Here is a 57,671-nt window from a genome sequence, read left to right on the forward strand (position 1 = left end):
GGTGCAAAAGTAAAACTCTTTTTTAATCTGACAAATACTTTTGCAACTTTTTTTTCGAAATCTTTTACCATTCCAAAAACCCGTAACTTCCGTTTTGGGAGTGCAAATATAGAAACCTATACACCCTATATCCAAAAAAAACGAAGATGAGTTATTAACAATTGTATAAAAATACAATAAGAAAGCTGTAGCCTATTAAAATGGTGTGCTTTACAAACCGAGATGTTACTTTTTTGCTTTTAAATTTTGTGCTAATTTTTCCCAGTGGGCATTTAACTCGTCAAAATCAATTGGATTGGCTGCTTTCTGTTCTACCAATCTTCCTTCAACAAAAGCGCGATATAAAATAGTTTCTATCCAATAATCTTCATTGTCCTCCAAAGGACGATAAGTGGCTTTAAGATTTAAATCAAATAAATGAGCCGTTGTATTTGACCAAAAGGCCTTCCAACCACTTTTATACTCTTTAATCAACTCAAAAGTCGAAATACCTGTTTGTCGGTGTATCAATTTAATTAATATCTGCCCCTGCTTTCGGGATAACTTTTTTAAACGCGGTTTAAATTCTTCCTCCAAATAGGCTTCAACAATCTTCATATAGCGCCTTTTTTCTCGAGCCGTTTTCAAACTTCCTGCCGTCTTTCGGATTGCCATTAACTTTTCGGCCGTTAACTTTGCATAGGGATACACCTTAAAAACCCTATTTTGAAGTAGTAAAAATGCTTTTTTGTCTTCTTCATTCATCGCATTTTTTGAAATCAACACTTCATCCAGTAAAATAGTATCAATGGTTACCGTATCAATCGCTACCGTTTGTGAGGATGTCGATGGAACAGAAGGCTTATCGTCTTGTGCATGAAGATGACAAGAAAAAAGGAACAAAAAAAATGCAGCTATAACTCTCATAAAATCGAATACAAAATTATACAAAACCATATACAACTGTAGTGCCAAATCTTTATTTTAGCCCAAAAAACATTTCTATGGGCAAAAAAACCTTACTCAACAAAGCATCACTTCATTTTTTGGAAAACTATTTAAACAATGCATCGCCGACAGGATATGAATCGGAAGGGCAACGTTTGTGGATGGACTATTTAAAACCCTATGTGGATACCTTTATCACCGACACCTACGGAACGGCTGTTGGGGTAATTAATCCAGAGGCAAGTTATCGGGTGGTTATTGAAGGCCATTCCGATGAGATTTCATGGTACGTAAATTATATTACAGATAATGGTTTAATTTATGTGATCCGTAATGGCGGTTCCGATCATCAAATTGCCCCTTCCAAACGCGTTAACATTCACACCAAAAAAGGAATTGTTAAAGGAGTCTTTGGATGGCCTGCGATTCACACCCGAAATCGTGGGAAAGAAGAGTCGGCTTCATTGCACAACATTTTCATTGACGTAGGTTGTGCCACCAAAGAAGAAGTAGAAAAATTGGGCATTCATGTAGGCTGTGTTATCACCTACCCCGATGAATTCATGGTTTTAAATGGCGATAAGTTTGTATGCCGGGCCTTGGATAATCGGATGGGGGGATTTATGATTGCAGAGGTCGCACGATTGTTGAAGGAAAACAAGAAAAAACTTCCCTTTGGACTTTATATTGTCAATTCGGTGCAAGAGGAAATTGGTTTGCGAGGCGCTGAAATGATTACTCAAACTTTAAAACCTAATGTAGCTATTGTTACTGATGTTTGCCATGACACTTCTACTCCGATGATTGAGAAGAAAATCGAAGGAGATTTACAAATTGGCAAAGGTCCTGTTGTAGCCTACGCCCCAGCGGTTCAGAATAAATTAAGAGATTTGATAACCGATACGGCAACTGTGTGCAACATTCCTTTTCAACGTCATGCGACTTCGAGAGTAACAGGAACCGACACCGATGCGTTTGCCTATAGTAATGGTGGTGTTGCTTCAGCCTTAATTTCACTTCCGTTACGTTATATGCACACAACTGTTGAAATGGTACATCGTGACGATGTTGAACATGTGATTCAGCTTATTTATGAAACTCTTTTACGCATCGAGGATCAACACAATTTTTCCTATTTTAAATAATAACGAAGGGCTGTCTATAGAAGACAGCCCTTTTCCTTAATAACCAGGGATTATAAAATCTCTTTACCCACTACCCCAGCCGGTTGAGAAACAGGAACCAAGGGTCGTACTATCGGTAAGGAATAGTCCTCTTGTTGTTGCCATTGATTGCTTTCGATAACTGATTCATTAAATCGAACCATATCCTCCAACGTAGGCTCTATTGTTAACCATTGATAGGATTGAGGCGAGGTGTCGGTAATTTTATAGCCTTCTTCGATTTCCTCTTCAGTCGATTTTTGATAATGCCCCACAACCGGAGCCAACACATATTGAAGGGTTTGCGCATCAATTTCAGACGCTGTTTCAGGTTTACTTATTTTTTCCTTTGCCACAAAAGCCGTAACATTTGAATCCTCAGCTTCCATTTGAAATTGTTCTAAATCGCCGTGCGCTAAGGCAAAATTACTTATGAATAAAACGGCTAATCCTAAATACATTTTTGTTGTTTTCATGATCCTATTAATTTAGTGTGATTGATGATGATTAAAATACCTTGCATAACCTAGTAGCCTTGTCAGCGTTGACATAATTAACTGCTCGATTATATACTACTAGACGATACTTCGAAACTGTTGTTACAAAAAAAGGCCGCTTTTTTGAAGCGACCTTGTAATTTTAATATTCCATTAACATTAGCGTTCTTGTAAATATGCATTTACATTATGTGCAATTCGCTCCTCAAGACTTTCTAGATCGGCTTTGACAAACTTTTCTCCCATAATCGTCTCATATAATTCGATATAACGTTCAGAGACAGAGTTAACATATTCTTCAGACATTTCCGGGATGGTTTGCCCCTCTTTCCCTTGAAAATTATGGGCAATTAACCATTGACGGACAAATTCTTTGGATAATTGTTTTTGAGCTTCGCCATTCTCTTGTCGTTCTTCATACCCTTCGGCATAAAAATAACGTGACGAATCAGGCGTATGGATTTCATCAATAAGTACGATTTCACCTGATTTCGTTTTACCAAACTCATATTTGGTATCCACCAGAATCAAACCACGGGCTGCTGCAATTTCGGTGCCCCGTTGAAACAGTGCACGTGTGTATTTTTCGAGTATTAAATAATCTTCCTCCGAGACAATACCATTGGCTAAAATGGCTTCTCTGGAAATATCCTCATCATGCACTCCAAAATCAGCTTTGGTAGTGGGTGTAATTATGGGTTCAGGAAAGCGGTCATTTTCTTTCATGCCTTCTGGTAAATCTACGCCACATAGCTTACGTTTTCCAGCCGCATATTCTCGAGCAGCATGTCCTGATAGATACCCACGTACTACCATTTCTACTTTAAAAGGTGTGCAAAGATGTCCCACGGCTACATTGGGATCGGGTGTTGCCAATAACCAATTGGGCACAATATCGGAGGTCAACTCCATAAAACGGGTTGCGATTTGATTTAAAATTTGACCTTTATACGGTATTCCTTTGGGTAAAACGACATCAAAAGCGGAGAGACGATCGGTGGCAATCATGACCAAAATCGCATCGTTAATAGTATACACCTCGCGAACTTTTCCGCGATATACAGATTTTTGTCCCGGGAACTGGAACTGGGTACTCGTAAGTGTTTGCATTTGTGTTGTGTTGTTGTGAGGTGCAAAAGTAATTTATTGGTTAAAAATAATCAATCAGAGCGCAAAATTTATTGAAATGAATTGTACAATGGATATGAAAAGAATGCCGATTCAACTATTTTTTTTAAATAAATATGTGTTTGCGAATAGACTACAAAATGAAAAAGGCTTCCTCATTCATTAACAGGGAGCCTAATTCATATCTAAAATAGTCTTTCATTAATCTTGGTTTTCGATTCGTTTGTAAGCATCGATAATTTTTTTGACCAAACGATGACGCACAATATCTTTATCATCCAAGTACAAAATACCCACACCTTCTACATCTTTCAAAATCAAAAGTGCTTCCTTCAATCCTGAAATGGTTCGTCGCGGTAAATCGACCTGTCCTGGATCTCCGGTGATAATGAACTTGGCATTTTTCCCCATACGCGTCAAAAACATTTTCATCTGAGAATGGGTCGTATTTTGGGCTTCATCCAAAATTACAAAGGCATTATCCAACGTACGCCCGCGCATAAAGGCCAAGGGTGCAATTTGAATAATCCCCTTTAGAAGATAATCCTCCAAGGTTTGAGGGGGAATCATATCGCGTAAGGCATCATATAGCGGTTGCATGTAGGGATCCAGTTTTTCTTTCATATCGCCCGGCAAAAAACCAAGATTTTCCCCTGCTTCTACGGCGGGACGTGTTAGAATGATTCGCTTGACTTGTTTTTCCTTCAACGCTTTAACCGCCAATGCCACTCCGGTGTAGGTTTTACCCGTACCAGCGGGCCCCACAGCAAAAACCATATCATTTTTCAGTACAGATTCCACCAATTTTTGTTGGTTAGGTGTAATGGCTTTGATTAGCTTTCCCCCCAAGCCATGGACCAAAATTTTGTCGTGGTCGGGCATCCGTTGTTCCTCAAAAGAATTACTTTGAATAACCCGATCGATAACATTGGTGTCAATATTATTGTAGCGGGTAAAATGCAACATCAATCGGTTAAAACGGGTTTCAAATTCGTCCAACTCTTCTTTTTCACCAAAAGCTTTTAAAGTGGTTCCCCTTGCAACTATTTTTAGCTTGGGATAATATTTTTTGATGGTCTCTAAATGAGCATCTTGAGCGCCCCAAAATTCTTTTGGAGCGATGTCGTGCAGTTCGATGATACGTTCGTTCAAATGCCGTGGTTTTAGGGTTAAAAATTCCTTAGAATTACTTAGCTTTGCATGCATCTCAAATTTAAGAAAGACTGCGGTTTGTTCCCAAATTAGTTATAAACAATTTTATGTCAATAATTACCCTTACTACCGATTTTGGACACAAAGATTATTTTGTGGGTGCATTAAAAGGGCAGTTGTATACACACTATCCTGAGGTGCGGATTGTGGATTTATCGCATGAAGTTGCCGCTTTTGACTTGGCGCAGGCCAGCTATCTTGTGGGAGCCGGTTACCGTCATTTTCCGAAAGGAACTGTTCATATCATAGGTGTTGATGCAGGAAGAACACCTTCCAAAAGGCATATTGCTGCGCTGTGGGAGGGACATTATTTTATTGCGGCTGACAATGGCGTATTGGGTATGATTTTCCGTAAAAAAGTTCCCGAAACACTTGTCGAAATTACGATACACGATCGATTGCATGAGCAAGCGACTGACATGGAGGTTTTTGCCACAGTTGCGGTACATTTAGGCAAAGGAGGGGCACTCAGTGTGATTGGAAAAACCATTACAACACTTAATGAAGTGACCGAACTGCAACCCGTTATTGATCAGGAACAGCGTCAACTGAAAGGCTATGTGATGTATATTGATCATTTTGGCAATGCGGTGACCAACATTGAGCAGTCTATGTTTGTGGAATCCGCAAGAGGACGTTCGTATGAAATCCTTGTAAAACGCGAAAAACTAAAAACAATATTCCCGCATTATCATGCCATTGAAGCCCTGGACGCTAAAATCGACCATGCTGGGAAAACAATGGCTATTTTTAATGAAGCTGGATATTTAGAAATTGGCATCTACAAAAGCACCTTACATACTGGAAATGCCGCTAGTTTGTTGGGATTACGCTATCGAGATGCCATTTGGATTGAATTTAAATCATAACTATTATGTTGGTTCGTATTGTAAAGCTCTCTTTTCATGAGGAGCATATTCCCACTTTTTTGACGCAATTTGAACTCATGAAATCCCACATTCGAAACAGTCCCGGCAATCGCTTATTGGAGTTGTACCAAGATGTTCAAAATCCAGGGGTTTTCTTTACTTACAGTTATTGGGATGATGAAACTGCTTTAAATCAGTATCGGCAATCGGCCTTATTTGATGAAATTTGGACGTTTACCAAAAAACTTTTCAACGACAAACCCGAAGCTTGGAGTGTGAATAAATTAGTAAGTTTGCAATAAATTTAAAAGACTGCGTTTACCTAGTAAGGAAAAATATACTATGAAATCAATACTATTCAGAGAAATAAAATCGTTTTTCGGCGCTCCAGTAGGCTACTTGGTTATCGCCATTTTTTTGCTTTTGAACGGTTTATTTCTTTGGATTTTTGAAGGAGAATTCAACATTCTCAACAGTGGTTTTGCCGATATGACTCCCTTTTTCACTTTGGCGCCATGGATTTTATTGTTTTTAATACCTGCGGTGACCATGCGAAGTTTCTCGGATGAAAAAAAACAAGGTACCCTCGAATTATTACTTACCAAACCCTTGAGTCTTTGGCAAATTGTGGGTGGCAAATTTTTGGGAGCGGTTGTCCTCATTGCCCTTGCTATAGTGCCTACGCTACTTTATGCATTTGTGTTAAATGATATGGGAATGAAAGACAATCCATTTGATTTTGGGAGTACTGTTGGTGCCTATTTTGGATTGTTATTTTTAATTTCAGGCTACGCTGCTATTGGGATTTTCACTTCTACGCTGTCTGAAAATCAAATTGTAGCTTTTATACTTTCTGTATTTCTATGTTTTCTTTTTTATTATGGATTTGAAGGGGTCGCCGTGTTTTTTGGATCGGCTGGTGACTACATCTCAAGAATAGGTATGGAGTACCATTTTAAAAGTATGGGTAAAGGGGTTTTGGATACCCGTGACATTCTCTATTTTTCCTCTGTTGCTTTCTTTTTCTTATCGTTAACCGTTTACCAATTAAAAGGTCTTAAATCATAATGAAGCAAAAACAGGCAAAACAAATCGCCATCACGCTCGTATTGTTAATCGTAATCAATGTTTTGGGGAATTTGGTCTTCAAACGGTTTGACCTTACCGCTGACCATCGGTATACCTTATCAGCTACTTCGATGACTATTGTAGATAAAGCAAAAGAACCGCTCTATATCGATGTATATTTGGAAGGAAGTTTTCCCGGTGAATTTAAAAAACTACAAAGTGAAACCCAACAATTGCTAGAGGAGTTTAAAGCTAAAAACAGCAATATCATCTTTCAATTTATCAACCCTTTGGAAGATGAAAACACGTCTGAAGCCACCCTTCAAAAGTTATTTGAACGTGGTTTAACTCCCATAAATATCACGGTAAATCACAAAGGAAAACAAACCGAAGAGATGGTATTCCCTTGGGCCGAGGTTCGTTACGGCGATCGTGTAACCAAAGTCCCTCTCCTTAAAAACATGATGGGTGCCTCGACAGCGCAAAAAGTAGAGAGTTCGGTGCAACATTTAGAATATGCATTTGCCAACGGATTTAATACAGTGTTGGAAAAAAGACAGAAAAAAATTGCTGTTATCAAAGGGAATGGCGAATTGCACGAGTTGTTAATAGGCGATTTTCTCCGAACGGTCAAAGAAAATTATTTTATTGGCCCTTTCACCCTGGACTCTGTGGCAACCAATCCTGTAAAAACCAATTTCGATTTACAAAAATATGATTTAGCCCTTATTGCCAAGCCCACGGAAGCCTTTACCGATGCGGAAAAACAAGTGCTTGATCAATATATGGTAAACGGTGGAAAATCCCTATGGTTATTAGATCAGGTGAATATTGAAATGGATAGTTTGATGACCACGGGTGAAGGATTGGCTTTTCCGAGGGACTTGAATCTGGATGATTTGTTCTTTAAATACGGTATACGTATCAAACGTGACTTGGTTAAAGATGTCATGGCATGTCCGATCACCTTGGCCACGGGGCAACAAGGCAATGCTACACAATACAATCAGTATCCTTGGCTGTATGCTCCCGCTGTGTATGCAGATGCCAAAAATCCGATTGTAACCAATTTGGACGTAATTAAATTTGATTTCTGTACCCCAATCGAACTTTTACAGAATTCCATACAAAAAACGGTATTACTTCACTCCTCACCCTATTCAAAAGCGGTGGGCACACCTATTCCCGTAGCTTTAAATATGGTAGCCGAACGTCCTGAGCCGGCTTCCTTTCCGAAGGGTGGCGGGTTGATTCCGTTGGCAGTATTGTTGGAGGGACAAATGCATTCGGTCTATGAAAACCGTATCCCCGCTTTTAAAGACGCCAATTTCAAATCCGTTGGAAAACCGGGAAAAATGATTGTCATTGCCGATGGAGATGTCATTCGAAACCAATACGATAAAAACTACCAACCTTTAGAATTAGGCTATGATAAATGGACTGGTAAAATGTATGCCAACAAAGAGTTTTTACTCAATTGCGTCAATTATTTATTAGACGACACGGGACTTATCAACATCCGAAATAAAGAGGTGAAGTTAGCCCTATTGGATACTGAAAAAGTCAAAGAGAAGTACACCTTTACGCAAATCGTTACTGTGGTATCGCCCTTAGTGATTTTAGGTGTTTTCGGACTGTTTTTTACACTACTTCGCAAACGTCGTTATGCCCGCTAGTGTTAATAAAAAAACTTTTTTTAATCATCCGCTTTAGGATATATTTGTAAAAAATAAAAAAAATGAAATTCATTGTATCGAGTTCGTATTTATTAAAGCAACTTCAAGTTTTAGGAAGTGTTATCAACAGCAGCAATACCTTGCCGATTTTAGATAATTTCCTGTTTGAATTGAACCAAAATGCGCTTACCGTTTCGGCCTCTGATCTAGAAACTACGATGTCAGCAACCCTTGAAATTGAGTCTACCAATACAGGAAGTGTTGCGGTGCCTGCCAAGTTGTTGTTGGATATCTTAAAAACGTTTCCCGAGCAACCGCTAACCTTTACAGTGGAGGAAAACAATACCATCGAAATCAGTTCAAATTCAGGTAAATACGCATTAGCCTATGCGCCAGGAGAGGAGTTTCCAAAATCGGTACAGTTAGAAGATCCTTCCTCAACCCTTGTCCCCGCTGAAGTTTTGGCTACTGCGATTAGCAAAACTATTTTTGCTGCTGGAAATGACGACTTACGCCCAGTGATGTCGGGTGTGTTTTTCCAGTTTGCTCCAGAAGGATTAATTTTTGTGGCCACTGATGCGCACAAATTAGTAAAGTATGCTCGAACTGACGTTAGCGCTTCGCAAGTGGCTGATTTTATCATGCCCAAAAAACCGTTGAATATTTTAAAAAATATTTTGGGAACTTCAGACGCGGAAGTGAAAATCGAATACAACGATTCTAACGCCACGTTCTCTTTTGAAAATTACATTTTAACTTGTCGTTTGATTGATGGCAAGTATCCCAACTACGAAGCGGTGATACCTAAGGAAAACCCTAATAAGTTGATTATTGATCGCACACAATTCTTTAACTCGGTACGTCGTGTGGCTATTTTTTCCAACAAAACCACCCACCAAATTCGATTGAAAATTGCCGGTGCCGAATTGAATATTTCAGCGGAAGATATCGATTACAGCAACAAAGCTGAGGAGCGTTTGACGTGTGATTATCAAGGTGATGACATGCAAATCGGGTTTAACTCCCGCTTTTTATTAGAAATGCTTTCCAACCTACAATCGGATGAAATTCAATTGGAAATGTCTATGCCTAACCGCGCTGGAATTCTGACGCCTGTCGATGGTTTGGATGAAGGCGAAACCGTTACTATGTTGGTGATGCCTGTGATGTTGAACAACTAAATAAAACACTAACCCAACCTTTTATACTGAAAGAAGCCGCTTGTTTAAAGCGGCTTTTTTTTATTCATGCATGGCCAAAACAGGAATACTCAAATGATTGGCCATTTTCTCGGTAAAGGATTGTGCAAACAATTGGGCGAAAAATCCTTTTTTATAAGTCATCATCGCCAATACATCAATGGAGTTTCCACTAATGAAATCAGCAATTGTTGCTTCTACATCGTCGTTGGGGATAATATGAAATTGAACGGGTTCCAACGCAAAATGGCTTTTCCAATCATCATAAGTAGCCGGCGTATTGTCGGTATCACGCGTTTCCACATACAAACATTTTACCTTGGCTTGTAATCCTTTGGCTAACTGAATAACTTCTTGCAGTGCTTTTTTATCTTTTTCTCGAAATCGAGTGGTGAATGCAATTGTTTCAATTCCGGTAAAAGAGGCTTCTTTGGGCACGCTCAATACGGGAACCTTCAAATTAGAAATCGCTTCCGTAGTATTGGTGCCCAAAAAATATTCACTCCAACCGGAAGCACCCGCCGTACCCATCACGACAAAATCAGCATGTTCCTCTCGAATCAATTCCTTAAGGTTAAAAACCAAATCACCATCGCGTAAAGCATGTGTCAAACGTACCCTCTCGGCCTTGTGTTTTGCCACAATCACCTTCAATTTTTCTGCTTCCACCTTGAATCGATCAAAATTAATCAACTCCAAGGAATCAAAAAGGGTCTTGTAATTTTGAGGGGCAAATTGATGGTCGACAATAGGTAATTCGTAGGTATGCAAAAGAATAATCTCTGCATGATACTGTTTTGCCAATGCAAGGGCATAACTAAATGCATTTGTGGCCACTTCAGAGAAGTCGGTAGGGAAGACAATTTTTTTCATGATTTCAGTTTTTGTCTTGTAAAATTACTTCCTACTTTCCTACAAAAACATGATAATCATCATACTAAAGATACGATAACCTAAAATTAAAACGCAGTTAATACTCCCGAATTAATCCGAGCTACATTTCAAAAAACTGATCTTGAAAACCTATCAAATACAATCGTTCCTTGGCACGGGTTACGGCGGTGTACAACCATCGTACATCCTCCATTTGAAGTCCGTCGGGAAGATAAGGTTGTTCTACAAAAACAGTATTCCATTGCCCGCCTTGTGATTTATGGCCTGTAATCGCATAGGCAAATTTTACTTGTAGCCCATTGAAATATTCATTTTGCCGTAAGTGTTCTAAGCGTTTGTATTTGGATGGTTCGTCGGCGTAATCTAGTAAAACTTCTTCATACAAGCGTTGCGATTGCTCTTGGGTCAATGAAGGAGCTTCGCTAGTTAACGTATCTAATATGAGTATCGTTTCAAAAGGGATTTGGTCAGGATAATCAACCATTCTAATTTTTACGCGCGCAAATTGAAAACCATACAGTGCTTTGAAACCATAAATTTCAAGCACTTCAATAGTATCACCGTTGGCAATAAAACCGGCTTCATCGGTCTCTTTCAACCAAAAATAATTATTTTTCACAACCATCAAATAATCCCCCACCGAGAGTTCACTCTCCTTAAACAAGATACGGGCGCGAATTTGCTGATTGTATTGATTGGCGCGTTTATTGGAACGAACGATAAAAGCAGTATCCTCAATGGAGTATTGACTGTAGGCATTATTGATGGCGTCTTGAATATCATACCCATCAACCAAGCGAATAATATCTTTGAATCCGCGCAATTGAAATTGAAATCCTTCAAAAAAAGCGTCGTGTAATACTTCGCGTAACTGGGTTGCATTCCATAATATCCCCGACTTTTCCTCTTGACGCATAACCTCGTCCAGTGTAATGGTATCGACTTTTTTTTGATAATGAAGCGACAAGGATTCAATATTCAATGCAGGCGAATCAGTGCGATTAACGGGGGGCAACTGAGCCGTGTCGCCCAAAAGAATGAGTTTGCAATTTTGATTGTTGTAGACATAAAAAATCAAATCATCCAATAATGAACCCTGTTGATACATACCTGAACCGCCATCATAATCGGAAATCATCGAAGCTTCATCGACAATAAAAAGCGTGTTTTTATGCTTATTTTGTTGCATGGTAAAAGTGACATTACCCGCCTTTTTCTTCGGAAAATAGATTTTTTTATGGATGGTAAATGCGGGCTTATTTGCATAATTGGATATTACTTTGGCGGCACGACCTGTTGGTGCCAACAAAACCGACTTGTATTGAATATCTGGTAAACTTTGAACCAAAGCCGCAATCACCGTTGTTTTCCCCGTACCCGCATAGCCTTTTAATACAAAAATCGAATCGTCGTTGGGTTCAAACACAAACTTTGTTATTTTTTGAAAAAAAACATCCTGTTTCAACGTGGGTTGAAAGGGAAAAGCCTGTTGTAATCGTTGGTAAAATTTTTGCATAGGACAACAAAGATAGGAGTCTGTCTTCAAATTTGCCCTCTCGGAAGTCTGCCTTATATTAACAATATTTCGTAAGTTTGCCTCCTCCCGATTAGTTCATGGAAAGTATACTTGATAAAACATATAAACGCTTAGTCATTCAGGTTTCTCTGAACGGCTTGTCGTTTGCCGTCATCAATACGATTACTGAACAAATTGAGGTTTTGCAACCGCTACCCTACCCTCCTTATCAACGTAATACTCCTATCGAAGATTGGTTCACCGTAGTTTTTCACGATCATCCCGAATTGCGTCTGCGGTATGATACCATACAAATTGTTCATACCAATGCACTCAACACTTTTGTGCCAACCCCTTTTATTGATGCAGAGTTTAAAGGAAGTTACTTGCAATTCAATACCCGGGTTTTTGAAACCGACTTTTTTGCCTTTGATACCTTGGCATCCCACGAAATGACCAATGTGTATATCCCGTATGTGAACATGAATAACTTTTTCATCGATCAATACGGTTCGTTTGATTACTGCCATGCACATTCCATTTTGGTTCAAAAATTATTGGAATACAGTAAGCATTCGGTCGAACCTGTAATGTATGTGCATCGCGCTCCTTCCCATTTTGAAATTGTAGTAATTGCGCAACGGAAGTTGTTTTTTTTCAATGCGTTTGACTATCAAACCCCTGAGGATTTTATTTATTACATATTATTTACTGCCGAGCAGTTGCAACTTAATCCAGAGCAATTTCAATTGGAGTTGTTGGGTACATTTGAGGAAGACGATGCCTATTACCAAATGGCCTATACCTATATTCGACAGGTACAGCTCATGCCGTTGCGCGCTATCAATAATGGGCGAAGTGAACAGGAAAACCGTCACCATTTTATTCTTGTTCACGCATGAGAATTATTTCCGGAAAATACAAAGGGCGTCGATTGGTAGCTCCTAAAAACTTACCCGTTCGCCCCACCACGGATATGAGTAAAGAATCCTTGTTTAATATCTTGAATAACCATTTTCATTTTGCAAACTTGAAGGTGTTGGATTTATTTGCCGGAACGGGAAATATCAGTTATGAATTTGGATCCCGCGGTTGTGAAGATCTAACTTGTGTGGATGCCAACTACAGTTGCATTCAATACATTAAGAAAACAGCACAGGAACTGAACCTCAATATTACTCCGATAAAAAGTGATGTTTTTTCCTTTTTGGAACGTCATCGAGGAAATTATGATGTGATTTTTGCTGACCCACCGTACGATATGGCAGAAAAAGATTTTCATCGATTGGTGGGGTTAATCTTTACACAAGATTTGTTGGATGAACAAGGGGTTTTGGTGGTTGAACATTCGAAGCACACCCCAATAAAAGATTTGGAAAATTTTGCCTACTATAAAAACTATGGTGCTTCGGTTTTTTCCTTTTTTGAATATCCTGAAATTGAAGACGAAGCATAAAAAAGCAGACCTGTAAGCCGGATTCTGTATTCCAAATACTCGGAACCCTTATCATTTATCTAGCCGCGTTATTACTAACGCGATCCATCTGCCTACCCCCCGGCAACGGACGAGTAACCCTTAACTGCCGGTATACATGGCATTGCACCGCATAGAGTTTACCTGATTTCACTACAGCCGAACTGTACATCCTTTCTGTTGCACTGGTCCTTCTCGTTCAAAAAACGAGCGACGGGTGTTACCCGCTATGCTACTCTTTGGTGTCCGGACTTTCCTCTCTCCCAACGAATCGGGACAGCGATAAGGCGGTCTGCTGGCGCAAAGATAGTTTTAATTGTTTGTAAAAAGCGGCTTTCTATTTTTAAAAAAGTAAAAGTAACTATTGGTCATGACAGCATCCATCTACAAGGCAGGATGTGAATAAGTTTTGATGAAAAAGGGATGGGGTAAGCGAACTGATTTTGTAAAAAAACTATATTTGTAATCCAATTGAGATTCATGGAACAATTTGTAGTATCTGCCCGAAAATACCGTCCGCAAACGTTTAAAGATGTTGTGGGACAGCAGGCTATTACCAATACGTTATTGAATGCCATTGAAACCAATCACTTGGCGCAAGCGTTACTTTTTACAGGTCCTAGAGGAGTAGGAAAAACAACCTGTGCACGTATCCTTGCCCGAAAAATCAATCAGCCAGGGTATGACGACCCCAATGAAGACTTTGCCTTTAATGTGTTTGAATTGGATGCCGCATCCAACAATTCGGTAGATGACATTCGCAATTTGATTGATCAGGTACGCATCCCACCCCAAACGGGACAATATAAAGTGTACATCATCGACGAGGTTCACATGCTGTCCACGGCGGCTTTCAATGCGTTTTTGAAAACATTGGAAGAACCCCCAAAGCATGCCATTTTTATTTTGGCGACTACAGAAAAGCACAAAATCATTCCAACCATCTTATCGCGTTGTCAAATATTTGATTTCAAAAGAATCACCGTCAATGATGCCAAAGAGCATTTAGCGGAAGTAGCACGAAGTCAAGGGGTGCAATTTGAAGATGATGCTTTACATATCATAGCCCAAAAAGCCGATGGCGCTATGCGAGATGCCCTGTCAATTTTTGACCGTGTGGTATCCTATTGTGGAACAAATTTGACCCGTCAAGCAGTGACTGAAAATCTCAATGTATTGGATTTTGAGACTTATGTTGCGATGACCAATTTAATTTTAGCCCATGACATTCCTCAAATTTTAGTAGCTTATCATCACGTTTTGGCCAAAGGATTTGATGGCCATCACTTTATTGTGGGTTTGGCATCGCATTTTAGAGATTTGATGGTATGTAAAAATCCAGCGACACTTGCCTTATTGGAAGCGGGAGAACAGGCACAAATGCTGTATAAAGAACAAGCTGAAAAATGTGAAAGTGACTTTTTACTAAAAGCCATAGCCTTGGCCAACGAATGCGATTTAAAGTATAAAACATCGCAAAATCAGCGTTTATTAGTAGAACTTACTCTGATGCAATTGTGCTCCATCTCCTTTGATGGAGAAAAAAAAAAGTTGACTTCATAATTCCGCCAACGTATTACAGCACAAGTAAATACTCCATCACTGAACTAAAAAATCAGAAAAAAGAAACGACATCCTCACCAGCCATTGAAACTAGCATCCCTCAGCCTTCAGCAGCAGTGATACCGGTATCGGATCCATTGGAAGTTCCCAAATCGGATGCATCGCGTATCGAACCACCTGTTTCCAAACCTTTACAAACAATAGTGCCTGGTCAGACCGAAATAGGAAAAGTTTCGGCTTTGTCGCTATCGAGTATTCGTGCGAAAAAGGAACTGTTGGAACAGCAAAAAAATACAGTTCGCGAAGAACAAAAAGCGTTGCCAACGGAACCTTTTACAGCCACAGAACTATTGGAACAATGGTATAAATATGCCGACCGATTAAATGACAAAGGGCACAAAATTATGGAGGCATTATTGCGCATCAATGATCCGCGACTGGAAGGCACTACCATTATTCATACGTTACCCAATCAGGGGTCAAAATTGGACTTTGACAAAGAAAAGCCTGAGCTTGTTGCATTTTTACGCGCCAAACTACACAATCATGAAATCGGACTTGAAGTCGAAGTCAATGAAGAAGTTAAAAGTAAAATTGCCTTTACGCCCCAAGATAAGTACCTTCGACTACAAGAAATCAATCCTGCATTGGAATTGTTGCGGAAACAATTTGACCTTGATGTATAACGTTTTTTAGAACTTTATAGATTCAATTTTTCCGTGATACATTGCCTTTACGATGCCATCGGAGAGACCAATTTTAGGAACATAGATTTTTCTAGCTCCACTCCATTTCATGGCGTTTAAATAAATCTTTGTCGCTGGAATAATTACGTCGGCACGGTCTGTATTCAGCGCTAATTCTGCTACACGTTGTTCATAAGTCAACGAATTTAAATATTGATATTGTGCATTTAAATACAGATAAGAAAGGGGCTGATCGGGTAATTTTCCTGACAGTTTAAAGAGCTTGTTAATGTTGCCACCAGATCCCACTAAAATAACATCGTCATAAGGTTGACATTGGGTGCGCACCCATTCTTCGATGGCATTCCATGTTTCATCGGGAACGCGATCATTGAGTAAACGTACGGTTCCGTTTCGGAAGGATTTGGAGGCAATCATTTTACCCTCAGAAAACAAGGAAAACTCTGTACTACCTCCCCCAACATCGACATACAAATACGTTTTGTCGGCTGTAATAAAGGAGTGTAAATCGGAGGAAGCAATGATCATGGCCTCGGTTTTTCCGTCAATAATTTCAATATCAATAGTTGCTTTTTCCTTGATGAGTTTCACCACATCGGGTCCGTTTAACGAATCGCGCATAGCCGAAGTAGCACAGGCTTTATAACGTTCAACTTTGTAGACTTTCATCAACAATCGAAATGCTTCCATGGCATCGACCATGCGTAATGCATTTTCTTGAGAAATGATTCCGGTGGTAAATGAATCTTGCCCTAGACGAATAGGCACCCGAATTAAAGAGGACTTATTAAACTGCGGCTCTTTTCCTTCTTGCTCTACAATGTTAGTGATTAACAAGCGCATCGCATTGGAACCAATATCAATCGCAGCATATTTACGAATTGCAATCATAGGTTTGGGGCTATATTAAGGGAGTAAGGGTTGTTCATCATAGAGGCGTTGAAAATAGGCATACATTTCATATTGTGCTCTAAATACGGGCGAATGTTCATCACGCGTCCGGTAACGATTGTCTAATTTTTCGGAATGAAAACGGGCTTTCACATTTCCTTTCCATCCAATTTCAAACGTATCGATAAGAATTTTTTTGATATCGGCTTGATAAATGGGGCAAGTAACTTCTACCCTACCGTCAAGATTTCGCGTCATAAAATCGGCCGAAGAAATATAGATATCGGGGTTCCCTTCATTTCCAAAAATAAAAACGCGGGCATGTTCTAGTAAATTATCGACGATACTTATGGCTTGAATATTCTCACTCATCCCAGGAACTCCCGGAATTAATGAGCAAATTCCACGTATTTGCAAACGAATTTTTACCCCCGCATTACTCGCTTCATACAGTTTATCAATCATCTCAAAATCAGAGAGTGAATTCATTTTTAAATCAATCGTTGCTCCTTTGCCGAGGGTAGCATTGAGAATTTCGCGGTCAATTAATTTATAGATGCGATTTCTTGTATAATGAGGGGAAACAATAAGGTGTTTGTAGCGGTGCAAACGGTAATTGATGTCAAAAAACTCAAAAATTTTAGTAACATCTTTAAGGATTTGTTGATGACTCGTAAATAAGGTGACATCGGTATACACTTTGGCCGATGATTCATTGAAATTACCTGTAGAAATGAATCCGTATCGTTTTAACTTATGCTCTTCTATTCGTTCGACAACACAAATTTTACTGTGTACTTTTAATCCTTTGATGCCAAAAATCAATTCAATGCCTTCTTGTTGCATCATTTCTGAGTACGAAATATTACTTTCTTCATCAAAGCGGGCTTGCAATTCAATTTGAACTACAACCCGTTTGCCATTTTTAGCTGCATTAATGAGGGAACTAATAATTTGCGAGTTTTTGGCCAGACGGTATAATGTAATTTTTATGGAAGTAACTTTAGGATCTAAGGCGGCTTCTCGTAAAAACTTAATGAGGTAAGAAAACGATTGGAAAGGGGCATACACCAAATAATCTTTTTGCGCAATTTTTTGTAACATATTCCCCTCCAATGAAAGTCCCGGAACGGGTAGCGGTACTTTCTTTTGATACAATAAATCAAATCGTCCTAAGTTGGGGAAATCCATATAGTCACGACGGTTGTGGTAACGTCCGCCTGGAATCACACTGTCTGATTTATCAATACCCATTCGATTAAGGAAGAAACTTAAGGTATCTTTATCAATCATGGTATCATAGACAAACCGTACAGGTTCACCAACACGACGCTCTTTGACAGAGGACGCAATTTTCTGTAACATACTCTTATTCAAATCACTATCAATATCCAATTGGGCATCGCGAGTAATTTTGATCATGTGAGCAGAAATACTTTCGTAGTCGAAAATATTGAATATGGAACTCAAGTTATAGCGAATCACATCATCCAAAAGCATAATATATTGTTTGTTTTCAAGGGCAGGTAAAACCACAACGCGATTGATGTTTTTGGGGATTTCTATAAGGGCGTAACGGACTTCTTTCGGTTTCATTTTCCCAAATAAACCTGACTTGTTTTCGCTTCGCATAACCAATTTGACCGCCAAGTAGCCGGAGGTATCTTTTAATAGTGGAAATTCAGCCAAATCATTTAAAATGACCGTAACTAATTCTGGACTAACATTTTGAATAAAAAAATCATGAACAAAATTTTGATGTTCTTGACAAAGTTGATTTTCGTTAACTATAACTATATTTTCCTTTTCTAACTCTTTTTCAATGGTGCTAAGGATACGAAGACTATCGGATTGTTGCTTGATAACTATTTCAGTGATTTCTTTTACTAATTGTTGCGCAGAGATTCCGCCTAATATTTTCTCACCAGTTTGTCCAGAGAGACTTAAACGACGAATAGCCGCATAACGCACCCTGAAAAATTCATCTAAATTATTGGAAAAAATACCTAAAAAACGAAGTCTGTCGAGCAAAGGAACTGTGGGATCAGCGGCCTCTTGAAGAACACGAGCATTGAAGGTGAGCCAACTTTTTTCGCGGTCAATATAAGTGAATTTACGTGAGTTTGTCATTTTGTAATGCGCTGGGAGTTATAAATCGTATTGTTTTTCCTTTAGTGATTGAAGCCCAACTTTCTGCTTCAAATGCAATTGTTACCCAAGCTGCTGTGGGAACATTAGGAATAAACAAGTCCCCAAATTTATTAACAAAATCTGTAATAGCATTGTTATGACCAAAAAGAAATACCTCAGTGTATTCAGGTTTCATTTTTTTAACGAATCGTTCTAAATCGTTTACATCAAACGTATAAAGTTCCTCGACGATTTCAAGAGTTGGAAATGGCACCTCTTGATTCGCCGTGATTAGTTTTGCTGTTGCTCGAGCTCTAACTGCCGGACTTGAATAGATTTTTTGAGGCATGCATTGCTGACGAAGTAACTCTTTTCGCATATTTTCGGCATTCGTAATTCCACGTTCATTTAAGGGGCGCAATCGATCATCCAAAGGAAATTCCCAAGAAGATTTAGCATGTCGTATTAGTGAAAGACTGAATTTCATTTTTTTTGTAAGATTTTACATGTTATATATGTCTTTTTTTGCCTTTTATCCATTTTTTTTACACTTTATCGATTTTTTATTTGGTCAGCTAAATTTAACACTGTACTTACGATTTGTTAAAAGTATGCATTTTGTCGATGTTTTTTGACTTCGTTTGTAGTATTAAATGCGTTTTAACATCGATGAATGCTGAAAATTATGTCGTTGAAAAACATATATTTTTCGACGAATGATTGAAAAACATGGAAAAATGGAAGTTTAACGAGTTTTAGCGCAGTTCACAGATAAAATTGAAATAGCAAAACTTATCAACATAATTTTGAACAATGTTAACTTTTTCCTAAAAGTATAAAACATGAATAGTATCAACCCAAATAAATCAAACATGAACAAACCCCATGGTTCCCGCTCGTTTTGGAGTTTTATAGTCATCACATTGACTTTATTCTTCACGTTTTCAAGCGAAGTCTTTGCACAGGGCAGGCAAAATGCCCCATCAGTCCGATCATTAGATGCCTACATCAATGGTGGAAATGATCCCGAGCGCACGCGCTTGAAGGATTTGGTCTTCGAGGTACAGTCCTCGGTTTACTTTTTCGACAACGTAGTCAAAACCTACGGTAGTACACCTGTAAATGTCTATACTGACTTCAACGGATTTATCCGTTTACCACAGGCAAATTTTCAAAAACAAACCATCGAATTGATTACTATTCGCATTGACGAACCTTCCCAAATTATCGGTGCATTAAATTTGAATACGCTATCAAGTTTCACCAAGCTTCGTTATGTGTATGTGTTAACAGCTTTTCCATACACGCTACCTCAAATTTCGCAGGTAGTAACGTCAGCTGGAACAAACTATATTGTTGTATTTAAAAGCGAACCTGGATCTTAATCCAGTTTATTTAAAAGTTGAATACCATGAAAAACAACTATATGACTTTCAAATCGAACAAAACCCACTTTTTACTGCTTCAGCTCATCCTTCTTTTTGGAAGCTTAAGTTTGCTTCATGCACAGGTTTATGTTCCGTTTTCACAACGTACCTCTTCGTTTACGCCTACACAAACGGTTTACAATGTGAAAGGAGATTTTACCATGATTGGTAATACCAACCTGACCTTACAAAACTATGGGAATAATACTAATAACAACAATAATACTATGGTATATGTTGATGTTGATGGTAATTCACCCATTGGATTAGGAGGAAGTCCTACTTTTAACTCCTCTTCAGCTAACTTAACTTTCTCAACAGAAAATGGAGCTATCCCTTCTTGTTCTAAAATCGTTTTTGCTGGATTATATTGGACAGGTCGGGCTAGTCAATCCACTGCTGGAACTTCAAATACTTTTAATGTAATTCGTACCATTAATGGAACTAGTTACACAAAACAATTTGATAAACGAAGAGTAATGTTAAGAGGTCCTAGCGCATCTACATATACTATGATGACGGCTACTAATAATAACATTTATTACCCAACTAACACATCAGACTACATCTATTCTGGATATACAGAAATTACAGACTATGTTCGTCAAAACGGTTTGGGAACTTATACAGTAGCAGATATTGCTCTTCGTGATGGTAACGGAGGTGGAACAGGATACTCTGGAGGATGGGGTATAGTAGTTGTATATGAAAACTCCAAAATGAAGTACCGAGACATCACAATTTTTGACGGTCATGCATACATGAATGGTTTATCAACAACGAACCTACCGGTTTCTGGTTTTAACACCGTACAAAACGGAAATGTAGGTGTCAAATTAGGTTTGATGGCTTCTGAAGGGGATGTTAGCCTTACTGGTGATTTTTTCAGAATTCAGAATCTAAACACCGCTAATTATACTAATTTATCGCACAGTGGTAATAGCGCCTCTAACTTTTTTAACTCGTCCATAGCGACCGGTGGAAATACTCGTAATCCGAATTTACAAAATAATACGGGGATCGATATTTCCATGTTTAATTTGAATAACACCAATAACGCTATTATTGGAAATAGTCAAACGTCAACCAATTTCCAATACGGAAGTGGTGGTGACGTATATGCTATTTTTAATATCACCATGGCGGTTGATGCTTATATTCCAGAACCTGAAGGTTTATTGACTGTAACACAACTCAATGGTGTCAATGTCTCTGCAGCACCTTACACAATTCAGCCTGGTCAAGACATGACTTTTACGGTTGATATTCGCAATCAAGGTACCGAAGCAATCAACAATGCAAAAATTGTGATTCCTGTCCCTTACAATGCGACTTATGTACCTAATACGGCTTCGGGTAGTGTATTTTTTACTCCGCTTCCAACACCCAATTCAATCACGTTTAACCCTTCATTAGGGGCTACAGGTTCAATTGTTTGGGATTTTGGTCGTTTACCATTACCTACTACTCCCAACCAAGTGTTGGCTCGTTTGACATTTAAATTAAGAGCGACAACGGATTGTACTATTTTAAATAATAGTGCTTGTGGTAATGCCATATTAGTAAATGGTACTTTATCTGGTACAGGTGCAATAACAGGAGTAGTATTTAATAACCGTCCTTTAATTCAAGGTCACACCTCAAACGGAACATGTATTGGGGAGCCTATTACACAATCGATATCAATTGCAATAAATGGAACCAATTATGTTAATGCAAATTGTCAAGGGGTACCTGCAATTCGAAACTTTGCGTATTGTGGTTCTGGAAATACGGTTCCTGTCACTGATGTAGCCTCAAGTTTTCCTGTAGGCTCTTCTTTCTACAATGAATTCCCTGTAGATTCCAATACGATTCAATATACAAGCACAAACCCCTTTCCAATTACACCCGGTTCAACCGTAACCTATTATGCTGTACCTGCTGGTGCAAGCGGTTGTTTTATTCCATTTACGATTTCGCGTTGTAATAAAATTATCGCCAATGATGATGCCGGTTCGTCGGTTGTTGGTGCTGCGGGTGGAGTTTCATTTACCAATGTTTTAATCAATGATACATTGAATGGAAACCCAGTGACAACATCACAAGTAGTTATTTCGCAAATTTCAACATCCAATGCTGGGGTAACATTATCAGGTAACAATGTTGTTGTTGCTCCAGGTACCCCTGCTGGCAACTATACTTTAGTTTACCAAATTTGTGAAGTATCCAATCCAACCAACTGTGATACTGCAACAGTTACAGTACCTGTCTCAGCTGCTGTTATTAATGCTGTTGATGATTCTGGAAGCGCTAATGGCGCTACTGGTGGCACAGCAGTACCTAATGTATTGGTTAACGATACATTAAACGGACAGCCTGTAGTATTAGCGCAGGTAAATTTAACCCAAGTTTCTACTTCAAATCCAAATGTAACTTTAGATCCTACAACGGGTGCGGTGAATGTAGCTGCTGGAACTCCGGCCGGTAATTATACTTTAGTATACCAAATCTGTGAAATCGTAAATCCATCGAACTGTGATACCGCTATCGTAACAGTAACTGTTGCTGCGCCTATCATTGTGGCTAATGACGATGCAGGAACTCCTGTAAACGGTTTTGCAGGTGGAACTTCATTCACTAACGTTTTAGTAAACGATACCTTAAACGGGCAGCCTGTGGTGGCTTCTCAAGTGAATACTACTTTCGTTTCTTCTACCCATCCAGGTATTACCCTTGTTGGTACTGATGTGGTAGTAGCGCCTGGTACACCTGCGGGTTCATACCAATTGGTATATCAAATCTGTGAAGTAATCAATCCTTCGAATTGTGATACTGCTACAGTATTTGTTACTGTTCATCTACCACAGATCATTGCTAACGATGACAACTTTACAATTCTTTGTTCAGCTAACGGTTCTTTAGGTAATGCAATCTCAAATGATACTTTGAATGGATTACCAATAACTAGTGGATTAGTAAACTTTACAATTCTATCTGGTGCAGCACCAAATATTGTAATTGATACCAATGGAAATATTTCACTTACTGAGACGGGTAGTTGTGGAACTTATACTTTCACTTACCAAATTTGTGAAGTTTTAAACCCAAATAACTGTGACACTGCTACTATAACAATTACTATCCAAGATACAACCAACCCAACGTTCGTAGAAGCGTTACCTGCGGATGTAACAGCGGAATGTTCTAACGTTCCTGCTGCGGTAACTTTAACCGCTACGGATGATTGTGGTGAGGCTAACGTAACTTTCAACGAAGTAACTACTGCGGGGGCTTGTCCGGGTGCTTATACCTTGACACGTACGTGGACGGCAACAGATGCTTGTGGCAACACTACATCACACGTTCAAACCGTAACGGTTCAAGATACAACCAACCCAACTTTCGTAGAAACGTTACCTGCGGATGTAACGGCGGAATGTTCTAACGTTCCTGCTGCGGTAACTTTAACCGCTACGGATAACTGTGGGGCGGCTAACGTAACTTTCAACGAAGTAACTACTGCGGGAGCTTGTCCTGGTGCTTATACCTTGACACGTACGTGGACGGCAACAGACGCTTGTGGTAACACAACCACGCACGTTCAAACCGTAACTGTTCAAGATACAACCAACCCAACGTTCGTAGAATCATTACCTGCAGATGTAACAGCGGAATGTTCTAACGTTCCTGCTGCGGCTACCCTTACTGCTACTGACAACTGTGGGGCAGCTAACGTAACTTTCAACGAAGCAACTACTGCGGGGGCTTGTCCTGGTGCATATACCTTGACACGTACGTGGACGGCAACAGATGCTTGTGATAACACAACATCGCACGTTCAAACCGTAACTGTTCAAGATACGACAGCGCCTCAGATTGCAACAGCATATCAAACTGTAATTAGTGCTACTTGTGATGCAGTTCCTGCAGCTCCAGAATTACAGTTTACAGATAACTGTGCTGCTACGGTTACTGTAGTGTTTAATGAAACAAGTACTACACCTGTTAATGGATCGTATACAATTGTTCGTACATGGACAGTTTCTGATAGTTGTAATAACACAAACACGTATACACAAACTGTAAACGTTACTGTTAATGCAACGACAAATCAGTATGCTTATCCTGAGGCTGTATGTACCGATGATAATACTTTATTAATTGATATTGCTGCTGTTATTGCTACGCAGTTCCCTGGTACAGATACTACTTCTGGAACTTGGACTGACATGAACAATTCAGGAGGTTTAAATACAACAACTGGAGTATTTAATCCATACCAATTGCCTGATGACACTTATGTAATTAAGTATACATTACCAACAGCAACGTGTCCGATTGAATTCTTAGTATCTATTAATGCAAATGATGAAGTTTGTACTGTATTACCAGCTTGTCAACCTATCATTGTTAACAATGCAGTTACACCAAATGGTGACGGTGCTAATGATTTCTTTATCATTGAAAATATTCAAGATATTACATGTTACCCGGAAAATACGGTTGAAATTTACAACCGTTGGGGTGTGAAAGTATTTGATACTACAAATTACGACAACACTTCAAGAGTATTCCGTGGAATTTCAGAAGGTAGAGCAACCGTAAATCAGTCTGCTGAATTACCAACAGGTACCTACTTCTACATTTTGAAATATAAAAAAGCGGATGGTAACTTTGTAACTAAAAACGGATATTTGTATTTGTCAAGATAATCTATCAACGGGGGGTTATGCCCTAACCCCCGGTTGTTAATTTAACACCCAAATAAATGAAAACAAGAATTTTAATTTTCGGAATGCTGTTAACGGGTTGGATGAGCTTTGCTCAACAAGACGCCCAGTATACGCAATATATGTATAACACCATCAATATCAATCCAGCTTATGCAGGGTCGCGTGGTGTGATGAGCTTTTTCGGGTTACACCGAACTCAGTGGGTAGGTTTAGATGGAGCACCGGTAACCAATGCGTTTTCGATGAACACTCCTATTGAATTTACCAATTTGGGACTAGGATTATCTTTTGTAAACGATCGTATAGGTCCAACGTCTGAAAATACAATTTCAGCGGATGTTTCCTACTCGGTTCAAACTTCAGAGAATTATAAATTATCCTTTGGAGTAAAAGCAACAGGGAACTTATTCAACTTGGATGTTACGCGTTTGACTTATCAAAATCCAAATGACCCCTTATTACAAAATTTGAATAACAACTTTAGTATGAATGTAGGGGCAGGCGTTTATTTCCACTCTGATAAATCATATGTTGGGTTGTCGGTTCCTAATTTCTTTGAAACCAAGCGTTACGATGATAATGATGTGGCCGTTTATAAAGAGCGAATGAACTTTTATTTAATTGGTGGATACGTTTTTGATTTGTCACCCAATTTAAAATTCAAACCCGCTTTCTTGTCTAAAGTTGTTGAAGGGGCTCCCTTTCAATTGGATGTTTCTGGTAACTTCTTAATTCAAGAAAAACTGACGCTAGGTGCTGCTTGGCGTTGGGGTGCAGCCATGAGTGCTATGGTTGGATTTCAAATTACAGACGGTTTATTTGCCGGATATGCGTATGATTTGGAAACCACACGTTTGGCAAACTATAACTCAGGATCTCACGAGATTTTCTTGCGCTTTGAATTATTCAGACGCGATGATCGAATTGTATCACCAAGATTCTTTTAATCTAATTACCAGCACACCATGAAAAATAAATTTTTACATATCGCTTTAATCGCCATTGCTACCTGTAGTACTTTGACGGCTCAAAATAACAAAGTGGCCAAAGGAACCAAGCAATACGATAACTACGCCTATGTTGATGCGATAAAAACCTACGAACGTATTTTTGCGAAGGGATACAAATCTCAAGATATGCTGCAAAAGTTAGGAGACTCCTATTATTACAAAGGAGATTATGACAATGCAGCCAAATGGTACACCGAATTATTTGCGTTTACCAAAGAGGTAACTCCTGAATACTATTTCCGTTATGCTCAAGCATTAAAGGCAACAAAAGATTATAAAAAAGCCGATGAGATGATGGCTGCTTTTAACCAAAAAAGTGGGAATGAGCAACGTGCTAAATTGGCGGCATCGCAAAAGGACTATATGGCCCAAATCAAGAAAAACTCAGGACGCTTTACGCTTGAAAACGCAGGCATAAACTCGGAGTACTCGGATTATGGAACGTCCTATTATGGCACTAAAGTTGTTTTCTCTACTGCCCGCGATACGGGAGGAATAGGAAAACGTAAACACACTTGGACCGGAGAAAGTTTTACCAATTTGTACACTGCTGACCTGGGGGAACAAGGAGCTTTATCCAATCCTAAACGTATGAATGAAGGTTTGAATTCACGTTTTAATGAATCGACATCAGCCTTCACCAAAGATGGAAAAACCGTATACTTCACTCGAAACAGCTTTTTGACCAAACGTGAGAAAAACAGTAAAGGGTCTACGTTACAGAAAATCTACACTGCAACCTTAGAAAATGGAAAATGGGTAAATATCAAAGAATTACCTTTTTGTAGTGAGGATTACCAAGTGGCGCACCCAACCTTGAGCGCAGACGAGAAAACATTGTACTTTGCTTCGGATATGCCTGGAACTAAAGGAGTTTCTGACTTGTATAAAGTGGCTATCAATGGCGATGGCACTTTTGGAACTCCCGAAAACTTAGGCGATGTAATCAACACTGAGGGACGTGAAACGTTTCCAATGATTGCTGCCGACGGGGAATTTTACTTTGCCTCTGACGGACACCCTGGATTAGGTGGTTTGGATGTATTTATGGCCAAAGTACAACCCGATGGTAGTTTCAAACGCGTACACAATGTGGGTGAGCCTGTAAATAGCAATAAAGATGATTTTGCTTTCATTATTAACGCCAAAGACCGAACAGGATACGTATCTTCCAACCGCGAAGGGGGTAATGGTAATGATGACATTTACCGTTTCAAAGAAAACACCCGATTGGTCGATTGTGAACAAGCGGTACACGGTATTGTTACCGACAAAGAAACAGGCAAACCTTTGGCAGGGGTATCCGTAGTGTTGCAAGATCAAAACTTCAAAATCTTGAAGGAAATGAAAACCGATGCAGAAGGAAAATTTGATTTTGGTACGCAAGATTGTGAAACCAAGTTTTATATCAAGTCTACTTTACCGGAATACAACACAGTCGATACTCCTTTAATGACCGCGAATGAAACTGGTAAAACGTTTGTTCATGTAGAAATGGAGCGCACGGTTAAACCTGTAACGGTTGGCGACGACTTATTTAAAGCGTTTGGTATTAAGATCATTTATTTTGACTTAGATAAATCAAATATCCGTCCGGATGCTGCCGTTGAGTTGGCCAAAATTTTGGATATCTTAGAACAATATCCTACAATGGAAATCGATGTGCGTTCGCATACCGACTGTCGTCAAACTTATAAGTACAACATGTCCTTATCTGATCGTAGAGCAAAATCTACCGTGGCTTGGTTGATCAAAAATGGTATTGCTGCGAGTCGTTTGACAGGCAAAGGTTACGGAGAGTCACAATTGGTTAACGATTGTGCTTGTGAACCAACCAACAAGTCCGAATGTACCGAAGAACAACACCAAGCCAACCGTCGTTCAGAATTCATCATTACTAAATTATAATCGCAATTATAAATTGTTTAAACCCGAAAACGCCCTGCTTAATGTGGGGCGTTTTTCATTGTACTCCCCCTCTATTTCCATTCCCTTAAAGTACGCTTCCATCAAGGATGGACGATACAACATTTGCAGTGCACTTTTCCCGCTTTGTTGCCTTTACAAGGCCGCGTTGTAAACATTCTGAATATCATTGCTACATAATGATAAATCCATGCTTAAATGCATTCAAACAAACGATTATTGCAGGCGGGTACGGTTTACATTTAAAAGCAAATGGAACGCGAAACTTGTATTTTCTGAAAGGCAAGTTCAAATACGGTTTAAGGCTTTCAAAGCTTTCGAGTAATCACTAATCCAAATCGTCATAGAACATTTTTTAAAGCTAACGAAAAGCCTTAAAAATTGCCTTTACATCAAATGTTGATTGCACCGTTCTATCCTGCAGTGCTTTTTGAAAAATGAGGTTGTACTCAGCCCGGATAGAGCCGGCATCCCCCGATGGATATCGGGGATATAGGCGAAAGCCGGATCGGGTTGTAAAGAACGTGGAATTGTGTTGCTGCCCAACATAAAACAAAAAAAAACCACTCCGGAGAGTGGTCATTTCAAAATCAAACAAAACTATAAATCAATTATCTTTTCATAAATATGTTCGTAAAGTAACGGCGTCCGTTGGCGGGATTAATGGTAATTGATACGCCAAAGTGGGTGTAATCGCCTTCGATGTTGGCTTTGTGGCCTGGGCTATTCAACCAAGCATTCAATGCAGAGGCTGGAGTTGAAAAATTGTAAGCTACATTCTCACCTACCCGTACAGCGCCCAATACATGCTTGATATTGTCGGCACGCTCCTCAAATAGGTCGTGACTTACCACATTATTTTCAATCATGTATTCGTTATGCTCAAAGGATTTGAATGAGATGTGGTTTACGATTTCCAAGCGGTTTAACCCTTGGCTGGCACGGTAATCGTTTAAACGGGTAGCTAAATCCGTTTCTTCTGCGGTATAATCATAAGCAGTGACTAATCGATAATCGTTGGTTGAAGTAGCTTCTTCATCTTTGGAACACGATACTAATGTAAACACCAATGCGATTGGTAAAAACATTCTAAGTAGTTTTGCTTTCATAGTAGTAGGTTAAGTTTTGACGGATAGATGTGGGGCAAATATCTTGTCAGTTAGTAATTGATGAACGTTGTTTTGATTTGGTTACCCAAACTTACTACTATACCGTTAAAGTGACAAATAAAATCGATGAATTACACTATAAATTTAAATTTATAGGTATTTTTCTTACAATTTATGGAGATAAACGTTCTATTTTCCAGTGGAAGTCAGCCTGAAGTGTATACCGAATGCGATCGTGAAGTCGGTTGGGACGCCCTTGCCAGAATTCGACCGAATGAGGACGGACGAGATAACCGCCCCAGTGCGCAGGTCTTGGAATGGGTTGTTGTGCAAAGGTTTGTTCGAGGTCTTTTAACTTTTCATCCAAAAAAGTGCGGGAGGGTATGGGTTGACTTTGTGCTGAGACTAGGGCTCCCAATTTACTACCGTCGGGTCGTGAGTCAAAATACGCATCAGAAACGGCCTCTGGTGTTTTTTCGGCAGTGCCTTTAATGATGACCTGTCTTTCGATACCCGGCCAGAAAAAAGAAAGGCATACCTGCGGATTTACGGCTAAGGCCCTCCCCTTTTCGGATTCATAATTGGTGTAAAAAATAAAACCTTCTTCGTTGTACTTTTTGAGTAATACTACGCGTGATTTGGGAAAACCATCCAATCCAATGGTTGCAACCGTCATGGCATTAACTTCATCGACGCCCCCGAAATCTTCGGCTTCATGAAACCAACGATGAAAGAGATTGATAGGATCTTCAGGTATTTGAGTTTCCAGTAACTCGCTTTTGGTATAACTTTTACGGTAATCGCCTAAATCGTGCATGATTTTTTTTTACAAAATTACGGTAAAGTACGATAAGTTTACCGTTGGGGTATTTCAAATTCTTTCCCATCTTCGGCAAGCCATACGTGTGGAAAAATAGTTTCAGCTTCGGTTTTAAATGGTTCCGTCGAGCCGTAACGGGTTGAAAAATGCCCTAAAAGCAGTTGACGGACCTCGGCTTGCAAAGCGATGGAAGCGGCTTGCTTAGCTGTAGCGTGCATCGTTCGTTCGGCGAGATGCCATTCATTTTCCAGAAAAGTACTTTCATGATACAACAAATCTACTCCTTTGATCAAGGGCACTATGCGCGCATCATAACACGTATCACTGCAATAGGCATAGCTGCGCGCCATGGCAGGATCAAACGTAAGTACTTCGTTGGGTATCACACGGCCGTCTTCGAGGGTAATGTCGCCACCGTATTGAATTTTTCGAAAATACACCGGCTCGATTTCCAATTCGGTGATGGCTGGCATATTCAGTTTTCGTTCTTTATTTTTTTCTTGAAATAAAAACCCGTTGGTATAGACGCGATGGTTGAGCGGAATGGTAGCTACCCGAACTTTCTCGTCCTCATATAAGATTTCGGAGGAGGTGGATTCTAACTCATGAAAATATAAGTTATAACCGGTATACGACCCTGACGCGCGAAGTTGTAATAAACTAATTTCCTTGATGCCTTTGGGACCGTAAACATGCAAATCGTTTTCTCGATTGAGTAACATGAAGGTAGAAAGGAGTCCGATGAGTCCATAAAAATGATCCCCATGCAAATGAGAAATAAATATATGGTTAATCTTGGAAAACTTAATCTTGCTTTTTCGCAATTGTACTTGCGTTCCTTCGGCACAATCAATCAAAAAAATATGGTTTTTGATTTCTAATACCTGTGATGTAGGATTAGAAAAAGTACGCGGGGTAGCGGCGTAACAACCGAGGACTGTGAGTTTCAATTACGAATCGGTTTTTTGGTTTTCAATTTTTCCAAGGCGAATAATTTTAAGAATCAATACAATAATGATTCCCAAATTGAGTCCTAACTTCAAATAATCAAAGTCGCCCGTTTTGATGTTCTCGAACAACCTTCGCACAAAAAGAAAGGTCAGTCCAAATAAAACTACGGTATAAATATATACAAAGGTTTTATTGCTCATATTAAAATCCTAAATCACGTTCAATTTCCTCCATTTCGATGATGTCATGCGCTTCTTGCAGTGAAGGTACAACATGCAAATGCGCGGGTACAGCATTAAAGTCAATGGCTTTCACCACAATTACAAAGGACTTTTTTCCTTTTTGATGGGTTTTAGCCAAAGGAGAAAAAAGTTTTACTGCGTTTACATCAACTTCGATATGCGTTAAATCAATAATTAGATTTTGGGGTACAAATTGCCCATGCTCACGGGTCACTTTGGCACAAAAATCGGCTACGGGTTCGACTGTATCCCGAACAATAGTGGTATGTCCTTTTGTTTCTACTTTCATTAGGGTTTTAATTTTGAAGCCAACAAATAAATGACCGCCATTCGAATAGCCACGCCATTTTCTACTTGATCCAAAATGACTGAATGGGCACCATCAGCGACTTCGGAGGTAATTTCAACTCCACGATTGATCGGCCCAGGGTGCATGATCACAATTTCTTTGGACAACGAATTCAAAAGCGCTTGATTGACGCCATATTGCTGCACATAGTCCCGCGTGGAAGGAAAATACGAAACATCCAAACGTTCGTTTTGAATACGAAGCATATTCGCCACATCACACCATTCGAGGGCTTGACGCAAATTGGATTCTACTTTGACACCTAAACTTTCAATATACTTAGGAATGAGCGTTTTGGGGCCACATACACGTACTTCGGCACCTTGCATTTGGAGGGCAAAAATATTGGAAAGCGCTACCCGCGAATGTAAAATATCGCCCACAATGACCACTTTTTTTCCAGCCACATCGCCCAAACGTTCGCGTATGGAATAGCTGTCAAGTAACGCTTGCGTAGGATGTTCATGAGCGCCATCGCCAGCGTTAATGATACTTGCATTGACATGTTGCGCCAAGAAATAAGCCGCGCCAGGGTGCGCATGACGCATGACCACCATATCTACTTTCATGGCCAAAATATTATTGACGGTATCGATAAGGGTCTCTCCTTTTTTGACCGACGATTGGGCTGCCGAAAAACTAATGACATCGGCTGACAAACGTTTTTGGGCCAATTCAAAGGATAACTTTGTACGGGTACTGTTTTCAAAAAAGATATTGGCAATGGTAATATCACGTAGGGATGGAACCTTTTTGATGGGTCGGTTGATCACTTCTTTAAAATGATCGGCGGTTTCAAAAATCAGTTGAATATCTTGTGGTTTTAGATATTTGATGCCGAGCAAATGATGGACAGAAAGTTCAGACATGGGTGTGTTGCATTAAGGTTGTGTGACCAAATAAACGGCATCTTCGCCCTCTTTTTCTTGCCAACAAACTTTGACAACTTCATCGTTGATGGCATCTACTTGACGTCCGCGGTAATCGGGTTGAATGGGTAAATGACGGCTAAATCTCCGGTCGATTAGGGTTAGTAACTCCACCTCCGAAGGACGCCCAAAGGATTGAATTGCTGTGAGCGCAGCGTTAATACTTCGTCCGGTGAACAAAACATCATCTATGAAAACGACTTTTTGATTTTCAACCAAAAAATCGATTTGTGTTTTATTGGCCTCCAAAGGTTTTCCACTGCGACGGAAATCATCGCGAAAAAAAGTGATGTCTAAAAATCCCAACCGAATGGAGGTTACCCCGTAATCATTTTGCAACAATTGAGTTAACCGTTGCGCAAGATATTTACCTCTCGGTTGCAGTCCAATCAATACGGTATGCTGAAAATCGGAATGGTTCTCGATCAACTGACAAGCCAAACGATGCAGGATAATGTGTACTTCGGTAGCATTGAGTAGTAGTTTTTGACTCATGGAGAAGTGTGCTGTTTGGGTGGTAAAAGTACGGATTTTTTCTTCATCATCGTTCAAAAAAAATCCCCTGACGAGCAGGGGAAGCTATTATTTAGAAATCCAATCCACGATTTTGGCATCCATGGGCGAAATTTGAGGCGAAATCACTTGCTCCAAATGACCCTCGGTTCCGATGAGATACTTTTGAAAGTTCCACTCCACCCGACTGTCTTGCAACCCATTTCGGGCTTGTTGGGTAAGAAACTGATAGACTTCACACATATCACTACCTTTTACAGAAACCTTTGCCATCATAGGAAAACTGACGCCGTAATTTTTTTGACAAAAAGACGCAATCTCCGCATTGGTTCCCGGTTCTTGTTGTCCAAAATTATTGGCTGGAAAACCCACAATCACAAAGTTTTTATCTTTAAACTTTTGATACAAGGCTTCCAAGTCTTTGTACTGTGGTGTCAATCCACATTTGGAAGCGGTGTTCACAATTAAAATTTTCTTTCCTTTTAAAGACGAAAAATCAAAGGTATTGCCTTCCAAATCTTCTACTTTAAATTGGTAAATCGTTTCTTTGGCCATAGGGGTTTCATTTTGTGTCGCTGGAATAGCTGCTTGGGCTATCGATGTTTCACTTTGTTTGCATGAAAGCAAACCGTAAATTAAGGCAACGGTGATTAATTTTAGTTTCATGAATTATTTTTGTTTAAAAATACAATAAAAAAATTAAACACTTTTGCCAAGCACCTCCAAAATTTATGTTAATTTTCAAAAAAATAAAATCCAAAAGATTCGAACTTACGTAGATGATGTAACTCTAAATAAAATTTGTGAAACTAATAGACGCTATTATGACCCAGGAACAATTGATTCCGCTCTTACAAAATAAGGACGAGCGGGCTTTTACTACGATGTATGACATGTATTCCAAAAGTTTATTTGCGGTGATTTCGAATTTAATTAAAGATTCGGAAGAAGCCGAAGATGTGCTGCAGGAAGCTTTTGTCAAAATTTGGAAAAACATCGACACATACAACGACAGCAAAGGTCGTTTTTACACTTGGATTTTAAACATTGCTCGAAACACGGCCATCGACAAACTCCGCTCTAAAGGCTATAACAACAGCCAAAAAAACCTATCAGTAGAAAACTTCGTATCTATGGTAGGAGACAACAGTCGCATGAACCATCGCATAGACACTATTGGGATTAAAGATTTTGTGAAAAAATTAAAACCCAAATGCATCCAGTTGTTGGATTTGTTGTTTTTCAAGGGATATACCCAGCAAGAGGCTTCTGAAGAATTGAATCTTCCTCTTGGAACGGTAAAAACCCAAAATCGGAATTGTATAAATGATTTAAGAACGTATTTGAACGTATCATGAAAGCAGCAGAAATAATTGAATCTGGACAACTCGAATTGTATGTGTACGGCGTTTTAACGACTGAAGAAACGGCAGCAATTGCGTCACTAGCAAAAAAAGAAAATGAGGTTAATGAGGAAATCATTGCCATTGAAAAATCGGTTATTAACCTTTCCTCAAGTTTGGCTCCTGCCCTATCTGCGGGCGTATTTGAACGGTTAAAAACTTCTTTAGCACTCACATCAACCTCTGTTATCCCAATACCGCGTCGTCGTAACACGACCATGTACCTGGGTTGGGCCGCTTCGATTGCTTTGCTATTGGGTGTCGTTTTCCAGTACAACCAAACTAACGAAGTGACGACACAATTGAAATCGACCGAAACGGAAAAATCGAATTTACAAAAATCGGTTGTCACGTTAACCCTTGAAAAGCAACAAACAGAAGTCGCTTTGCAGGTGATTCGCGATCGTCAAAATACAGTCGTTGCCTTGGCAGGGCAAACCGTTGCACCGCAAGCCACAGCGACTATTTATTGGAATCAAAAGACACAACAAGTTTATGTCGATGTCTCGGGATTGCCTGAGCCGCCCCAAGGAAAAGTCTATCAAATATGGTCGTTAAAGTTAACCCCAACACTCACGCCAACGAGCATAGGTTTACTCAACGATTTTACCAAAAATTCAGCTAAAGTTTTTGCCGTGGAAACTACGGATGATGCCCAAGCTTTTGGAATTACTCTTGAACCTGCGGGAGGTAGCGCCACACCTACTATGGAGCAATTGTATACCCTCGGAAAAGTCTAACCCTTTCAACACCCCAAATCCAAAAAAAGGTTCAACACATAAAGTTGAACCTTTTTTCATTATAATATGTTAGGCTTTTTTGGGCTTCGCGTATAGCTTTCGATAGCGCCAAAACACAAAAGAGGCAAACACCATAAAGACGACAAAAATCCGAATGTAGATGTCAACATTTTGTTTTTCTCCAGTCGCATACGAGTGCATGCCTGTAAGGTGGAAATTGACCCCAAAATAGGTCATTAAAATAGACGCAAAGGCCAAAACACTCATAAAGTTAAATGCAAACAAACCGCGTAAACCAGGAACCAATCGAGCGTGAATCACAAAAGCATACACCATAATACTGATCAAAGCCCAAGTTTCTTTCGGGTCCCAGCCCCAATAACGACCCCAACTTTCATTGGCCCACTGTCCACCCAAAAAGTTACCAATGGTCAATAGCACTAATCCAATGGTTAAGGCCATTTCGTTGATATAGGTAATTTCTTTGATATGCAATTCCATGGCATTTTTGTTTTTGGCCGTGGTCACCAGCATCAAGAACATGGCTACGATTCCCAAAATCATTCCCAAAGTAAAGGGTCCGTAACTGGCCACAATGACGGCCACGTGAATCATCAACCAATAGGAATTTAATACGGGTTGTAAATTGGCAATCTGTGGATCCATCCAACTCATGTGCGCTACCATCAAAATCATCGAAGCTACAAAGGTTCCCGCAGCAATGGTTAATTTTGACTTTTTATCAAACGCTAAAGTGAAAAACATGGTCGCCCACGCCACATATATCATACTTTCATACGCATCACTCCAAGGCGCATGTCCCGATACATACCAGCGGGCAATCAACCCCAAAGTATGGGTTGCAAACAGAAGACCAATAATCACATGAAAAGTAGTGATCGCATAGCGCAACGGTTTGTTGTTGGTGAAAATTTGAACAATCACTAAAATCAACATGAGGCTCCCCGCCAACATATACCAAGTGAACAAACTTCGAAATACATCGTATTTGTTCAACAGTATTTCGGAGGTAATTTGATCATCGGAGGGACGAACGGCTTTACCAAACTTCTTCTGGTAATCTTCAATCCCCTGAAGCAAGGTATTGGCCATCGTGTAATTTTGGGTAGTAGCGCCTTTTCCTAATTCATTGAGATAATAGGGAAATGCGTTTTTAATTTTATCCAAATCGGTTCCCGTGGGTTGATTGATTTCCATAAAGGATACCCACTTATTCCCTTTGTCGTTGGGTACTGGGAATATTTTCAAAATTCCCCCGTACATCGCGCTAAACATGAGATTGATTTTTTTATCGGCCTCTACAAAGTCTTTTTGAAAGTTGTTGGGATTGGTCGTTTTGTAAGCGTCCTCAAGGTATGGCGATAACTTGTAATTCCCTTCAGGTGTAATAAAATCTTTAAATCGAACGTATTTTGCTTCTTTGTCTACCCCGATTAACTTACGAATGCTGTCGTTCCCGCGTTTCAAATAGATGATGGGTAAATTTTCCCAAGCTTTCGGATACATGACCATAGAAAGAAATACCTGATCGGCATTGAGTCCTTCATACGTATCGCTTTTACTCACTTTTCGCAATAATTCAGAAGAAAACGTATTTACAGGTTTCATGCGTCCGCCTTCATCTTGAATGACCAAGCGTCCAAATTGTGCGGCTTGTTTCTCAGGAACCGCATATTTTTTTACCGAATCCAAGTAATTGAACACAACCTCTTTTTTGGGCTTGGCAGGCGCATGTTGGTGTCCGTCATGATCAGAATGTTGCGCAGCTAGTGACCCTGATAAGCCAAACAACAATAGCAGTGTTAAGGCCGCTTTTTGTTCTTTGAGTTGCCCTAACTTTCGTTTTAAATTGGCAAAGCGTGTGTTTTTGTCGAATAAAATGGCCAACATGGCAAAAAACAGTAAGAAATAACCAATGTAGGTAATCAATGTTCCCCAAAAATCATGGTTTACTGAAAGAATTGTTCCTTTTTCATCGGGATCGAAGGAGGATTGGAAAAAACGGTAGCCTCCATAATCTAATATATGGTTCATGTAAATCTCGGCATCGGTCTTTTTCGCTTTATCAATAACGGTAACGATACTCTTGAAAGCAGAATAACTTTTCTCTGTCCCTGGATATTTATCAGCGATAAAATCGTTCAACTTCATAGAGAACGGCAATTCATAAACCTTACTTCCAAATTGGAGTGTAAACTCTAAATCCCCAACTTTAATGATGCGGGGCTCCCCTGTTTTTCCTTTTGAGCCTACTAAAGTCACTCGTTCCGTTTTACCTCCGGTGTGAATTTTAACCGTAAGAGCGTCATCAGCGTTTTTGGCTTTGTAATCACCCCCAGAGACAAAATCTTTTACACCACGCATCGGAGGTTCAGGAAAAACAAACTGTGAACCTCCCACGTTATATAAGGAGCGGAGCATCAATGCCGCTTCGGTATTGGCTGTTACCTCGCCTTTCAACTGGTCGGCCATGCGCATGAAGTTGCCCGCAAACGGCGTTTTTAGGGTTGTATTTGTGGCATCGGAAGTGATATTGATGGCGCCTTCCATGGGTTTGTTAAAGGCAAATAACAAGCCGTGGATGCTTTGCACTTCGCCTTCAGCAAGGTAATGTTCGTGTCGTTCGCCGTTGCCTGCCTCAACCAATTTGAAATACAATTTCCCTTTTGGATCAGCTTTGATCGATTCCTTGACATTCATCAAAAAACTGTCGTATTCAATGGTAAATGGTACCGTGTCAAAACGTTCTTCGAGGGCAAAATGATTGGAGGCAAAAGGGGGATACACCGCTTCAGAAAGAATCAGTGGTTTTTCTAAAATACGCCGTTTTAATTCCCCTTTGTAATTTCCATCCACCAAAACGGTAAGGAAAGTTCGATCGGAATAAAACTGATTAGCACTTTCCCCTTCGCGTATGGGCATCATCCCCTCATAACTGATGTAACGGGTGATTCCTGCGCCAATAATGATAAATATAAAGGAAAGGTGGAGTAACAATGTAGCCCAATTTTTGCGCAAATGCAATTGGTAGCGCTTGATGTTTCCAATAAAGTTAATTAAAAAAAAGAATAGAATAAGCTCAAACCAGCGGGTATTATACACCCAAATCCGAGCGGTGTCGGTATTGTAGGCACTCTCAATAAACGTTCCCGCTGCCATAGCGGCGGCATAAACTATGAATAAAACCGCCATTAAACGGGTAGAAAACAAGAGCGCAAGAATTCGATTCGCCATTTTATTTTAAAATTTACGCAAAAGTAACGCAAAAAATAAAACACATCGTGGCGAAAGGATGGAATTTAAAGGAATATTAGGAAATGTTGTGAAAGCATGCATCAATTGGGAAATTCCCTTTTTTTACTACCTTTACGACCATGATACGATTGGTCATTATTGGCTCCGGAAATGTGGCACAGCATCTGATTCAAGCATTTGAAAAATCGCTGGTTCAGGTGGTTGCTCGTCACCCAGAAGCGTTACATTCGCTTGCAATCCCTTGTCCCGTAGTGACTTCGCTAGACGAGGTGGCCGACGCAGATGTGTATCTGCTTGCCGTGAGTGATCATGCTATTGCCTCTTTGGCGCATGAAATTCCAGGGTCGGGGAAATTGGTGGTGCACACCTCGGGCGCAACGGGAATGCAGGTACTTCCCAAGCACCATCGCTTTGGCGTATTATATCCATTACAAACCTTCACCAAAGGAAAAGCATTGGATTACAGCATCATCCCCTTTTGCCTAGAAGCTGAGAAAAAGGAAGACTATATCCTTTTGGAGCAACTTGCACGTACCGTTTCTAATACCATTTTTCCCATCGATGAACAGCAGCGCTTGGCCTTGCATTTGGCGGCAGTTTTTGTATGCAATTTCACGAATCATTTGTACCAATTGGGCGCTGACCTTTGTGTTGCGCAGGGTGTTTCCTTTGATGTGCTTAAACCCTTAATCATGGAAACCGCGGCCAAAGTACAAATTCTAACTCCAGCCCAAGCCCAAACCGGACCAGCCCTTCGGGGTGATACAGTCACATTGGATCGCCATCAATCGATGCTTACACAACCTTATCCTAAAGAAATTTATCAATTACTCACCCAATCTATAATTGATTATGTCCAAAAGCTATAAAGAAGTAATGAATGCCATTACGACATTTGTCTTTGATGTTGACGGAGTTTTAACCGACGGCACCGTGCACGTGTCTCCAACGGGTGAAATGCTCCGTGAAATGCATATTCGCGATGGTTTTGCAATGAAAGCAGCCCTTGAAAGTGGGTATTCGGTTTGCATAATTTCGGGGGGAAGTAATGAAGGCGTGCGGATTCGTTTACGCAATTTGGGCATTACGGATATTTATTTGGGTACGCCCGACAAGGTAGAAACCTTCAAAGAATACTGTGAACTATACCAAATCAACCCGGCACACGTTTTGTATATGGGCGATGACATTCCCGATTTTCATGTGATGCAACGCGTTGGGTTACCCACTTGTCCTCAAGATGCAAGTCCCGAAATCAAGGCGATTTCCCACTACATTTCGCACAAACACGGTGGAAAAGGAGCTGTACGGGATGTTATTGAACAAGTAATGAAAGTACAAGGCAAATGGCTCGCCTATTATAATGGCCAACACGATTAATTTTTAAAGACATTCGATTACACAACCATGAACTATTTCAAACTTATACGGTTTCAAAATTTGCTTTTACTTGCCTTCATGCTTCTCATTTTTCGGTATGGATTTTTGATGCAACAAAACATTTTTTTAGCATTGACCGACTTTGAATACAGTCTTTTCATTTTGGCCATGGTTTGCATCGCGGCTGGAGGCTATGTCATCAATGATATTTTTGATCAAGAGGTGGATGCAGTTAACAAACCGGAACGCCGTATCATTGGCGTTTCCATTTCGGAAGAAAAAGGCTATTATGCCTACGGAGCGCTCTCGATTTTAGGTGTAGCCTTGGGTTTTTATTTATCTAATGTGATTGAAAAACCCGGATTTGCGGTCTTCTACGTCTTGGTGGTCGCCCTATTGTATGTGTATGCCGCTTCACTCAAACAAATGCCTGTCATTGGAAATTTGGTAGTGGCATTATTGGCTGGCGCGAGCATCCTCTTTATTGTGATTTTTGATTTGTACCCCGTGACGTATGACGGCAATCGGCAAACGATGAAAGTAATGTTTGATATGCTCAAGGATTACGCGCTATTTGCTGTGGTGCTTACCTTTTTACGTGAAATAATTAAAGATCAAGAAGATATTGAAGGAGACCAACGCGAAGGATTGCAGACCCTACCCATTGTTTTAGGTCAACGAAAAACAAATTACATTACCGCAAGTATTGCACTCGCCGCGGGTGCTGTTTTACTGCTCTACACGTTTACCCAAGTATTGGAATATAAACTTTGGATTACCGTAATTTATGCTACGGTTACGGTGATTGCCCCCTTATTTTGGGTGGCGATTAAGGCGTGGGCAGCGCGTGCAAAAGCCGATTATCGATTGATGAGTCGCGTACTCAAATTGATTTTCTTTTTCGGTATACTTTCCATAGCAGTACTCACCTACAACGTGATTCAAAATGCCAAAATCGTTTAAAATCATCCTTGCTTCGGGTTCGCCCCGACGGCAACAGTTTTTTAAGGAATTGGATTTGAACTTTGAAATTCGACTGAAAGAAATTGACGAAGTATATCCTGAAACCTTGCGCGCAGAGGAAATCACCAATTATATTGCTCGCGAAAAAGCCCGCGCATTTGAAGGTTCACTTGCCGACGACGAATTGCTAATTACCAGCGACACCTTAGTTTGGCTCAACGATCGTGCCTTGGGAAAACCCAAAGATTATGACGACGCTGTAGCCATGTTGCAACAACTATCGGGTGTAACGCATGAAGTGATTACCTCCGTGTGTTTTAAAACGTCAGCCTCTGAAGCGTTGTTATTTGATAAAACAAAAGTAACCTTTGCTTCGCTCGATTTGGAGGCCATTCACTACTACCTCAACCGATACCAACCCTTTGATAAGGCGGGTGCTTATGGAATTCAGGATTGGATTGGACTGGTCGGTATTGCCAAAATCGAAGGTTCCTACACCAATGTCGTTGGCTTACCCACTGAAAAAGTTTATCGCTTTTTAACAACACACTACTTAAAAATAGTTGTACTTTTAAAGGGATAAAAAATACCGATTCAATACATGGAAACGGAACAAGAGCTTAATGCCAAGATTTTAAAAATTACCATGGTGATTCGCGATAATTATCCCGAATTGCATCACTACCTCAACGAAATGCCTGTCACAATTCCGGTGGATCAAAATCCGGAAATTAATGTACAACATTTAAAAAAATACTACGATTCCTTGGTGGCGATTTTTCGGAATTATGTAGCCGAACACCAACTCAATTACATCAACCAACGTAACGCAGAAGGTCATTTATAATATGGATTTCCAACGTTTTTCCACTGAATTTATCGCAACATTCATCGTCATTATGGCAGTGATTATTTTACGAGTAGTGATGGCGAAACTCGTACGTCGTTATGCGCAAAACAATCACACATTGGAGCACCGTACTAATTTGATAATCAAATATATTAATTTACTGATTAACATCGTTGCTTTCATTGCCTTGATCATTGTTTGGGGCGTACAACAAGAAGATATTTTTCTCACAGTCTCTTCGGTTACCACCGTAATTGGAGTGGCTATGTTTGCCCAATGGTCGATTTTGAGCAACGTTACTTCGGGCGTGATTCTCTTTTTCTTTTTCCCGTTTAAAATTGGCGACGTGATTAAAATTCACGACAAAGATTTTCCCGTAGAAGGAGAAATTGAAGACATCAATGCCTTTCATGTGGATTTACGCACACGAGAAGGCGAACGAATCACATATCCCAACAATTTATTATTGCAAAAAGGAATTTCGATTGTGCAGCATGAGGCAGACCCTCGAGAGTTTATGGATTAGCATTAAAAGTACGTAACCATGAAGCTAAGTTTTTTATTAATAACAACATTTTTTATCCTAAACCTATCTTTTGCTCAAGTAACTAAACTAGATGATTGGGATAGTGCTAAAGAGCAATCGGAATTGTCAGGAAAAAAGATTCTAATCATTTTAACGGGGGCAGAGTGGTGCAAACCTTGTGTGAAAATGGAGAAAAATGTAATGGAGAATCAACAATTTATTGATTATGCCAATCAAAACCTTATAATTTTTGAGATTAACATTCCGCGAAATCAAAATTATAATACAAAAACAATGAAAGACTATTTGCATTTCAAAAACAAATACGTAACAAACGCATTACCAATAATGATTTTAGTCGATAAAAACGGTACGGAGATATTAAGAATTTCTAATAATCTAAGCTCATTAGAGAACGTACTTGAGAAATTAAAAAAATACAACTAAGTCTACTACAATTAAACTCCCCAATCGAATTCCCTCTTCTCCTGACTGTTTTCACCTAACCCTTTATCGCACAACTACCTTAGAACGCTTATAAAGAAAGGACTCCAAAAACCTCCCAATATCATTTCGCCCCCTTTTCTATTTTTGTTAAAGAAAACGAAAAACAAAAACCCACTTCAGGGAAATCCTTACTTTTGAATGAAATCAAAAAGTATACTCATGCGTCAATCGTTTTGGTGGGTAGCCCTGGTGTGGACAAGCCTCGTTGCCACTGCGCAACGTCCAGAAAAACCTAGTGCTTCAGACATTTATCATCAAATTGAAAAATTAAATTTTCTAGGGAATGTGCTCTACGTAGCTGCACATCCCGATGACGAAAACACCCGACTCATCGCTTACCTCGCCAATCACGTTCATGCCCGAACAGGCTATTTGTCGCTCACCCGCGGCGATGGGGGACAGAATCTAATCGGTCCCGAATTACGGGAGTTGCTCGGTGTTATTCGCACGCAAGAGTTGATCGAAGCACGAAAAATTGACGGCGGAGAACAATATTTCACCCGCGCTAACGATTTTGGTTTTTCTAAAAATCCAACGGAAACGCTTGCGATATGGGATAAAGAGCAGGTATTGAGCGATATGGTTTGGGTTATCCGTCAATTTCGCCCCGATATTATCATCAATCGTTTTGATCATCGTTCCCCCGGAACCACCCATGGGCATCATACCGCCTCTGCGCAATTGGCATTGGAAGCTTTTGACCTTAGTGCTTCAGCCGCTTCATTTCCTGAGCAGTTAGCATTTACCCAACTTTGGCAACCCAAACGTATTTATTTTAATACTTCGTGGTGGTTTTATGGCAGTAAAGAAAAATTTGAAAAAGCCGATAAGTCCAATTTAACGGGCTTAGACATTGGTGTTTTTTATCCCTACAATGGAAAATCCAACCAAGAAATCGCCGCTTTGAGTAGCAGTTGCCACCAATCACAAGGTTTCGGAAACACGGGTACTCGCGGAAGTGAAATGGAATATTTAGAATGGTTAAAAGGCGATAAACCCATCGCTTCATCCCATCTTTTTGAAGGTATCGATACCACTTGGAACCGCTTACCGGAAGGAAAACCTATTGGAGACCTTTTGGAAGGCGTTCAAAAATCGTTCAACTTCAATAATCCTGCGGCAAGTCTCCCCGAGTTGGTTAAAGCGTATGCCTTAATTCAAGAAATCGCTGATCCGTTTTGGCGGGAACAAAAATCGGAGGAAATCAAACGAATTATAGCAGCATGTGCGGGACTTTATCTAGAAGCCGTAGCCGACACTCAAGAAGCTACTCCTGGAAGTACTCTTGGCATTAAAGTCGAAGCCATCAACCGAAGTACGGCCGCTATTCGTTTGACACGAATAGAATCCTATCCTTCAACCCCAGTAGCATGGAACAATGTTTCACTTCCCTACAATCAGGCCAAGACCCATAGTTTTACTTTGACATTACCGGCGAACTACCCCTACACGGCACCTTACTATTTGGAAGAATCGGCAAGTTTGGGAATGTATACAGTTTCATCGCTTACCCGTCGTGGCAAACCCGATGTGGAGCGCCCGACCTGCATTACTTTTACCCTATCGATTTTAGGGGTTGATATTCCCTACACCAAAAAGGTAGTGTACAAGTACAATGACGATGTAAAAGGCGAAGTCTACCAACCGCTCGATATCGTGCCTGCGGTAACTTCGTCAGTCAAAGACAAGGTGATGATTTTTCCCAAGAATAGAGCGCGAGAAGTTCAAGTAGTCGTCAAAGCAGGGAAAGACAACATCGCGGGAACCGTACGTGTGGAAGTTCCCGCCACTTGGAAGATGAGCCCCGAATCCATCCCTTTTTCGCTCCAACGAAAAGGCGAAACGACTACGCTAACCTTTACGCTTACACCACCAAAAGAAGCCTCAGAAGCGGTTATACAGAGTGTAGTTACCGTGGGTGAAGCAACCTATTCATGGGATAAAGTGGATATTCAATACCCCCATATTTACAAACAAATGGTATTGAAACCCGCAACGGCCAAAGCGATCAAGTTGGATATCAAAACCAATGAAGAGAAAATTGGCTATATCAGGGGCGCTGGCGATGAAGTCCCCACAAGTTTGCAGCAAATGGGGTATTCGGTGACGCTTTTACAACCCGAATCGTTGACAGCCCAAACACTTCAAGCCTTTGATGTAGTGATTACGGGAATTCGGGCCTACAATGTGGTCAGTGCATTGGGGTACAAGCAAGCCTTGTTATTGGATTTTGTAAAAAATGGAAAAACGTTAATTGTGCAGTACAATACCTTGGATGATTTTGTGACCAAAGACTTTGCCCCCTACCCGATCAAAATTTCGCGCGATCGCGTCACTGAAGAGACCGCAGAGGTGCGCTTCTTACAGCCCAACCATCGAATCATGACAAGCCCCAACAAGCTTACCCTTGCCGATTTTAAAGGATGGAAACAAGAACAAGGACTCTATTATCCGAGCGAATGGGATCGTCAATACACAGCACTCCTTTCGGCAAATGATACGGGAGAAAAACCCAATGACGGCGCATTATTGGTGGCAACCTATGGAAAAGGAACGTATATTTACACGGGGTTAAGCTTTTTCCGAGAGCTTCCAGAAGGAGTTCCAGGAGCTTATCGATTATTGGCCAATTTAATTTCGGCCGGAAAATAAATGCATATGAAATCAGACAACGAATCCCGCTGGACCAATCGATACACATGGCTGTTGGTCATTAACGCTGTGTATATCTTAATTTTCTTTTTACTCATGCAAAATTACTCTTAGATGCAGCAAATCGATTGGATTATTTTATCGGTCACATTACTTACCATTGTGGTGTATGGGGTATACAAAACCCAAGGCAGCCGTAATGTCGAAGAATATATTTTGGGCAACAAACAAACCAATTGGTTTACCGTAGGGATTTCGGTAATGGCCACACAAGCCAGTGCGATTACCTTTCTTTCTACGCCAGGGCAAGCCTACCACGATGGTATGGGCTTTGTGCAATTTTACTTCGGTTTGCCCATTGCTATGGTGGTCATTTCGCTCACCTTTATTCCCATTTACCATAAATTACGAGTCTTCACTGCTTACGAGTACCTGGAGCAGCGCTTTGATTTAAAAACCCGATCGCTGGCCTCCATTCTCTTTTTGATTCAACGGGGATTGGGAACAGGATTAACCATTTATGCCCCTTCCATCATTTTATCAACGCTTTTGGGGTGGAATCTAACGTTACTCAACGTCATTATTGGAATTCTTGTAATTATCTATACCTTTTCGGGAGGAACCAAGGCAGTCAATGTGACGCAAAAACAACAAATGTTTGTTATCATGAGTGGCATGTTTATTACCTTTTTTCTTATTTTATACATGTTGCCCAATGATATGACCTTTTCCAATGCGTTGCATATCGCAGGGGCCAATGAAAAAATGAATATTGTCGATTTTTCATTTGATCCTGAAACGCGCTATACTATTTGGAGCGGAATCGCAGGTGGATTTTTCTTGAGCTTAGCTTATTTTGGAACCGATCAATCGCAGGTAGGCCGTTATCTTTCAGGAAAATCAGACAAAGAAAGTCAGATGGGTTTGATTATGAATGGGTTTTTGAAGGTTCCCATGCAGTTTTTTATTCTTTTGATAGGCGTCATGGTTTTTGTGTTTTTCCAATTTCATGAAGTGCCTCTAAATTTTAACCCTGTCAACAAAGCGGCTATTGAAAAATCGCCTTATGCTGCCCAATACCAACAGTTGGAAGAGCAACTCAAAGCCCTCACCGAGGAGAAAAAAGAATACAACTTACTGTATATTGACCATCTTAATCAAAATTACGATAATCCTATTTTACGGAATCGTTTGACGGCCATTTCTGGTAAGGAGCGTGATCTTCGTGACCAAGCTAAAGAACTCATTGCCAAAGCCGATCCAAAAGCGGAGACCAACGATAAAGACTATGTGTTTTTGTACTTCATTTTAAATTACCTTCCCAAGGGATTGATCGGTTTACTGCTCGCAGTAATTCTTTCTGCAGCCATGTCGTCGTCGGCATCGGGATTGAATGCCCTGGCATCAACTACGGCGATTGATATTTACAAGCGCAATCTGAAAACGGAAAAGAGTGACCGGCACTATGTCATGGCTACCCGTTATTTTACGCTACTTTGGGGCATAATTGCCATTTTGTTTGCCTGTGTGGGAACGCTTTTTGAAAACTTGATTCAATTGGTTAACATTGTTGGGTCGATTTTCTACGGCACTGTTTTGGGTATTTTCTTGGTAGGCTTCTACATCCGTTCCATCAAAGCGCATGCGATTTTCTATGGGGCCGTACTTTGCCAATTGTTGATTTTCTATATCTATTATCTGGATGTGGTGAGTTTCCTATGGTTGAATTTTATTGGTGCCATGTTGACCATCACCTTGGCGTGGATAATTCAAAAAACACAACCCAAAGCCCCAAATGCATCTGAAATCACAGCGGAAACACCCCTTACTTAAGGCAAGATAAAGTAATAGATCGCCACAAAATGACTGGTACTTCCTGCCAATACAAAGAGGTGCCAAATAGGATGGTAATAGCGTTTTCGATCGTTGGCATAAAAGTAAATTCCCGCGGTGTAAAAGAAGCCCCCTAAGGCAATTCCAATAAGCGCTTCTCGCGATAGTCGTTCGATCATAGGGTCAATGGCAATGACGCATATCCAACCCATTAACGCATATAAACCAAGGGAAATGCGCTCCTGGTGGCGAAAACGCGAAAATTTGAAACCGAAACCCACGATAGCCAAAGTCCAAATGAGAACAAGCAACGTCCAACCCCATACCCCTTGAAGTCCCACCAAAACTACAGGAGTATACGTTCCGGCAATGAGCACATAAATACTCAAATGATCCAGACGCTGCCCTATTTTTTTATGACGCAAACGCCAAACCGCATGATAAAAGGTTGAAGCGGCATACAACAGTAACAAACTCCCCCCAAAAGTCAATGCTGCAATAGCCGTCACCCAATCAGCGTACTGCACACTTTTTTGGAGCAATAAAAAAAGAGCGACACACGATAAAATTGTGCCCATCCCGTGGGTGATGACATTGTACCGTTCTTCTATTTTTCTGTTCTTACGAGGTTTGAGCATCATACGGCAAAGATACTTCAAAAAAAAAGCCCCTTATTGGGGCCTTTTACTTATTTACTCCATTCTTTTATAGAGTCATTATTCATTTTGACATAATCGTCATTTTTCTCTTTTTGGGCTCCCGCCAACGACAACTTAGCCGTTTCAATGGCGCCTTTTTTATCCCCTAATTTCGCTTGAATCAAGGACTTTAGACGCAAATGCCAAAACGGTGCATCTTCCCCTGGTTTTACCATGCTGATGGCTTTGTTGATAAACTCCAAGGCCTTGTTGTGGTCAATGTTGGCTTGGTAATAGTACTGTGCTGATGAAAAATAATCGCCAGCCGTTGGACCCGCCAATACTTTTGCAATACTTGCCATAGCCGCTTTTTTGGAAGGCACTTCAAATTTTAATGCCACAAACGTTTTTTCCCAAGCAATTTCCAACTCTGCCGAATCATTCGTAACATTGCCGATACTCAAGGTAAACGTCTCCACACGACGATCGGTCAAAATAGGTTTAGCATTTGCACGTAACGCTACTTCTGATTCTTTAAACTCTTCAGGCGTACCCCAATTGTCGGTATTCTTGTAAAAAATAATTTCCCAAGTATCTGCTTTGGGCACTGTAAATAAGGCATATTTCCCTTTCGGTAAAACCTTTCCCTCTATAGTTACATCATCAGAAAATGTGATTAGGGAATTGTAATTGGCTCCCGTTCTCCATAATTTCCCAAAAGGAACCAAATCCCCAAAAATAGTACGTCCTTTGGCACTTGGACGGGAGTAGTCTAATGTAACATCGGTTAACCCTACCACTTGTTGAACAGTGGTTTTTGGACTCGGTTGTGGTGTTTTTACTTGCGCTTCAATGGCATAGGTGGCCAACATGAAGGCGACAGCATAGATTAGTTTTTTCATTTGTTCTGTTTTTTAGTACCGTCAAAATTACTAAATCACGGTAGGCAAACTGTTAATTTAAACTTAAATGAATATAAATTTTGTTTAACATACTTTTCTATTAGTTAAACAAACTATATCTTTACCCAAAATATAAACGTATGAAAATTTACACCCTTAAGTCCAAACAAAAATTGCCCATCTCGTTGGAGCAAGCTTGGGATTTCTTTTCCGACCCGATGAACTTGAACACCATTACACCTGATGATATGGGATTCAAGACCCTTTCGGGAGCCGATCGCAAAATGTATCCTGGACAGGTAATTCAATATATTGTAACGCCGCTATTAGGCATTCCTATGAAATGGGTTACTGAAATTACACACGTAATTGACAACGAATATTTTGTCGATGAACAACGTTTCGGTCCTTATGCCTTATGGCACCACAAACATTTTTTCAAAGAAATTCCGGGTGGTGTTGAAATGGAAGATATCGTTGATTACAAATTGCCCATGGGCGTTTTGGGACAACTGATGCATCCGGTGTTGGTCCGTCCGCGGTTGGAACAAATTTTTGCCTATCGTACCCAAAAACTTATCGAATTATTTGGTGAATATAAATCAGCATAATCATGAAAAATATACTACTCATTGGCGGTTCCAAGGGAATTGGTCGTGCTTTAGCCCAACAATTGCAATTTGAAAGCAATCTTTTTGTTGCTTCACGAAGTATTGAAGACTTGGGCGATTTAAAGTTGACCCACATCCCTTTTGACGCTACACACGACACCTTAGATACGAGTGCGTTACCCGCTGAACTTCACGGATTGGTATACCTTCCTGGAAGTATAAATTTACGTCCGTTTAAAGGACTAAAACCTGAAGCCTTTGAGTCCGATTTGCATATCAACTTTTTAGGCCTGGTCAAAGTAATGCAAACGGTTTTACCGCAACTCACGGCTGCGCCACAATCGAGTGTTGTGGCCTTCAGTTCGGTAGCGGCAACGATGGGAATGCCTTTCCATACCTCTGTTGCAGCTGCCAAAGGAGCCATTGAAGGGTTTTCCAAAGCGTTTGCTGCCGAATATGCCCCTAAAGTTCGCATGAATGTTATCGCTCCTTCGTTGACGGACACTCCATTGGCAGACAAATTTTTAAATTCGGAGGAGAAAAAGGAAAAGGCAGCCTTGCGCAACCCCATGAAAAAAGTAGGAACGCCCCAAGATATTGCGCAAATGACAGCCTTTTTGCTGAGCGAACAGAGCAATTGGATTACGGGACAGGTATTTGCCGTCGATGGTGGAATGTCTACACTTTTAGTCAATGGATAAAATTTCTATTTTTTGGTTTCGAAGAGACCTCCGGGTGACTGACAATGTTGGGCTGTTTCATGCGTTAAACAGCGGCCATCCTGTTTTGCCTATTTTCATTTTTGACACCAGTATTTTGTCACAATTACCGCCCGATGATGCCCGCGTGAGTTTTATACACCGTTGCTTGGAGGAAATTCAAAGTGCCTTGCAACAAGTGGGTAAATCATTGGCGGTTTTTCATGGAACCCCTGAGGCGGTTTTTACCGAATTGGTGAAGAAGCACGTTATCGATACCGTATATACCAACCACGATTATGAACCCTATGCCCGTAAACGTGACAAGACGTTACACCAACTCTTTCAAGCGCATAACATTGCTTTTAAAACTTCGAAAGACCAAGTGATTTTTGAAAAAAATGAAGTGGTTAAAGACGATGGTACGCCTTATGTGGTTTATACCCCCTACAGCCGACGTTGGAAAGAACGTTTCAAAACCATTACCGTAACACACCATCCATCGGAGACGCTGCTCCATCAAGTGTGCGCGCATGATTATCCGTTCCTTACGTTGGAAGATATTGGATTTAAACCAACTGCAATTGCCGTTCGACCCTACGATATCTCGGCTTCGTTGATTCAGAATTATGAAGCCACGCGCAACTTTCCAGCGCTAAATAAAACCTCTTTTTTGGGGATTTACTTACGGTTTGGTGCCGTTTCCATTCGGCAGATGATCGCCAAAGCCATAGCTGAAAAAAACGAAACCTTTTGGAATGAATTGATATGGCGCGAATTTTTCATGCAAATTCTATGGCATTTCCCGCATACGGTTCATCAAAGTTTTAAGTCAAAATACGATGAGATTGCCTGGGATAACAACACCGATTGGTTTGAAAAATGGTGCCAAGGGCAAACAGGTTACCCCATTGTTGATGCCGGAATGCGCGAACTCAATGCGACAGGCCATATGCACAACCGCGTTCGCATGATTACGGCCAGTTTTTTATGCAAACATCTCCTTATCGATTGGCGTTGGGGTGAAAGTTATTTTGCCTTAAAACTTCTCGACTACGAACAAGCCAGTAATGTTGGCAATTGGCAATGGGCCGCAGGAAGTGGTGTAGATGCTGCGCCGTATTTTCGTATTTTCAATCCTACAGAGCAGCAAAAAAAATTTGATAAAGATTGGAAATACATTCGCCATTGGGTTCCCGAAGTAGACACTACTGCGTATACCCAACCCATTGTTGACCATAAAGAAGCCCGTGATCGTTGTTTGCGGGTATACAAAGCCGCTGTAGGATAACCCAAATGTAGACCTCATGAAACTGGTATGGCTTAAACGCGACTTACGCTTGCAGGATCACGAAGCTTTATTTCGTGCCTTAGAAAGCAAGGAAAAAGTCCTTTTGCTGTATATTTTCGAACCCTCCCTGCTGCAGGATTGCCATTACAGTGTGCGCCATTTTGATTTTATCCGACAAAGTTTACAGGATTTACAACAGGAGCTTCTGCCCTACCATACGCAAATATTGGTCGTGGAAGAGGAAGCCACGAGTGTATTTCAAAAGCTGATAGACCGGTGTTGTATCACTGGTGTTTATTCGCATCAAGAAACGGGTATCCAACGAACTTTTCATCGGGACATCGCTGTGGCCGAATTGTTGCGTGCTAATGGCATTCCCTGGTTTGAATACGTTACCAATGGTGTCATTCGGGGCTTACGAAACCGACAAACCTGGAAAGAAGATTGGTATGATTTTATGGAAAAACCATGCTTTCCCTTCAGCGCCAACGGTCGATCGTTTGTAAAATACGCTGAAATCGAAAAGCTAGAAATTCATTTTAAAATTCCCTCCCTAGAAACTCCCTCCGACACCCCTTTTCAAAAAGGTGGGCGTCGTATGGGATTGCGCTACCTGCAATCCTTTTTACAAGAACGGGTTGAAAATTACAGCCGCCATATTTCCAAACCCGAATTGGGACGCAAAGGGTGTAGCCGTTTATCACCCTATATTGCGTGGGGGAACGTATCCATACGGGAAATTTATCAATGGACATGGAACACCCGTCAAAAAGGAAAATTCAAACGTCAAATCGACAATTTTGCCTCCCGTTTGCGCTGGCAAGCCCATTTTATTCAAAAATTTGAAATGGAATGTTCGATGGAATTTCATCCCGTCAACAAAGGCTATATGCACATTCAACTTCCCGTTAATACGGCCTATCATGAAGCTTGGTGCACGGGGCAAACGGGAGTTCCTTTGGTCGATGCCTGCATGCGCTGTTTGAATACTACGGGCTACCTTAACTTTCGAATGCGGGCGTTGGTGGTTTCGTTTTACACCCACCATTTGATGCAACCTTGGCAAAATTGCAGTCCCCATCTCGCCCAGCAATTTTTAGATTTTGAACCGGGCATTCATTATCCACAAATCCAAATGCAAGCGGGCGTTACGGGTGTAAACATGATTCGCATTTACAATCCTATCAAAAATTCGATGGAGCATGATGCCGAGGGCACGTTTATTCGCAAATGGGTACCCGAACTGCGGAATATTCCAGCGCCGTTCATTCATGAGCCTTGGAAACTAACGCCTATCGAACAAATGCTGTATCACTTTGAACCGGGCTATGACTATCCTTTTCCCATTGTTCCCTTGGAAGAAGCTCAAAAAGCTGCTACCGATTTTTGGTGGGGACTGCGCAAAAAAAACGAAGTTCGCAAAGACAGCAGCCGGGTTTTAGCCAAACATACCTTCCCCGATCGCGATTAGATACGAGTCGCCATTGCTTCAAACGAAAGTTCGTCAAAATGTTTGACTACCCAATCGGCTCGACTATAATCTTGATTTTTCGAATGAAAGCTGTCGTACCCAATGCAAAATACTCCAGCGCCTTTGGCCGCTGCAATGCCGTTGGTACTGTCTTCAATGACCATACATTCCTGCGCTTGGTGTTGCGACAACCGAACCGCCTCTAGAAATATTGCGGGATGCGGTTTGGACTGCGGAAAATCTTCACCCGAAACAATATGCGTAAAATAGGGAAACAATTGAAAGCGATTAAATACCCTCTGAATCGTGACTTTGGCCGAGGAAGAGGCTAAAATAAGTTGGATATCATTCGCTTTGAGTTCCTTGATTAAACGTTCTACGCCATCGAGCAGCGTCAAATCGTCTTTATGGTCAAAAGCGTCGTTAAACAAATCGCGTTTGGCTTGCACTAATTCTTCAACGGATTGGGATAGTTCAAATTGCGCTTTTAGTTTTTGAAAAATATTCTTGGTGGAATTACCTGTAAATGAGGCATACAAGTCGGGCGAAACGGTAATCCCTAATTGATTAAAAAGTTGGTGATACGCAAAATGATGCACGGGCTCGGTATCAACGATTACCCCATCCATATCAAAAATAACAGTTTTGAGCATTAGCTTTGTTTGAAGAGTTGGATTAAATAATAAAAAATAGTCCCAAAAAGCGCTATCAAAATACCCCCAATGACATAAGCCGTCCCCGAAAAATCAGGATGCAAAGCAACTTGTACCGTTTGCCATTGAATAGCCGCAAAAATCCCGACCAGAACCACTTTCAAACTGCGCATCATTTGCAAAGCCCAACCGTAGAGTCGCGGCGCATTATCGGTAGTCACCTTAACCGGATAATTAAACCATTCGGGATGACGCCCTAGGAAGGTAAGCAAAACATACAACGCTGTCCCTACGGCCACTTCTATTAGAAAAAACACTTTCCCGCCATAGCCGTCGGGATTGCCCTGGCCGTCAAAATGGATGGCGATCGTTTCGGGCAACTTTGGGTACATGAGGAGGGCGTATATCCAAGAACCCAACAAAAGGAAAAGCGCCAATACTTCTAGTAGACGATCGGTGGCGGTGAGTGGAACTAGGATTTTGGGAGGGTGTGCCATTATTTTTTCAACAAATAACGTACAACGGTTTCTGCGGCATGGAGTCCAAACAAACAAGGCATCCAAGAATTCGTTCCGTAAAACGATTTTTTAAAATTGCTTCCGTCGGTATGTTTTACACTATCATAATCCGGACGTTCGCTGGAGTAAACCACTTTGATACCCCCTGAAATTCCTTCCTTTTTAAGGCGTTTCCGCACGTGTTTGGCCAAGGGACAGTAATCGGTTTTGCTGATATCGGTGACTTTTACCTTAGCTGCCAAATATTTTCCACCTGCACCCATATTACTGATTACTTTGACGCCTTTGCGTTTGGCGGCCAATAATAAATTCAATTTGGGAGTTACACTATCGATACAATCTAAGACATAATCAAACTCAGGCGAAACCAATTCAAAGGCCCGTTCGGGTGATAAAAACTCTTTCAAAGGAGTCAATTCCAATTCGGGGTTGATGTCCCACAAACGCGCGGCCATAAGTTCAACTTTAGGTAAACCTACTGTAGAATGCAACGCGGGTAATTGCCTGTTAATGTTGGTGATATCTACGACATCGCCATCCACAATAGTCATTTTTCCGACGCCTGCACGCGCTAAAAATTCGGCGGCAAACGAACCTACGCCTCCCAAACCTACTACCAATACATTTGCCTGACGTAATTTTTCTAAACCTTCCGTCTTAAATAATAGTTCTGCACGTTCTTGCCAAACAGCCATGATTTTAGAATTATGAGTTATGAATTATGAGTTATGAGTTATGAGTTATGAGTTATGAGTTATGAATGGACTGCAAAAATAAGGATTTGGTGGGAGAAGAAAGAAGAAAGAAGAAAGAAGAAAGAAGAAAGAAGAAAGAAGAAAGAGAAAAGAGAAAAGAGAAAAGAGAAAAGACTCTTGCAGCGCAGCGGTCTTGCTTCTATTTCCCAAACACCTGCGCTACATTCCGTTGGATTTGTTGTTGGAGCTCGTTGACTTCCACATTACGATAAAGGGCGGCTTGGGCATATACCGCGGCGATAGATACCTCTAGGGTATCGGTTTCCAGAAAAAAGCGATCCTTGGGAACCGTCAAAAACGTTTCGCGAAGGTCGGGATTGTGTAACAAGTATTTCCCAAACGAAAGGTATAATCCATGCCGCACGAGCTCTTGGGCCAATTGGGCGCTTTTGGAAAATCCATGAACTATTAAAGGAACGGAAATATTCAGTTGTTTTTTTATCGAAAGTAGTTCTTGAAACGCCCCAACTAGGTGAAGCACAACCGGTTTTTGATGGTGTTCTGCCAATACAAGGTGGGCTTTAAAGACGTCGCACTGTAGGTCAAAGGGCACCTCAATACGTTTATCCAAACCGCACTCCCCTATAGCCCAACAGCCCTTTTGTGTGAGGTGTTGCGCCACAATATCCAAATGTTCGGGCCATTTTTTTTCATCAATATACCAGGGATGAATCCCGATGGAGTACACCGGTGATTTTCCCTCAAAAGCCCAAGGATATTCATTGACAAGTTCGACCACTTCGGGCGAGTTTGTATAACGATGGGTGTGTAGATTGAACATGAAACAAGCATTAACGATTACGTCACCTTCCTTTTTGATCGGTTGTGGCCATTGAAATCACTAACGAAAGTACGTAAAGATTTTTATTTTTTGGAACATGAATTTGAGAGTCGTTTGTAGGAACGTCTATTTCTTATTAAAAATGCACCCATTACAATTGCCAAAAAGGCATTTTTATTGTGCTTTTTTTGAACGTTTTCTTCGAACGTTGTTCGGACGTTCTTCGGGACTTGTTCGGCAAAATGCCGTTTTTCGGGGGTTTTTCCGAACAAGTCCCGAACAAGTCCCGAAGGAGGTGGTGTGGATTTAGCCCCCTAGCCCCCAAAGTGGGGATTAGTTGATGGTTGTCGGTTGATGGTTGTTAGAAGTTGGTCTTGAAACTTCGCGAGGGATTTGGAATTTGATTTTTGAAATTTGAATTTTTGATTGATATTGGCATACTGCTTCTATTTAACTCTTTACTTTTTGTCTTGACAGAGGTGAGTCGTTGGACGTATGAGTGACTAGTGATTAGTGACTAGTCGTTAGACGTTAGACGTTAGACGTTAGTTAAGGAGGACATGTTAGCACGCCCATTTCTAATTTATAATTCAACATTTAAAATACCTCCAAAAAGGGGTCTTTGTTCTTTCTTCTTTGTTCTTTCTTCTCAACTTAAAAGTCGTTAGAATTTAGAGTAATTAGTGATTAGTGACTAGTGATTAGTCGTTAGACGTTAGACATTAGACGTTAGTCAAGAAGGACGTGTTAGAAAACCCATTTATAATTTAAAATTCAACATTTAAAATACTTCCAAAGAGGGTCTTTGTTCTTGCTTCTTTGCTCTTTTTTCTAAAACAAACGATTCAGCCTTTGAATGACTCACAATATCAGTTGCTTAGCTTCTCAGCGGCTTTTTTAATAAACGGTTTAGTGGTTCAGCTTCTCGATGATTTTTTACTTCATTTTTTTGTATATTTGTCATTCAACTACACGCCATATGACTTTAATTATTCGAAAAATTGAACACAAAGGAGCGGTACGCATTGGCATTTTTTTTGAAAGGAATAATGCGATACAGCAACAATTAAAAGGGATTGGAGCTACCTATAGCAAGACGTTTCAATGTTGGTATATTGATTACAACAAAGCAGCGTATCAACAGCTAAAAATTTTATTTCCCGATTTACAAATACAGCAACCGGTGGCCGGCGAAACGAGTAGCCGTGACCTTCCACCCATAGCCCAAAGCGAACTTCAGTTAGGTTTACCTCCTTTGGTAAACAACCCTGAACCTATAACGAACAAGGCTTCGTTAGCCCATAAGTTGCGATTAGAATTATTACCACCCTTGGGGAAATATTGGGTTTTTAAAATTCGGTATGTGCAATCGGTTGTGAATCAACTTAAGTTGGTAAAAGGCGTATATTGGCATTCGACGTACAAAGTATATATGGCCAATCGGCATCCGAAAGTGAAAGAAGCGGTGGAACGTATTTTGGAAGTTTCCAATTTTTTTCCTGAAAACTATTTGGAAAAAGAGGTTGTTTTTGAAGGCAAGTCGATTGTTTTGCGTCCACACCTTGAGAATGTGAAATGGATGCAGGTGTATGTTCCTGCACAATTGGTGTTATTGGAAAAAATAAAACGCATTTCGATGGTTCGGTACAGTAAACCGAATGCTTGTTTTTTATTGCCTGCAACCCCAGCTGTTGTTAATGCATTAGTGGTACATTTTGAACCGCATCGTGTTGTGATTCAATCGGAATTGCCTCAGGGATATGTAAACCGACGAAATGTTGTTAATAAAAAGCAACTTGATTTGGCGCGAACAAAATCACATTTGTTTTCCAAACTTCCTGAGCCGGCACATTATTTTGTTTCCAATTACATGGATACGTTAATGGCGGTGAATTATAGTGTTTCAACCATTCGTACTTATACACAACAATTTTTACAATTTTTACGCGATTTTGAGTACAGAGACCCCAAGGATATCACGTATAAAGAAACGGTTCGTTATTTAGCCTCCTTGATGGAACGCGGATTGAGTGCAACCTCTGGTCATGCGATGGTGAATGCATTGCTGTTTTATTATAATCAGGTGGAACAAATACCGGGTTATGAATTAAAACTACCTCGGCCTAAAAAGGAAAAAAAGTTGCCTACTGTTTTGACAAAGGAAGAATGTTTATTGCTTTTTGGGGTGGTTGAAAATCCGAAGCATAAGTTATTGTTATTAATTGGTTATGGAGCGGGTTTACGCGTGAGTGAAATTGTGAATTTAGAGTGGCGTGATATTCTGTTTGCGGAACACAAGATTCACATCAGGAATGCGA

54 protein-coding genes and 1 other RNA gene (1 of these 55 running past the window's edge) are annotated in these 57,671 nt (G+C 40.4%); 30 read left to right on the forward strand and 25 right to left on the reverse strand.

Annotated elements, in window-relative coordinates; translation table 11 throughout:
- Window positions 1-225: 225 nt before the first annotated feature.
- Window positions 226-906: a DUF4294 domain-containing protein gene (locus tag O9316_RS11350; protein ID WP_298204538.1), complete on the reverse strand. Its 681-nt coding sequence runs from the start codon at window positions 904-906 to the stop codon at window positions 226-228.
- 77 nt (window positions 907-983) lie between these two features.
- Between O9316_RS11350 and O9316_RS11355 the strand changes: the two genes are divergently transcribed.
- A complete protein-coding gene (locus O9316_RS11355; RefSeq protein WP_298204539.1) occupies window positions 984-2,072 on the forward strand; it encodes a M42 family metallopeptidase in 1,089 nt (362 codons plus the stop codon).
- A 50-nt stretch (window positions 2,073-2,122) separates the two neighbouring features.
- Here the strand turns inward: O9316_RS11355 and O9316_RS11360 are convergent, their stop codons facing one another.
- The 3 genes from O9316_RS11360 to O9316_RS11370 all read right to left on the reverse strand — a co-directional run bounded on the left by O9316_RS11360 (window position 2,123) and on the right by O9316_RS11370 (window position 4,867).
- Window positions 2,123-2,566, reverse strand: a complete 444-nt coding sequence (locus O9316_RS11360) for a hypothetical protein (RefSeq protein ID WP_298204540.1) — start codon at window positions 2,564-2,566, stop codon at window positions 2,123-2,125.
- A 180-nt stretch (window positions 2,567-2,746) separates the two neighbouring features.
- A complete protein-coding gene (locus tag O9316_RS11365; protein ID WP_298204541.1) occupies window positions 2,747-3,697 on the reverse strand; it encodes a phosphoribosylaminoimidazolesuccinocarboxamide synthase in 951 nt (316 codons plus the stop codon).
- 219 nt (window positions 3,698-3,916) lie between these two features.
- The gene (locus O9316_RS11370; protein ID WP_298204542.1) at window positions 3,917-4,867 is read right to left on the reverse strand and encodes a PhoH family protein; all 951 of its coding nucleotides are present in this window, start codon (window positions 4,865-4,867) and stop codon (window positions 3,917-3,919) included.
- 107 nt (window positions 4,868-4,974) lie between these two features.
- Here O9316_RS11370 and O9316_RS11375 point away from each other — a divergent pair, with 107 nt between their 5' ends.
- The 5 genes from O9316_RS11375 (at window position 4,975) to dnaN (ending at window position 9,721) form a co-directional block, all read left to right on the forward strand.
- Complete coding sequence (locus O9316_RS11375) at window positions 4,975-5,796, forward strand: SAM-dependent chlorinase/fluorinase (RefSeq protein WP_298204543.1); 822 nt, start codon at window positions 4,975-4,977, stop codon at window positions 5,794-5,796.
- Between the two features lie 5 nt (window positions 5,797-5,801).
- Window positions 5,802-6,098: an antibiotic biosynthesis monooxygenase family protein gene (locus O9316_RS11380; protein ID WP_298204544.1), complete on the forward strand. Its 297-nt coding sequence runs from the start codon at window positions 5,802-5,804 to the stop codon at window positions 6,096-6,098.
- Between the two features lie 40 nt (window positions 6,099-6,138).
- Window positions 6,139-6,864 carry a gliding motility-associated ABC transporter permease subunit GldF gene (gene gldF, locus O9316_RS11385; RefSeq protein ID WP_298204545.1) on the forward strand — a complete coding sequence of 242 codons (726 nt, stop codon included), beginning with the start codon at window positions 6,139-6,141 and terminating at the stop codon, window positions 6,862-6,864.
- The gene (gene gldG, locus O9316_RS11390; protein ID WP_298204546.1) at window positions 6,864-8,540 is read left to right on the forward strand and encodes a gliding motility-associated ABC transporter substrate-binding protein GldG; all 1,677 of its coding nucleotides are present in this window, start codon (window positions 6,864-6,866) and stop codon (window positions 8,538-8,540) included. The genes gldF and gldG overlap by 1 nt, the downstream gene beginning before the upstream one ends.
- A 62-nt stretch (window positions 8,541-8,602) precedes the next feature.
- On the forward strand, window positions 8,603-9,721 hold the full coding sequence (gene dnaN, locus O9316_RS11395; protein WP_287782735.1) for a DNA polymerase III subunit beta: 1,119 nt from the start codon (window positions 8,603-8,605) through the stop codon (window positions 9,719-9,721).
- Window positions 9,722-9,781: 60 nt separating this feature from the next.
- On the opposite strand, the gene O9316_RS11400 is transcribed toward dnaN, so the two are convergent.
- A complete protein-coding gene (locus O9316_RS11400) occupies window positions 9,782-10,612 on the reverse strand; it encodes a universal stress protein (RefSeq protein WP_298204547.1) in 831 nt (276 codons plus the stop codon).
- 121 nt (window positions 10,613-10,733) lie between these two features.
- On the reverse strand, window positions 10,734-12,149 hold the full coding sequence (locus tag O9316_RS11405; RefSeq protein ID WP_298204548.1) for an AAA family ATPase: 1,416 nt from the start codon (window positions 12,147-12,149) through the stop codon (window positions 10,734-10,736).
- Window positions 12,150-12,247: 98 nt separating this feature from the next.
- On the opposite strand from O9316_RS11405, the gene O9316_RS11410 reads away from it, so the two are divergent.
- Both O9316_RS11410 and rsmD read left to right on the forward strand, forming a co-directional pair.
- Window positions 12,248-13,051, forward strand: a complete 804-nt coding sequence (locus O9316_RS11410; protein ID WP_298347215.1) for a DUF3822 family protein — start codon at window positions 12,248-12,250, stop codon at window positions 13,049-13,051.
- Window positions 13,048-13,605 (forward strand): 16S rRNA (guanine(966)-N(2))-methyltransferase RsmD, encoded by a 558-nt coding sequence (rsmD, locus tag O9316_RS11415; protein WP_298204550.1) that lies wholly within the window; start codon window positions 13,048-13,050, stop codon window positions 13,603-13,605. The genes O9316_RS11410 and rsmD overlap by 4 nt, the downstream gene beginning before the upstream one ends.
- On the opposite strand, the gene rnpB is transcribed toward rsmD, so the two are convergent.
- Window positions 13,603-13,922, reverse strand: an RNA gene (gene rnpB, locus O9316_RS11420) — RNase P RNA component class A. The two genes, rsmD and rnpB, sit on opposite strands and share 3 nt — an antisense overlap.
- 181 nt (window positions 13,923-14,103) lie before the next feature.
- On the opposite strand from rnpB, the gene dnaX reads away from it, so the two are divergent.
- On the forward strand, window positions 14,104-15,186 hold the full coding sequence (gene dnaX / locus O9316_RS11425; protein WP_298204551.1) for a DNA polymerase III subunit gamma/tau: 1,083 nt from the start codon (window positions 14,104-14,106) through the stop codon (window positions 15,184-15,186).
- A gap of 116 nt (window positions 15,187-15,302) precedes the next feature.
- Window positions 15,303-15,872: a DNA polymerase III subunit gamma/tau gene (locus O9316_RS11430; RefSeq protein WP_298204552.1), complete on the forward strand. Its 570-nt coding sequence runs from the start codon at window positions 15,303-15,305 to the stop codon at window positions 15,870-15,872.
- 6 nt (window positions 15,873-15,878) lie between these two features.
- On the opposite strand, the gene O9316_RS11435 is transcribed toward O9316_RS11430, so the two are convergent.
- From O9316_RS11435 to O9316_RS11445, 3 genes are read right to left on the reverse strand one after another with little or no spacing between them, the layout of a single operon-like run.
- Window positions 15,879-16,784, reverse strand: coding sequence for an exopolyphosphatase (locus O9316_RS11435; protein WP_298204553.1), 906 nt, complete (start codon window positions 16,782-16,784; stop codon window positions 15,879-15,881).
- A 15-nt stretch (window positions 16,785-16,799) separates the two neighbouring features.
- Complete coding sequence (gene ppk1, locus O9316_RS11440; RefSeq protein WP_298204554.1) at window positions 16,800-18,914, reverse strand: polyphosphate kinase 1; 2,115 nt, start codon at window positions 18,912-18,914, stop codon at window positions 16,800-16,802.
- Window positions 18,898-19,401: a histidine phosphatase family protein gene (locus tag O9316_RS11445; RefSeq protein ID WP_298204555.1), complete on the reverse strand. Its 504-nt coding sequence runs from the start codon at window positions 19,399-19,401 to the stop codon at window positions 18,898-18,900. The genes ppk1 and O9316_RS11445 overlap by 17 nt, the downstream gene beginning before the upstream one ends.
- Window positions 19,402-19,756: 355 nt before the next feature.
- On the opposite strand from O9316_RS11445, the gene O9316_RS11450 reads away from it, so the two are divergent.
- The 4 genes from O9316_RS11450 to O9316_RS11465 are packed head-to-tail and all read left to right on the forward strand — an operon-like array spanning window position 19,757 to window position 27,974.
- A complete protein-coding gene (locus O9316_RS11450) occupies window positions 19,757-20,299 on the forward strand; it encodes a hypothetical protein (RefSeq protein WP_298347217.1) in 543 nt (180 codons plus the stop codon).
- Window positions 20,300-20,325: 26 nt separating this feature from the next.
- Complete coding sequence (locus O9316_RS11455) at window positions 20,326-25,035, forward strand: gliding motility-associated C-terminal domain-containing protein (RefSeq protein ID WP_298347219.1); 4,710 nt, start codon at window positions 20,326-20,328, stop codon at window positions 25,033-25,035.
- 56 nt (window positions 25,036-25,091) lie between these two features.
- On the forward strand, window positions 25,092-26,003 hold the full coding sequence (locus O9316_RS11460) for a type IX secretion system membrane protein PorP/SprF (protein WP_073365306.1): 912 nt from the start codon (window positions 25,092-25,094) through the stop codon (window positions 26,001-26,003).
- A gap of 18 nt (window positions 26,004-26,021) precedes the next feature.
- Complete coding sequence (locus O9316_RS11465) at window positions 26,022-27,974, forward strand: OmpA family protein (protein ID WP_298204558.1); 1,953 nt, start codon at window positions 26,022-26,024, stop codon at window positions 27,972-27,974.
- A gap of 629 nt (window positions 27,975-28,603) precedes the next feature.
- Here the strand turns inward: O9316_RS11465 and O9316_RS11470 are convergent.
- The 8 genes from O9316_RS11470 to O9316_RS11505 form a co-directional block, all read right to left on the reverse strand.
- Window positions 28,604-29,080 carry a CAP domain-containing protein gene (locus O9316_RS11470; RefSeq protein ID WP_298204559.1) on the reverse strand — a complete coding sequence of 159 codons (477 nt, stop codon included), beginning with the start codon at window positions 29,078-29,080 and terminating at the stop codon, window positions 28,604-28,606.
- A gap of 193 nt (window positions 29,081-29,273) precedes the next feature.
- Window positions 29,274-29,918 carry a pyridoxamine 5'-phosphate oxidase gene (gene pdxH, locus O9316_RS11475; protein WP_298204560.1) on the reverse strand — a complete coding sequence of 215 codons (645 nt, stop codon included), beginning with the start codon at window positions 29,916-29,918 and terminating at the stop codon, window positions 29,274-29,276.
- A 38-nt stretch (window positions 29,919-29,956) separates the two neighbouring features.
- A complete protein-coding gene (locus O9316_RS11480) occupies window positions 29,957-30,871 on the reverse strand; it encodes a ribonuclease Z (RefSeq protein WP_298204561.1) in 915 nt (304 codons plus the stop codon).
- Window positions 30,872-31,072 (reverse strand): hypothetical protein, encoded by a 201-nt coding sequence (locus tag O9316_RS11485; RefSeq protein ID WP_298204562.1) that lies wholly within the window; start codon window positions 31,070-31,072, stop codon window positions 30,872-30,874.
- 1 nt (window position 31,073) lies between these two features.
- Complete coding sequence (locus tag O9316_RS11490) at window positions 31,074-31,403, reverse strand: ribonuclease Z (RefSeq protein WP_298204563.1); 330 nt, start codon at window positions 31,401-31,403, stop codon at window positions 31,074-31,076.
- The gene (locus O9316_RS11495; RefSeq protein ID WP_298204564.1) at window positions 31,403-32,332 is read right to left on the reverse strand and encodes an aspartate carbamoyltransferase catalytic subunit; all 930 of its coding nucleotides are present in this window, start codon (window positions 32,330-32,332) and stop codon (window positions 31,403-31,405) included. The genes O9316_RS11490 and O9316_RS11495 overlap by 1 nt, the downstream gene beginning before the upstream one ends.
- A gap of 12 nt (window positions 32,333-32,344) precedes the next feature.
- Window positions 32,345-32,887 (reverse strand): bifunctional pyr operon transcriptional regulator/uracil phosphoribosyltransferase PyrR, encoded by a 543-nt coding sequence (gene pyrR / locus O9316_RS11500; RefSeq protein WP_298204565.1) that lies wholly within the window; start codon window positions 32,885-32,887, stop codon window positions 32,345-32,347.
- An 87-nt stretch (window positions 32,888-32,974) separates the two neighbouring features.
- Window positions 32,975-33,460: a glutathione peroxidase gene (locus tag O9316_RS11505; RefSeq protein ID WP_298204595.1), complete on the reverse strand. Its 486-nt coding sequence runs from the start codon at window positions 33,458-33,460 to the stop codon at window positions 32,975-32,977.
- A gap of 269 nt (window positions 33,461-33,729) precedes the next feature.
- On the opposite strand from O9316_RS11505, the gene O9316_RS11510 reads away from it, so the two are divergent.
- Complete coding sequence (locus O9316_RS11510) at window positions 33,730-34,263, forward strand: sigma-70 family RNA polymerase sigma factor (protein ID WP_298204596.1); 534 nt, start codon at window positions 33,730-33,732, stop codon at window positions 34,261-34,263.
- Window positions 34,260-35,048 carry an anti-sigma factor gene (locus O9316_RS11515; protein ID WP_298204566.1) on the forward strand — a complete coding sequence of 263 codons (789 nt, stop codon included), beginning with the start codon at window positions 34,260-34,262 and terminating at the stop codon, window positions 35,046-35,048. The genes O9316_RS11510 and O9316_RS11515 overlap by 4 nt, the downstream gene beginning before the upstream one ends.
- A gap of 69 nt (window positions 35,049-35,117) precedes the next feature.
- Here the strand turns inward: O9316_RS11515 and ccsA are convergent, their stop codons facing one another.
- Window positions 35,118-38,303 (reverse strand): cytochrome c biogenesis protein CcsA, encoded by a 3,186-nt coding sequence (ccsA, locus tag O9316_RS11520; RefSeq protein ID WP_298204567.1) that lies wholly within the window; start codon window positions 38,301-38,303, stop codon window positions 35,118-35,120.
- Window positions 38,304-38,443: 140 nt separating this feature from the next.
- Here ccsA and O9316_RS11525 point away from each other — a divergent pair, with 140 nt between their 5' ends.
- The 9 genes from O9316_RS11525 (at window position 38,444) to O9316_RS11565 (ending at window position 47,035) form a co-directional block, all read left to right on the forward strand.
- Window positions 38,444-39,193, forward strand: a complete 750-nt coding sequence (locus tag O9316_RS11525) for a Rossmann-like and DUF2520 domain-containing protein (protein ID WP_298204568.1) — start codon at window positions 38,444-38,446, stop codon at window positions 39,191-39,193.
- Window positions 39,177-39,704 (forward strand): HAD family hydrolase, encoded by a 528-nt coding sequence (locus O9316_RS11530; RefSeq protein ID WP_298204569.1) that lies wholly within the window; start codon window positions 39,177-39,179, stop codon window positions 39,702-39,704. Before O9316_RS11525 ends, O9316_RS11530 begins: the two co-directional genes overlap by 17 nt.
- 27 nt (window positions 39,705-39,731) lie before the next feature.
- Window positions 39,732-40,667 (forward strand): geranylgeranylglycerol-phosphate geranylgeranyltransferase, encoded by a 936-nt coding sequence (locus O9316_RS11535; RefSeq protein ID WP_298204570.1) that lies wholly within the window; start codon window positions 39,732-39,734, stop codon window positions 40,665-40,667.
- A complete protein-coding gene (locus O9316_RS11540) occupies window positions 40,651-41,250 on the forward strand; it encodes a Maf family nucleotide pyrophosphatase (RefSeq protein WP_298204571.1) in 600 nt (199 codons plus the stop codon). Before O9316_RS11535 ends, O9316_RS11540 begins: the two co-directional genes overlap by 17 nt.
- Before the next feature lie 18 nt (window positions 41,251-41,268).
- Window positions 41,269-41,514, forward strand: a complete 246-nt coding sequence (locus O9316_RS11545; protein ID WP_298204572.1) for a hypothetical protein — start codon at window positions 41,269-41,271, stop codon at window positions 41,512-41,514.
- A 1-nt stretch (window position 41,515) separates the two neighbouring features.
- Window positions 41,516-42,043 carry a mechanosensitive ion channel family protein gene (locus O9316_RS11550; protein ID WP_298204573.1) on the forward strand — a complete coding sequence of 176 codons (528 nt, stop codon included), beginning with the start codon at window positions 41,516-41,518 and terminating at the stop codon, window positions 42,041-42,043.
- 18 nt (window positions 42,044-42,061) lie between these two features.
- Window positions 42,062-42,490, forward strand: a complete 429-nt coding sequence (locus tag O9316_RS11555) for a thioredoxin family protein (RefSeq protein WP_298204574.1) — start codon at window positions 42,062-42,064, stop codon at window positions 42,488-42,490.
- Between the two features lie 219 nt (window positions 42,491-42,709).
- A complete protein-coding gene (locus O9316_RS11560) occupies window positions 42,710-45,202 on the forward strand; it encodes a PIG-L family deacetylase (protein ID WP_298347221.1) in 2,493 nt (830 codons plus the stop codon).
- A gap of 114 nt (window positions 45,203-45,316) precedes the next feature.
- Window positions 45,317-47,035 (forward strand): sodium:solute symporter, encoded by a 1,719-nt coding sequence (locus O9316_RS11565; RefSeq protein ID WP_298204576.1) that lies wholly within the window; start codon window positions 45,317-45,319, stop codon window positions 47,033-47,035.
- Here the strand turns inward: O9316_RS11565 and O9316_RS11570 are convergent.
- Together O9316_RS11570 and O9316_RS11575 are read right to left on the reverse strand one after the other, a co-directional pair.
- On the reverse strand, window positions 47,032-47,676 hold the full coding sequence (locus tag O9316_RS11570) for a hemolysin III family protein (protein WP_298347224.1): 645 nt from the start codon (window positions 47,674-47,676) through the stop codon (window positions 47,032-47,034). The two genes, O9316_RS11565 and O9316_RS11570, sit on opposite strands and share 4 nt — an antisense overlap.
- A 47-nt stretch (window positions 47,677-47,723) precedes the next feature.
- Window positions 47,724-48,575, reverse strand: coding sequence for a DUF2911 domain-containing protein (locus tag O9316_RS11575; RefSeq protein WP_298204578.1), 852 nt, complete (start codon window positions 48,573-48,575; stop codon window positions 47,724-47,726).
- Between the two features lie 140 nt (window positions 48,576-48,715).
- Here O9316_RS11575 and O9316_RS11580 point away from each other — a divergent pair, with 140 nt between their 5' ends.
- The 4 genes from O9316_RS11580 to O9316_RS11595 are packed head-to-tail and all read left to right on the forward strand — an operon-like array spanning window position 48,716 to window position 52,646.
- Window positions 48,716-49,186 carry an SRPBCC family protein gene (locus O9316_RS11580; RefSeq protein ID WP_298204579.1) on the forward strand — a complete coding sequence of 157 codons (471 nt, stop codon included), beginning with the start codon at window positions 48,716-48,718 and terminating at the stop codon, window positions 49,184-49,186.
- Window positions 49,187-49,188: 2 nt separating this feature from the next.
- The gene (locus tag O9316_RS11585; RefSeq protein WP_366941543.1) at window positions 49,189-49,887 is read left to right on the forward strand and encodes an SDR family oxidoreductase; all 699 of its coding nucleotides are present in this window, start codon (window positions 49,189-49,191) and stop codon (window positions 49,885-49,887) included.
- Window positions 49,880-51,175 (forward strand): deoxyribodipyrimidine photo-lyase, encoded by a 1,296-nt coding sequence (locus O9316_RS11590; RefSeq protein ID WP_298347227.1) that lies wholly within the window; start codon window positions 49,880-49,882, stop codon window positions 51,173-51,175. The genes O9316_RS11585 and O9316_RS11590 overlap by 8 nt, the downstream gene beginning before the upstream one ends.
- 16 nt (window positions 51,176-51,191) lie before the next feature.
- Window positions 51,192-52,646: a deoxyribodipyrimidine photo-lyase gene (locus O9316_RS11595; RefSeq protein WP_298347228.1), complete on the forward strand. Its 1,455-nt coding sequence runs from the start codon at window positions 51,192-51,194 to the stop codon at window positions 52,644-52,646.
- On the opposite strand, the gene O9316_RS11600 is transcribed toward O9316_RS11595, so the two are convergent.
- The 4 genes from O9316_RS11600 to O9316_RS11615 form a co-directional block, all read right to left on the reverse strand.
- A complete protein-coding gene (locus O9316_RS11600) occupies window positions 52,643-53,299 on the reverse strand; it encodes an HAD family phosphatase (protein WP_288041150.1) in 657 nt (218 codons plus the stop codon). The two genes, O9316_RS11595 and O9316_RS11600, sit on opposite strands and share 4 nt — an antisense overlap.
- Window positions 53,299-53,796, reverse strand: a complete 498-nt coding sequence (locus tag O9316_RS11605; RefSeq protein WP_288041149.1) for a DUF1648 domain-containing protein — start codon at window positions 53,794-53,796, stop codon at window positions 53,299-53,301. The genes O9316_RS11600 and O9316_RS11605 overlap by 1 nt, the downstream gene beginning before the upstream one ends.
- A complete protein-coding gene (locus O9316_RS11610) occupies window positions 53,796-54,512 on the reverse strand; it encodes a tRNA threonylcarbamoyladenosine dehydratase (RefSeq protein WP_298204584.1) in 717 nt (238 codons plus the stop codon). Before O9316_RS11610 ends, O9316_RS11605 begins: the two co-directional genes overlap by 1 nt.
- 199 nt (window positions 54,513-54,711) lie before the next feature.
- Window positions 54,712-55,353, reverse strand: coding sequence for a TatD family hydrolase (locus tag O9316_RS11615; RefSeq protein WP_298347232.1), 642 nt, complete (start codon window positions 55,351-55,353; stop codon window positions 54,712-54,714).
- A 979-nt stretch (window positions 55,354-56,332) separates the two neighbouring features.
- On the opposite strand from O9316_RS11615, the gene O9316_RS11620 reads away from it, so the two are divergent.
- A protein-coding gene (locus tag O9316_RS11620; RefSeq protein ID WP_298347234.1) for a tyrosine-type recombinase/integrase crosses the window boundary here: on the forward strand, window positions 56,333-57,671 show its 5' portion. Its footprint extends 410 nt past the window's final position; the window shows 1,339 of its 1,749 coding nt (coding positions 1-1,339); the start codon lies at window positions 56,333-56,335; its stop codon lies off the right edge, out of view.

It is taken from the genome of Flavobacterium sp. (genome assembly GCF_027533505.1).
Taxonomy (GTDB): domain Bacteria; phylum Bacteroidota; class Bacteroidia; order Flavobacteriales; family Flavobacteriaceae; genus Flavobacterium.

Excerpts from the sequence above, each read along its gene's own strand:
- O9316_RS11355 (WP_298204539.1), top strand. The coding sequence starts at position 984 with ATGGGCAAAAAAACCTTACTCAACAAAGCATCACTTCATTTTTTGGAA.
- O9316_RS11410 (WP_298347215.1), top strand. The coding sequence starts at position 12,248 with ATGGAAAGTATACTTGATAAAACATATAAACGCTTAGTCATTCAGGTT.
- O9316_RS11445 (WP_298204555.1), bottom strand. The coding sequence starts at position 19,401 with ATGAAATTCAGTCTTTCACTAATACGACATGCTAAATCTTCTTGGGAA.
- O9316_RS11360 (WP_298204540.1), bottom strand. The coding sequence starts at position 2,566 with ATGAAAACAACAAAAATGTATTTAGGATTAGCCGTTTTATTCATAAGT.
- O9316_RS11485 (WP_298204562.1), bottom strand. The coding sequence starts at position 31,072 with ATGAGCAATAAAACCTTTGTATATATTTATACCGTAGTTTTATTTGGA.
- O9316_RS11570 (WP_298347224.1), bottom strand. The coding sequence starts at position 47,676 with ATGATGCTCAAACCTCGTAAGAACAGAAAAATAGAAGAACGGTACAAT.
- O9316_RS11530 (WP_298204569.1), top strand. The coding sequence starts at position 39,177 with ATGTCCAAAAGCTATAAAGAAGTAATGAATGCCATTACGACATTTGTC.
- O9316_RS11560 (WP_298347221.1), top strand. The coding sequence starts at position 42,710 with ATGCGTCAATCGTTTTGGTGGGTAGCCCTGGTGTGGACAAGCCTCGTT.
- O9316_RS11545 (WP_298204572.1), top strand. The coding sequence starts at position 41,269 with ATGGAAACGGAACAAGAGCTTAATGCCAAGATTTTAAAAATTACCATG.
- gldG (WP_298204546.1), top strand. The coding sequence starts at position 6,864 with ATGAAGCAAAAACAGGCAAAACAAATCGCCATCACGCTCGTATTGTTA.
- O9316_RS11585 (WP_366941543.1), top strand. The coding sequence starts at position 49,189 with ATGAAAAATATACTACTCATTGGCGGTTCCAAGGGAATTGGTCGTGCT.
- ppk1 (WP_298204554.1), bottom strand. The coding sequence starts at position 18,914 with ATGACAAACTCACGTAAATTCACTTATATTGACCGCGAAAAAAGTTGG.
- O9316_RS11460 (WP_073365306.1), top strand. The coding sequence starts at position 25,092 with ATGAAAACAAGAATTTTAATTTTCGGAATGCTGTTAACGGGTTGGATG.
- O9316_RS11605 (WP_288041149.1), bottom strand. The coding sequence starts at position 53,796 with ATGGCACACCCTCCCAAAATCCTAGTTCCACTCACCGCCACCGATCGT.
- O9316_RS11580 (WP_298204579.1), top strand. The coding sequence starts at position 48,716 with ATGAAAATTTACACCCTTAAGTCCAAACAAAAATTGCCCATCTCGTTG.
- dnaN (WP_287782735.1), top strand. The coding sequence starts at position 8,603 with ATGAAATTCATTGTATCGAGTTCGTATTTATTAAAGCAACTTCAAGTT.
- O9316_RS11565 (WP_298204576.1), top strand. The coding sequence starts at position 45,317 with ATGCAGCAAATCGATTGGATTATTTTATCGGTCACATTACTTACCATT.
- O9316_RS11470 (WP_298204559.1), bottom strand. The coding sequence starts at position 29,080 with ATGTTTTTACCAATCGCATTGGTGTTTACATTAGTATCGTGTTCCAAA.
- O9316_RS11550 (WP_298204573.1), top strand. The coding sequence starts at position 41,516 with ATGGATTTCCAACGTTTTTCCACTGAATTTATCGCAACATTCATCGTC.
- ccsA (WP_298204567.1), bottom strand. The coding sequence starts at position 38,303 with ATGGCGAATCGAATTCTTGCGCTCTTGTTTTCTACCCGTTTAATGGCG.
- O9316_RS11575 (WP_298204578.1), bottom strand. The coding sequence starts at position 48,575 with ATGAAAAAACTAATCTATGCTGTCGCCTTCATGTTGGCCACCTATGCC.
- O9316_RS11535 (WP_298204570.1), top strand. The coding sequence starts at position 39,732 with ATGAACTATTTCAAACTTATACGGTTTCAAAATTTGCTTTTACTTGCC.
- O9316_RS11465 (WP_298204558.1), top strand. The coding sequence starts at position 26,022 with ATGAAAAATAAATTTTTACATATCGCTTTAATCGCCATTGCTACCTGT.
- O9316_RS11505 (WP_298204595.1), bottom strand. The coding sequence starts at position 33,460 with ATGGCCAAAGAAACGATTTACCAATTTAAAGTAGAAGATTTGGAAGGC.
- dnaX (WP_298204551.1), top strand. The coding sequence starts at position 14,104 with ATGGAACAATTTGTAGTATCTGCCCGAAAATACCGTCCGCAAACGTTT.
- rsmD (WP_298204550.1), top strand. The coding sequence starts at position 13,048 with ATGAGAATTATTTCCGGAAAATACAAAGGGCGTCGATTGGTAGCTCCT.
- O9316_RS11555 (WP_298204574.1), top strand. The coding sequence starts at position 42,062 with ATGAAGCTAAGTTTTTTATTAATAACAACATTTTTTATCCTAAACCTA.
- O9316_RS11455 (WP_298347219.1), top strand. The coding sequence starts at position 20,326 with ATGAAAAACAACTATATGACTTTCAAATCGAACAAAACCCACTTTTTA.
- O9316_RS11540 (WP_298204571.1), top strand. The coding sequence starts at position 40,651 with ATGCCAAAATCGTTTAAAATCATCCTTGCTTCGGGTTCGCCCCGACGG.
- pyrR (WP_298204565.1), bottom strand. The coding sequence starts at position 32,887 with ATGAGTCAAAAACTACTACTCAATGCTACCGAAGTACACATTATCCTG.
- O9316_RS11405 (WP_298204548.1), bottom strand. The coding sequence starts at position 12,149 with ATGCAAAAATTTTACCAACGATTACAACAGGCTTTTCCCTTTCAACCC.
- gldF (WP_298204545.1), top strand. The coding sequence starts at position 6,139 with ATGAAATCAATACTATTCAGAGAAATAAAATCGTTTTTCGGCGCTCCA.
- O9316_RS11435 (WP_298204553.1), bottom strand. The coding sequence starts at position 16,784 with ATGATTGCAATTCGTAAATATGCTGCGATTGATATTGGTTCCAATGCG.
- O9316_RS11450 (WP_298347217.1), top strand. The coding sequence starts at position 19,757 with ATGAATAGTATCAACCCAAATAAATCAAACATGAACAAACCCCATGGT.
- O9316_RS11590 (WP_298347227.1), top strand. The coding sequence starts at position 49,880 with ATGGATAAAATTTCTATTTTTTGGTTTCGAAGAGACCTCCGGGTGACT.
- O9316_RS11400 (WP_298204547.1), bottom strand. The coding sequence starts at position 10,612 with ATGAAAAAAATTGTCTTCCCTACCGACTTCTCTGAAGTGGCCACAAAT.
- O9316_RS11380 (WP_298204544.1), top strand. The coding sequence starts at position 5,802 with ATGTTGGTTCGTATTGTAAAGCTCTCTTTTCATGAGGAGCATATTCCC.
- O9316_RS11595 (WP_298347228.1), top strand. The coding sequence starts at position 51,192 with ATGAAACTGGTATGGCTTAAACGCGACTTACGCTTGCAGGATCACGAA.
- O9316_RS11495 (WP_298204564.1), bottom strand. The coding sequence starts at position 32,332 with ATGTCTGAACTTTCTGTCCATCATTTGCTCGGCATCAAATATCTAAAA.
- pdxH (WP_298204560.1), bottom strand. The coding sequence starts at position 29,918 with ATGCACGATTTAGGCGATTACCGTAAAAGTTATACCAAAAGCGAGTTA.
- O9316_RS11510 (WP_298204596.1), top strand. The coding sequence starts at position 33,730 with ATGACCCAGGAACAATTGATTCCGCTCTTACAAAATAAGGACGAGCGG.
- O9316_RS11350 (WP_298204538.1), bottom strand. The coding sequence starts at position 906 with ATGAGAGTTATAGCTGCATTTTTTTTGTTCCTTTTTTCTTGTCATCTT.
- O9316_RS11365 (WP_298204541.1), bottom strand. The coding sequence starts at position 3,697 with ATGCAAACACTTACGAGTACCCAGTTCCAGTTCCCGGGACAAAAATCT.
- O9316_RS11490 (WP_298204563.1), bottom strand. The coding sequence starts at position 31,403 with ATGAAAGTAGAAACAAAAGGACATACCACTATTGTTCGGGATACAGTC.
- O9316_RS11610 (WP_298204584.1), bottom strand. The coding sequence starts at position 54,512 with ATGGCTGTTTGGCAAGAACGTGCAGAACTATTATTTAAGACGGAAGGT.
- O9316_RS11515 (WP_298204566.1), top strand. The coding sequence starts at position 34,260 with ATGAAAGCAGCAGAAATAATTGAATCTGGACAACTCGAATTGTATGTG.
- O9316_RS11525 (WP_298204568.1), top strand. The coding sequence starts at position 38,444 with ATGATACGATTGGTCATTATTGGCTCCGGAAATGTGGCACAGCATCTG.
- O9316_RS11615 (WP_298347232.1), bottom strand. The coding sequence starts at position 55,353 with ATGTTCAATCTACACACCCATCGTTATACAAACTCGCCCGAAGTGGTC.
- O9316_RS11375 (WP_298204543.1), top strand. The coding sequence starts at position 4,975 with ATGTCAATAATTACCCTTACTACCGATTTTGGACACAAAGATTATTTT.
- O9316_RS11600 (WP_288041150.1), bottom strand. The coding sequence starts at position 53,299 with ATGCTCAAAACTGTTATTTTTGATATGGATGGGGTAATCGTTGATACC.